Annotated in this window: 54 protein-coding genes (2 of these 54 running past the window's edge); 10 read left to right on the top strand and 44 right to left on the bottom strand. The window is 34.0% G+C overall.

Going from position 1 to position 57,671, the window contains the following annotated elements; genetic code table 11:
• A protein-coding gene (locus tag BR77_RS16750) for a DUF3899 domain-containing protein (RefSeq protein WP_010050717.1) crosses the window boundary here: on the top strand, nucleotides 1-130 show its final stretch. Its footprint begins 224 nt before the window's first position; the window shows 130 of its 354 coding nt (coding positions 225-354); its start codon lies beyond the left edge, outside the window; it ends in the stop codon at nucleotides 128-130.
• 106 nt (nucleotides 131-236) lie between these two features.
• Complete coding sequence (gene trpS / locus BR77_RS16745; protein ID WP_010050716.1) at nucleotides 237-1,238, top strand: tryptophan--tRNA ligase; 1,002 nt, start codon at nucleotides 237-239, stop codon at nucleotides 1,236-1,238.
• Nucleotides 1,239-1,291: 53 nt separating this feature from the next.
• Here the strand turns inward: trpS and BR77_RS16740 are convergent, their stop codons facing one another.
• The 3 genes from BR77_RS16740 to hemG form a co-directional block, all read right to left on the bottom strand.
• Nucleotides 1,292-2,299 carry a lipoate--protein ligase gene (locus BR77_RS16740; RefSeq protein WP_010050715.1) on the bottom strand — a complete coding sequence of 336 codons (1,008 nt, stop codon included), beginning with the start codon at nucleotides 2,297-2,299 and terminating at the stop codon, nucleotides 1,292-1,294.
• Between the two features lie 21 nt (nucleotides 2,300-2,320).
• A complete protein-coding gene (locus BR77_RS16735) occupies nucleotides 2,321-3,067 on the bottom strand; it encodes an MBL fold metallo-hydrolase (RefSeq protein ID WP_015076949.1) in 747 nt (248 codons plus the stop codon).
• 129 nt (nucleotides 3,068-3,196) lie between these two features.
• A complete protein-coding gene (gene hemG / locus BR77_RS16730) occupies nucleotides 3,197-4,603 on the bottom strand; it encodes a protoporphyrinogen oxidase (RefSeq protein WP_015076950.1) in 1,407 nt (468 codons plus the stop codon).
• 457 nt (nucleotides 4,604-5,060) lie between these two features.
• Here hemG and BR77_RS16725 point away from each other — a divergent pair, with 457 nt between their 5' ends.
• Complete coding sequence (locus BR77_RS16725; protein ID WP_010050707.1) at nucleotides 5,061-5,561, top strand: antibiotic biosynthesis monooxygenase family protein; 501 nt, start codon at nucleotides 5,061-5,063, stop codon at nucleotides 5,559-5,561.
• Between the two features lie 74 nt (nucleotides 5,562-5,635).
• Here BR77_RS16725 and BR77_RS16720 read toward each other — a convergent pair whose 3' ends face one another.
• The 6 genes from BR77_RS16720 to BR77_RS16695 form a co-directional block, all read right to left on the bottom strand.
• The gene (locus BR77_RS16720) at nucleotides 5,636-6,403 is read right to left on the bottom strand and encodes a DUF975 family protein (protein WP_010050706.1); all 768 of its coding nucleotides are present in this window, start codon (nucleotides 6,401-6,403) and stop codon (nucleotides 5,636-5,638) included.
• Between the two features lie 13 nt (nucleotides 6,404-6,416).
• On the bottom strand, nucleotides 6,417-7,499 hold the full coding sequence (locus tag BR77_RS16715) for a M42 family metallopeptidase (protein WP_015076951.1): 1,083 nt from the start codon (nucleotides 7,497-7,499) through the stop codon (nucleotides 6,417-6,419).
• A 340-nt stretch (nucleotides 7,500-7,839) separates the two neighbouring features.
• On the bottom strand, nucleotides 7,840-8,028 hold the full coding sequence (locus BR77_RS16710; RefSeq protein ID WP_010050704.1) for a hypothetical protein: 189 nt from the start codon (nucleotides 8,026-8,028) through the stop codon (nucleotides 7,840-7,842).
• Between the two features lie 149 nt (nucleotides 8,029-8,177).
• A complete protein-coding gene (gene dapG, locus BR77_RS16705; protein WP_015076952.1) occupies nucleotides 8,178-9,368 on the bottom strand; it encodes an aspartate kinase in 1,191 nt (396 codons plus the stop codon).
• 77 nt (nucleotides 9,369-9,445) lie between these two features.
• Complete coding sequence (gene asnB, locus BR77_RS16700) at nucleotides 9,446-11,341, bottom strand: asparagine synthase (glutamine-hydrolyzing) (protein WP_010050702.1); 1,896 nt, start codon at nucleotides 11,339-11,341, stop codon at nucleotides 9,446-9,448.
• 196 nt (nucleotides 11,342-11,537) lie between these two features.
• Nucleotides 11,538-12,131, bottom strand: a complete 594-nt coding sequence (locus tag BR77_RS16695; RefSeq protein WP_010050700.1) for a DUF3267 domain-containing protein — start codon at nucleotides 12,129-12,131, stop codon at nucleotides 11,538-11,540.
• A gap of 109 nt (nucleotides 12,132-12,240) precedes the next feature.
• Here BR77_RS16695 and BR77_RS16690 point away from each other — a divergent pair, with 109 nt between their 5' ends.
• Nucleotides 12,241-12,882: a copper homeostasis protein CutC gene (locus tag BR77_RS16690; protein ID WP_015076955.1), complete on the top strand. Its 642-nt coding sequence runs from the start codon at nucleotides 12,241-12,243 to the stop codon at nucleotides 12,880-12,882.
• A gap of 53 nt (nucleotides 12,883-12,935) precedes the next feature.
• On the opposite strand, the gene BR77_RS16685 is transcribed toward BR77_RS16690, so the two are convergent.
• The 6 genes from BR77_RS16685 to BR77_RS16660 form a co-directional block, all read right to left on the bottom strand.
• A complete protein-coding gene (locus BR77_RS16685) occupies nucleotides 12,936-13,928 on the bottom strand; it encodes a polysaccharide deacetylase family protein (RefSeq protein ID WP_015076956.1) in 993 nt (330 codons plus the stop codon).
• 317 nt (nucleotides 13,929-14,245) lie between these two features.
• A complete protein-coding gene (locus BR77_RS16680) occupies nucleotides 14,246-14,458 on the bottom strand; it encodes a hypothetical protein (RefSeq protein WP_010050696.1) in 213 nt (70 codons plus the stop codon).
• Nucleotides 14,459-14,661: 203 nt separating this feature from the next.
• A complete protein-coding gene (locus tag BR77_RS16675; RefSeq protein ID WP_015076957.1) occupies nucleotides 14,662-16,737 on the bottom strand; it encodes an LTA synthase family protein in 2,076 nt (691 codons plus the stop codon).
• A 179-nt stretch (nucleotides 16,738-16,916) separates the two neighbouring features.
• Complete coding sequence (gene thrB / locus BR77_RS16670; RefSeq protein WP_015076960.1) at nucleotides 16,917-17,789, bottom strand: homoserine kinase; 873 nt, start codon at nucleotides 17,787-17,789, stop codon at nucleotides 16,917-16,919.
• A gap of 108 nt (nucleotides 17,790-17,897) precedes the next feature.
• Nucleotides 17,898-19,184 (bottom strand): homoserine dehydrogenase, encoded by a 1,287-nt coding sequence (locus BR77_RS16665; RefSeq protein ID WP_015076961.1) that lies wholly within the window; start codon nucleotides 19,182-19,184, stop codon nucleotides 17,898-17,900.
• A gap of 318 nt (nucleotides 19,185-19,502) precedes the next feature.
• Entirely contained in the window at nucleotides 19,503-19,736 is a 234-nt protein-coding gene (locus BR77_RS16660) for a YkuJ family protein (protein WP_010050689.1), read from the bottom strand.
• 392 nt (nucleotides 19,737-20,128) lie between these two features.
• Between BR77_RS16660 and BR77_RS16655 the strand changes: the two genes are divergently transcribed.
• A complete protein-coding gene (locus tag BR77_RS16655; RefSeq protein WP_010050688.1) occupies nucleotides 20,129-21,310 on the top strand; it encodes a pyridoxal phosphate-dependent aminotransferase in 1,182 nt (393 codons plus the stop codon).
• Nucleotides 21,311-21,375: 65 nt separating this feature from the next.
• Here the strand turns inward: BR77_RS16655 and BR77_RS16650 are convergent, their stop codons facing one another.
• The 8 genes from BR77_RS16650 to BR77_RS16615 all read right to left on the bottom strand — a co-directional run bounded on the left by BR77_RS16650 (nucleotide 21,376) and on the right by BR77_RS16615 (nucleotide 29,281).
• A complete protein-coding gene (locus tag BR77_RS16650) occupies nucleotides 21,376-22,269 on the bottom strand; it encodes an NAD(P)-dependent oxidoreductase (protein WP_015076962.1) in 894 nt (297 codons plus the stop codon).
• A gap of 90 nt (nucleotides 22,270-22,359) precedes the next feature.
• The gene (locus tag BR77_RS16645) at nucleotides 22,360-23,388 is read right to left on the bottom strand and encodes a lysylphosphatidylglycerol synthase transmembrane domain-containing protein (protein ID WP_010050684.1); all 1,029 of its coding nucleotides are present in this window, start codon (nucleotides 23,386-23,388) and stop codon (nucleotides 22,360-22,362) included.
• Nucleotides 23,361-24,419 (bottom strand): glycosyltransferase family 4 protein, encoded by a 1,059-nt coding sequence (locus tag BR77_RS16640; protein WP_015076963.1) that lies wholly within the window; start codon nucleotides 24,417-24,419, stop codon nucleotides 23,361-23,363. Before BR77_RS16640 ends, BR77_RS16645 begins: the two co-directional genes overlap by 28 nt.
• 18 nt (nucleotides 24,420-24,437) lie before the next feature.
• A complete protein-coding gene (locus BR77_RS16635; protein ID WP_015076964.1) occupies nucleotides 24,438-25,613 on the bottom strand; it encodes a glycosyltransferase family 4 protein in 1,176 nt (391 codons plus the stop codon).
• Between the two features lie 395 nt (nucleotides 25,614-26,008).
• Nucleotides 26,009-27,730, bottom strand: coding sequence for a phosphoenolpyruvate--protein phosphotransferase (ptsP, locus tag BR77_RS16630; RefSeq protein ID WP_010050680.1), 1,722 nt, complete (start codon nucleotides 27,728-27,730; stop codon nucleotides 26,009-26,011).
• The gene (locus BR77_RS16625) at nucleotides 27,730-27,996 is read right to left on the bottom strand and encodes a phosphocarrier protein HPr (protein WP_010050677.1); all 267 of its coding nucleotides are present in this window, start codon (nucleotides 27,994-27,996) and stop codon (nucleotides 27,730-27,732) included. Before BR77_RS16625 ends, ptsP begins: the two co-directional genes overlap by 1 nt.
• A gap of 171 nt (nucleotides 27,997-28,167) precedes the next feature.
• Nucleotides 28,168-28,368, bottom strand: a complete 201-nt coding sequence (locus BR77_RS16620) for a hypothetical protein (protein WP_010050675.1) — start codon at nucleotides 28,366-28,368, stop codon at nucleotides 28,168-28,170.
• 52 nt (nucleotides 28,369-28,420) lie between these two features.
• Nucleotides 28,421-29,281, bottom strand: coding sequence for a hypothetical protein (locus BR77_RS16615; protein ID WP_010050672.1), 861 nt, complete (start codon nucleotides 29,279-29,281; stop codon nucleotides 28,421-28,423).
• 193 nt (nucleotides 29,282-29,474) lie between these two features.
• Here BR77_RS16615 and BR77_RS16610 point away from each other — a divergent pair, with 193 nt between their 5' ends.
• Nucleotides 29,475-31,721 carry an ATP-dependent Clp protease ATP-binding subunit gene (locus BR77_RS16610; RefSeq protein ID WP_010050670.1) on the top strand — a complete coding sequence of 749 codons (2,247 nt, stop codon included), beginning with the start codon at nucleotides 29,475-29,477 and terminating at the stop codon, nucleotides 31,719-31,721.
• A 49-nt stretch (nucleotides 31,722-31,770) separates the two neighbouring features.
• Here BR77_RS16610 and BR77_RS16605 read toward each other — a convergent pair whose 3' ends face one another.
• Nucleotides 31,771-33,144 carry a TrkH family potassium uptake protein gene (locus BR77_RS16605; protein ID WP_010050668.1) on the bottom strand — a complete coding sequence of 458 codons (1,374 nt, stop codon included), beginning with the start codon at nucleotides 33,142-33,144 and terminating at the stop codon, nucleotides 31,771-31,773.
• 237 nt (nucleotides 33,145-33,381) lie between these two features.
• On the opposite strand from BR77_RS16605, the gene BR77_RS16600 reads away from it, so the two are divergent.
• Nucleotides 33,382-33,663, top strand: coding sequence for a DUF1827 family protein (locus tag BR77_RS16600; RefSeq protein ID WP_010050667.1), 282 nt, complete (start codon nucleotides 33,382-33,384; stop codon nucleotides 33,661-33,663).
• A 215-nt stretch (nucleotides 33,664-33,878) separates the two neighbouring features.
• Here BR77_RS16600 and BR77_RS16595 read toward each other — a convergent pair whose 3' ends face one another.
• From BR77_RS16595 to BR77_RS16565, 7 genes are all read right to left on the bottom strand, one after another.
• Entirely contained in the window at nucleotides 33,879-34,028 is a 150-nt protein-coding gene (locus BR77_RS16595; protein WP_185751418.1) for a hypothetical protein, read from the bottom strand.
• A 385-nt stretch (nucleotides 34,029-34,413) separates the two neighbouring features.
• Nucleotides 34,414-35,991: a peptide chain release factor 3 gene (locus tag BR77_RS16590; protein WP_010050666.1), complete on the bottom strand. Its 1,578-nt coding sequence runs from the start codon at nucleotides 35,989-35,991 to the stop codon at nucleotides 34,414-34,416.
• A 345-nt stretch (nucleotides 35,992-36,336) separates the two neighbouring features.
• On the bottom strand, nucleotides 36,337-37,641 hold the full coding sequence (locus tag BR77_RS16585; protein ID WP_035065825.1) for a hemolysin family protein: 1,305 nt from the start codon (nucleotides 37,639-37,641) through the stop codon (nucleotides 36,337-36,339).
• A gap of 138 nt (nucleotides 37,642-37,779) precedes the next feature.
• Nucleotides 37,780-38,337, bottom strand: a complete 558-nt coding sequence (locus tag BR77_RS16580) for a thermonuclease family protein (RefSeq protein ID WP_015076968.1) — start codon at nucleotides 38,335-38,337, stop codon at nucleotides 37,780-37,782.
• Nucleotides 38,338-38,574: 237 nt separating this feature from the next.
• A complete protein-coding gene (locus BR77_RS16575) occupies nucleotides 38,575-39,930 on the bottom strand; it encodes an FAD-dependent oxidoreductase (protein ID WP_035065822.1) in 1,356 nt (451 codons plus the stop codon).
• A gap of 279 nt (nucleotides 39,931-40,209) precedes the next feature.
• Entirely contained in the window at nucleotides 40,210-41,337 is a 1,128-nt protein-coding gene (locus BR77_RS16570; RefSeq protein ID WP_010050658.1) for an AI-2E family transporter, read from the bottom strand.
• A 165-nt stretch (nucleotides 41,338-41,502) separates the two neighbouring features.
• Nucleotides 41,503-42,540: a M42 family metallopeptidase gene (locus tag BR77_RS16565; RefSeq protein ID WP_010050657.1), complete on the bottom strand. Its 1,038-nt coding sequence runs from the start codon at nucleotides 42,538-42,540 to the stop codon at nucleotides 41,503-41,505.
• Nucleotides 42,541-42,718: 178 nt separating this feature from the next.
• Here BR77_RS16565 and BR77_RS16560 point away from each other — a divergent pair, with 178 nt between their 5' ends.
• Complete coding sequence (locus BR77_RS16560) at nucleotides 42,719-43,153, top strand: GNAT family N-acetyltransferase (RefSeq protein WP_010050656.1); 435 nt, start codon at nucleotides 42,719-42,721, stop codon at nucleotides 43,151-43,153.
• Nucleotides 43,154-43,163: 10 nt separating this feature from the next.
• On the opposite strand, the gene BR77_RS16555 is transcribed toward BR77_RS16560, so the two are convergent.
• The 6 genes from BR77_RS16555 to yjbM form a co-directional block, all read right to left on the bottom strand.
• Nucleotides 43,164-43,418: a hypothetical protein gene (locus BR77_RS16555; RefSeq protein WP_015076974.1), complete on the bottom strand. Its 255-nt coding sequence runs from the start codon at nucleotides 43,416-43,418 to the stop codon at nucleotides 43,164-43,166.
• 5 nt (nucleotides 43,419-43,423) lie between these two features.
• Nucleotides 43,424-44,425: a ComEC/Rec2 family competence protein gene (locus tag BR77_RS16550; protein ID WP_016356543.1), complete on the bottom strand. Its 1,002-nt coding sequence runs from the start codon at nucleotides 44,423-44,425 to the stop codon at nucleotides 43,424-43,426.
• Between the two features lie 466 nt (nucleotides 44,426-44,891).
• Nucleotides 44,892-46,265: a magnesium transporter gene (gene mgtE, locus BR77_RS16545; protein ID WP_035065818.1), complete on the bottom strand. Its 1,374-nt coding sequence runs from the start codon at nucleotides 46,263-46,265 to the stop codon at nucleotides 44,892-44,894.
• A 28-nt stretch (nucleotides 46,266-46,293) separates the two neighbouring features.
• Nucleotides 46,294-47,196 carry an RluA family pseudouridine synthase gene (locus BR77_RS16540; protein WP_010050650.1) on the bottom strand — a complete coding sequence of 301 codons (903 nt, stop codon included), beginning with the start codon at nucleotides 47,194-47,196 and terminating at the stop codon, nucleotides 46,294-46,296.
• The gene (locus BR77_RS16535) at nucleotides 47,186-47,998 is read right to left on the bottom strand and encodes an NAD kinase (RefSeq protein WP_015076977.1); all 813 of its coding nucleotides are present in this window, start codon (nucleotides 47,996-47,998) and stop codon (nucleotides 47,186-47,188) included. The genes BR77_RS16540 and BR77_RS16535 overlap by 11 nt, the downstream gene beginning before the upstream one ends.
• Nucleotides 47,999-48,065: 67 nt before the next feature.
• The gene (gene yjbM, locus BR77_RS16530) at nucleotides 48,066-48,719 is read right to left on the bottom strand and encodes a GTP diphosphokinase (protein WP_010050647.1); all 654 of its coding nucleotides are present in this window, start codon (nucleotides 48,717-48,719) and stop codon (nucleotides 48,066-48,068) included.
• 168 nt (nucleotides 48,720-48,887) lie between these two features.
• Here yjbM and BR77_RS16525 point away from each other — a divergent pair, with 168 nt between their 5' ends.
• Nucleotides 48,888-49,469 carry a CYTH domain-containing protein gene (locus BR77_RS16525; RefSeq protein ID WP_015076978.1) on the top strand — a complete coding sequence of 194 codons (582 nt, stop codon included), beginning with the start codon at nucleotides 48,888-48,890 and terminating at the stop codon, nucleotides 49,467-49,469.
• Between the two features lie 189 nt (nucleotides 49,470-49,658).
• Nucleotides 49,659-50,351, top strand: coding sequence for a DsbA family protein (locus BR77_RS16520; protein ID WP_010050643.1), 693 nt, complete (start codon nucleotides 49,659-49,661; stop codon nucleotides 50,349-50,351).
• Between the two features lie 77 nt (nucleotides 50,352-50,428).
• Here BR77_RS16520 and pepF read toward each other — a convergent pair whose 3' ends face one another.
• The 7 genes from pepF to BR77_RS16485 all read right to left on the bottom strand — a co-directional run.
• Nucleotides 50,429-52,246 (bottom strand): oligoendopeptidase F, encoded by a 1,818-nt coding sequence (gene pepF, locus BR77_RS16515; RefSeq protein ID WP_010050640.1) that lies wholly within the window; start codon nucleotides 52,244-52,246, stop codon nucleotides 50,429-50,431.
• 141 nt (nucleotides 52,247-52,387) lie between these two features.
• Entirely contained in the window at nucleotides 52,388-53,554 is a 1,167-nt protein-coding gene (locus BR77_RS18430) for a competence protein CoiA (RefSeq protein WP_051926785.1), read from the bottom strand.
• 203 nt (nucleotides 53,555-53,757) lie between these two features.
• The gene (locus BR77_RS16505; RefSeq protein WP_010050637.1) at nucleotides 53,758-54,426 is read right to left on the bottom strand and encodes an adaptor protein MecA; all 669 of its coding nucleotides are present in this window, start codon (nucleotides 54,424-54,426) and stop codon (nucleotides 53,758-53,760) included.
• A gap of 243 nt (nucleotides 54,427-54,669) precedes the next feature.
• Complete coding sequence (gene spxA, locus BR77_RS16500; protein WP_035065814.1) at nucleotides 54,670-55,068, bottom strand: transcriptional regulator SpxA; 399 nt, start codon at nucleotides 55,066-55,068, stop codon at nucleotides 54,670-54,672.
• A gap of 468 nt (nucleotides 55,069-55,536) precedes the next feature.
• Nucleotides 55,537-56,892 carry a PFL family protein gene (locus BR77_RS16495; RefSeq protein WP_010050631.1) on the bottom strand — a complete coding sequence of 452 codons (1,356 nt, stop codon included), beginning with the start codon at nucleotides 56,890-56,892 and terminating at the stop codon, nucleotides 55,537-55,539.
• A gap of 24 nt (nucleotides 56,893-56,916) precedes the next feature.
• Entirely contained in the window at nucleotides 56,917-57,186 is a 270-nt protein-coding gene (locus BR77_RS16490) for an ACT domain-containing protein (RefSeq protein WP_010050629.1), read from the bottom strand.
• A 166-nt stretch (nucleotides 57,187-57,352) separates the two neighbouring features.
• Nucleotides 57,353-57,671: the 3' portion of a thioredoxin family protein gene (locus BR77_RS16485; protein ID WP_015076982.1), read on the bottom strand. The gene runs 11 nt beyond the window's last position; the window shows 319 of its 330 coding nt (coding positions 12-330); its start codon lies beyond the right edge, outside the window; it ends in the stop codon at nucleotides 57,353-57,355.

Genomic DNA, 57,671 nt, shown 5'->3' with positions numbered 1-57,671 from the left:
ACGAAATACATCTGATGCTGAAATCGAGCCTCTATCAAAAGCTGTTGGTAAAGGTTATCGCTCCCCCTTAGTAGCGGGTGCCGTTTTACTAATTTTTAGTTTAATCACTCTTTTTGGTTACTATTTATAAAATTTCACGTATAATAATGAAGTAGCTTTGTCTAAAAAGACAACATGATAGATTGAGCCTATTTAGTTTCAAGATAATTTATTAATTAAGTAAGGGAGTTTTTGATATGGAAACAATTTTTTCTGGAATTCAACCTAGTGGAATTCCAACAATCGGCAATTATATTGGCGCCATGAAACAATTTATTGCACTACAAGAGAATTACGATTGCTACTACTGTATTGTAGATGAACATGCAATCACTGTCCCACAGGATCGCATTAAACTTAGAGAGCAAATTCGCGGTTTAACAGCACTCTACTTAGCCGTTGGCTTGGATCCTGCTAAATCAACTATTTTTATCCAATCTGAAGTTCCAGCACACACTCAGGCAGCATGGATTGTTCAATGTAACATCTCTTTGGGAGAATTGGAACGCATGACGCAATTTAAAGATAAATCTGCTAAATCAAATCGTGCAGGTGTAAGCGCAGGTCTGCTGACTTACCCACCTTTGATGGTTGCAGATATTATTCTCTATCAAAGTAATTTTGTGCCTGTTGGAGAAGATCAAAAGCAGCATTTAGAGCTGACACGTGACTTCGTAGATCGTTTTAACAATAAATACGGAAATGGCAACCAAGTTTTAACACTACCAGAAGTCAAGATTCCAAAATTTGGTGGTCGAATCATGAGTTTACAAGAACCCACTAAAAAAATGAGTAAATCTGACGACAATCAAAAAGGGTTCATTTCTATGTTAGATGATCCTGCTAGTATTCGTAAGAAAATTAAAAGTGCTGTTACCGATTCAAGTGGTGTCATCGAATTTGATGTTGAAAACAAACCAGGTATTTCTAATCTACTAACAATTTACTCTGCCTTTTCAGGCGAAACAATTGAAAGTATCACACCTCGTTACGAAGGTGTAGGATACGGAAAGTTTAAAGAAGATTTAGCAGAAGCTGTCATAGCCGTTATGGAGCCAATTCAAGAACGCTACTACGCCCTTCTAAAATCAGATGAACTGGATGAGATTTTAGATGCTGGTGCAAAACACGCCAATGCAGTCGCAAATAAAACCTTGAAAAAAATGCAAAATGCAGTTGGCCTAGGCCGAAAACGCTAAAAATAAATAAGAAAACCTGAAATCCATTGTGATTTCAGGTTTTCTTATTAGTATTAGTAGATTAGATTTAAAAGATCTTCTTTTTCAATGTTTCCAAAATAGTTCTGCACATCAACGTCTTCTAAAGCTTTTTCAATTTCTGAACGGTCATATTTGATTCCTTCTAAACGTTTCTCAACATCTGAAATTTCTCCTAGGCCAAAGAAATCACCAAAGATTCGAACATCTTTAATATAGCCTTTTTCAACATTCATCTTAAATTCAACTGACCCAATTGGGAAACGCTGACGACGATTCAATTCAAACTTAGGTGATTTTCCATAGTTCCAATCCCAATTTCCATAATATTCAGCAGAAATTTCATGAATTTTTTCCCAATCACTTTCAGTTAAATGATACTCTTTCACTTGACTTCGATCTGCCACATTAAAAATACTCAATAATAATTGATCGCGAAATTCCTTAATTGAAATATACTGATAAGCATCACTTAAAAACGGTTTAATATTAGTTACTCGACTACGAATCGATTTAATTCCTTTAGACTCAATCTTATCTTTACGTACTTTTAATGCACCCACAACGGCTTCTATATCACTATCAAACATAATTGTTCCGTGAGCAAACATCCGACCACTAGTCGCATACATCGCATTTCCTGAGAACTTTTTATCATCAATCACTAAATCGTTACGACCTTTTAATTCAGCTCCTTCAACGCCCATTTTGTGAAGTGAAGCAATTACAGGTTCTGTAAATTTAGCAAAGTCACGGAAAGAATTGCCATCATCCGGCATAATAAAACTAAAAGATAGGTTACCAAAATCATGGTAAACTGCTCCTCCCCCAGATAAGCGGCGCACAACGTGAATCTTTTTTTCTTCAACATAATCGATATTAATCTCTTCAATTGTGTTTTGGTTACGTCCGATAATAATGGAAGGCTCGTTAATGTAAAAAAGTAAAATTGGTTCATCTAACGTTAAATTTTTCAATAAAAAAGTTTCAATTGCTAAGTTAATTCGTGGATCTGTGATTTCATTATTATTTACAAAATACATATAGTCATCCTCTTTTCAAATTTATAAATCGATTACTAAGTCTTTTTTAGCTAGTAAAACCTCAATTCCCTCTGCATGGTTAATCGCTTGAGCTTTTAATAATTCCAAGTCTCCAATTTGTGGTAAATGAGTTAAGACTAAGGTTTTAACTTCAGCTTTTTTGGCAATTCGTGCGACTTCAAGAGAAGTCATATGCACTTGGTGATTCTCCATACCTTCAAAAAAATTAGTGTCAGCTAAAAGAAGATCTGCTTTCTCACTAAAAGGTACAAAATCAGGGAGAAATCCAGAATCCGCCGTATAAACCAAAACTTTTCCTGTTTTGACTTCTTTAATCCGCATCGCAAAACAAGGGACTGGATGGAGAGTCCGCATAAAAGTAATTTCAAATGGACCAATATTCAACTTGTCTGTCTCTTTGTAGGCCACGCCCTCACTAACACGTTCTAAAGTCAACGCAGCAAATCCGGCTGCGTTTTCTGTGTGAGCATGAATAGGTAATAAAGAAGCGCGATCCTCACCATTATTTTTCCGTTTTAACAAGCGCATAAATTGCAATACTCCAATGTCAGCCACATGATCGTGATGATAATGAGAAAGGATAACAGCATCTAGTTCAAGTGGATCCAAGTGATTTTCTAACGAGATTAAAGAAGCGCTCCCTGCATCAATTAATAAACGATAACCCTCCGATTCAACTAAATAAGAACTCGTTCCCTCATTATTAATTGGATAACCGCCCCAATAGCCTAAAATGGTTAATTTCACATTAATCAGCCCTTTCTTAATTTTTCACTATGCATTTACCATACACCACTACCACTAAAAATAAAATAAAAAAGCTTCTTTTTTTTAGAACATTTTATTTAACAGCAAATTTCAGATCATATACGCAGTCTAAATACAATTTTGTTTTTTCATATACTCAATCGTCGCTTTAGAAATTCGATTTGCTTGTGCGACACATTGATTAATTCCAAAGCCGCCAAAACCATTTCCACCAATATAAATCCCGGGAAAATCAGCACGTAAAATAGCTACTAGCTTTTGCTTACGCTCTTCGTGATGAATCGTATATTGTGGGATTGCATTCGGCCACCTAGCAATTTTCGAGTAATTCGGAGGAACTTCGATGCCCAAGATTTGGTTTAAATCCTTTAGAATGTATTCTTCAATCTCTAAATTGCTCAAAGAAACTAACGATTCTTCCCCACGCCTACCAAAATTAGCTCCAATCAATACTTCTTCATCATTTTGCTTTAATGTTGGCCATTTTTTATCTAATAGAATGACCGAGGTAACATGAGAGTCATTTCGACGCGGTGTTACAAAACCAAAACCTTTAGGTTCATTTTTAATTGCACCTTTGGGAAAGCTTAATAAAATAAATCCGATTGAGGTAGTCACAGTTTTATTGAAAAAAGAAGTAAGTTTCTCGTCCTTAAATAAGCGGGAGTATTCAGTTGCAGGTGTTGCAACAATCACAGCTCCAGCACGCATTTGTTCTTTTCGATTGATATCGATAACATACGTTCCTTCTTGACCTTTACTGATTTCAAAAACTTTTTTCCCATATTGGATATGGGGTTCAATTGTTTCAGCTAATTTTTTCGGCAAGACTTCTAATCCCTTTTCAAAAGTGACATAATTTCCATCACCATCAAAAAATTCAGGATAATTGCTTAGCCCTTTAGATAGACGTCGATGATTTTGCTCGACATCATAAATAAATTCATTAGAACTTCTAACGCCCATTTCATCTAAATCCCCTGCATATATCTTAGAAAAGAAAGGCTCAACTACATGTTCAACCTGCTCTTCTCCAAGACGACGCTTTAAAAAGCTACTGACCGTCAAATCTTCTTCTATTTTTGTTTTAGGAACAACCAAATCTTTGTAACTTGCCAGTTTGCCATGGAACGTCAATAATTTATTTTTCCAAATATCGGTACGGTGGATAGGAATCCCTTTATAAGTTGGATAGGTTAATTGGTGCAACTGATTATAAAAATAAACATCTGGCTTGTCGCCAGAACTATAAACTAATTCTTCTTCCAATCCTAATTCTTTGATTAAAGTCATGGCACCAGAATATCTTACATCAATAGATTCTGCTCCCGTATCAAAAAAACGGGTACCAATTTGAAGGGTATGTATTTTCCCACCTACTCTAGTAGAACCTTCTAATAGAATCAATTCAAAAGGTAACTGTTCTTTTTCAATAAATTTTTTTATTTCATAAGCAGCTGTTAAACCTGTGATTCCACCACCAACAATCGCAATTCTTTTTTTTGCTCGCTCCATCCAAGTTCCACCTCCATTATCAACTCTCTTATGTTCATTTTACTTGTTATCTCAAAAAAAAGAAACTACCTTTTCTATTTTTGTGATTCTTTTTATTAAATCTAACTATTTACAGGCATATTTAAGCTATGAATGGAAATTTAAAAGACTAATTTTATTCAAGCATGAGGGATAACATTTAATATAAAATTATGGATAACATTAGATTTTTCAGTTTTCAGTTATTTTTTAGTCTCTCCTTTAGGATTTTGATACACTTATCTGAAAAGAAGGTGTATACTAAATTAGAATGTATCATTAAAGTTCTCAACATATTATATTAGGTTAGTTTCGAGCTTCAGCCCTTTGAAAAGAAGATACAATCCCTCAAAGTAAAAAGATGCTTTGTGTGTGTATTTTCCTATCTTTTTGTCAAGGTCAGCTCTCAACATATTTTATTAGGAGGAATTGAATTATTATGAGTTTATACGTTTACACAACCACTGGTACCCGCCCTTATTTAACAAAATACTTACACGATGAGCACCCTATGCATAATTTTACTTTAATGCAAAAAACAACTGCTAGTGATATTTATTTACTGCTAGATGAAAGCAATGCTGCCTCTGTTTTTAATGCTCCTTTTGGTTACGAGAATCGATTTCAATATGGATTGAAACCTCATGATGGGATTGCTGTCTTTGAACATATTGGACTAGCTCCAGAAAATGAAAAAAGTTTCCTTCTACAATTTGATCGCATTAAAGAAGATTTAGATGCTCAGCCAGGTCTAGAAGCTTTGTATTTACTGCGCTCAGAAAAAAAAGTCGCTTATGTTATCCTCACTTTTTGGAAAGATGATAGCTATTTCAACAAATGGACCAAATCTGCACATTTCAGACCTTTGGTACCTTACATTACCGATCATCAAACCCGCTCTTCTGATATTACTTATGCGGATATCTTCCAATTACGTTAACAAATAGCACAATTTTTCAGATAAAAAAAGACAGATTTGACGACTTCCATCATCAAATCTGTCTTTTTTACTTTTTAAATCAATTCTTTTAGTTCATTGTTTTCTTTAGCAACATCATAAAATTCTGAAATCGCAACAATTTTATAAGGTACAATCCACAATAATGGAATGACGAATATTCCTAAAAGGTACCAACCTATAAATGAGAGTTGCAACACAAACAAATCCCATAAACGACCTTTTAATAGTGTAAATGCATAGCTAAATACATCACCAAGTTTCATTTCTGGAAAATCCAAACGAATCAGAACTACTATTTGAAAATAACCATCTACTAATGTACCAACACCAGCAATAATCACTACAAAAAGTAAAGTTAATAGAGCAATCGCACTAAAACCTCCAAAACCAACCACGCTTGAAACTAAATTGCCACTTCCACCTGTTAACAACATAGTTGAAATAACACCAAATCCTAAAATACCAATAAAAGGTAAAGCTAAGACAAAACTAGAAATAAGTCCTACTAACCATTCAACTAAGTTTACTAGTAGTAATGGTAAGTAGCGTCCACCATTAAATATACTAAAAATCATACCCACTTCGGCTTTTCCGCCTCTGACTGCATATAAACTTGCATAAAAAATACCATAACCAAAAGCAAAGGTTAGCAACAATTCAGTTAAGGTTGAAACAAATGAATTGTCGCTTCCAAAAATCGAACCAATTCCTCCTGCAACGAGCATAGATAAAATTCCAGAACTTAACATTAACAATGCAAAAGTTCCCCATTGCCCTTCTAAACTTTTTCTAGCTGCTGCTCGATAATCACTACTACGCATATTTATCCTCCTTTTAACCAAATTTAATTTTTTCAACTGTCTTACGATCCAAACGTTTGACAACTTCTGTTACTAACTTCACTGTATTTAAATAGTCATCTTCATGAATCACTGAAGTATGGGAATGTAAATAGCGCGTCGCAACTGTAATAGCTAATGCTGGCATTCCATTTCTCGTAACATGTTGACTTCCTGCATCTGTTCCGCCTCTAGCAATAACAGTATACTGGAATGGAATGTCTAACTCTTCCGCAACAGAAACGACAAAATCACGAAGTTCTTTATGAGCCACCATAGATGCATCATAGATAATAATTTGTGGACCTTGACCTAGTTTTGAATCTGCTTCTTTAGCTGTCATACCTGGTGTATCTCCAGCTGTCCCTGTATCTAAAGCAAAAGCAATATCTGGATCTACCAAATAAGTTGCTGTTTTAGCACCACGTAATCCAACTTCTTCTTGAACATTACCTGCTCCAAAAGCAATATTTGGGTGTCCGCTAGCTTTTAGATTTTCTAAGACTCTTAAAGTTACAGCTAAACCGATTCTATTATCCCAAGCCTTAGCTAAAAGGAATTTTGAATCGTTTAATCGTTTAAATTCAATATATGGAGTCACCATATCACCAGGTTTAACTCCCCACTCCATCGCTTCATCCTTAGATGTTGCACCAATATCAATAAACATATCTTGGATATCGTACGCTTTATTGCGAACTTCTACTGTCAATACATGAGGTGGTTTACAGCCAATTACACCATGTATGACTTTGTTTTTTCCAGTCGTAATCTCAACTTGTTGAGCTAACATGACTTGCGACCACCAGCCACCTAATGTTTGGAATTTAAGAAAACCTTCTTCTGTAATTCCAGTAACCATAAAACCAACTTCATCTAAATGACCTGCAAATAAAACTTTAGGACCTTCTTTGTCTCCAACTTGTTTGGCAATCACACTACCTAAACCGTCATAAAAAACTTTATCTGCGTTCTTTTCAGCATATTTTACAAAAACATCACGCACTTGTCCTTCATTACCAGGTACACCTTTTGCATCTGTTAAATTTTTTAATAATTGCAATTCTTTCTTGTCCATTCCTATTACCTCCCATATCCATCAGCTATCTTATTTGAAAAGCTGTTTCTTAAAAATAATCATGCTTAAACCCATCAATAAGTATACCATTATTCATCTATTTTTTAAATTTATTCTGAATTTATCTGAAAAAAAGATCGTTGAGCCCGTTCAGCTCCGACAAGAAAATAGGGGAATTTGATATGACATTTTTTGTCACGTCGAAATTTCATCTTTTTCTCGAAGAGTTGGCTCATAAGAGCTAGCCTGATAAAAAAACTCGCTTAGCTATTTAGACCTTGTAGAAAAAAAGATTAAAAAGGCACTGGCCTCTCTAATCCCACTTTCCTTTTCCATTAAATTAACGACGATTTCGATCATTCACTTGACGACTAATAAAATTAATCAACCAAACGACTAAAGCGATTGGTACTAAAATTTTAATAATTAAAAATAGAATCGCACTAAATGCTGCTGCAAGAAAACCAAATACCATAATAAACCCGACTGCTGCTAATATATATATCCAAATTGAATTTGTTTGTCTCATGTCGCTCTCCCCTTTTCATTAACTTTATATACCTATAGTAACATAGTGGATTACTGCTGTCCTACATCTAAAGCAGTAACTTTTCATCCGTCTATAGGCTAAAACAAAAAATACCATCTCTAAAACACTAAATTAGAGATGGAGAACTTTTATAAAAAGACATCATGTAATGTACAAACAGCGTTTTGTAAGTTTTCACCAGATACTAAAATCCAAATTGTAGTATAACTATCTGCTGATTGTAATATAGCTATATCTTCTGCCGCTAATGAAGTTACTATTTTAGCTGTAACACCTGGTACGCCTGTAATCCCCGCACCAACAACAGCTACTTTCGCACAATCTTCCAATGTAGAAATAGCTATGTTGTTTTCACTGAAAATAATTTTTGCCAACTCAGCTTCATGTTTCACTAATGTAAATACCACTTGATGTGGAAAAATATTAATGAAATCAACACTTATACCTGCATTTGCTAACAAACTAAAAATAGTTTCTGGCGATTGTTTCGTAGTTTCAATAGTAAATTGAACTAGATTAGATACATGAGCAATTCCTGTCACCAAACGATAATGACCTACCTGCAACTCTGAGTGAGTTACCAAGGTTCCAAGATCTGTAACAGGCAAATAAGTGGAACGAATTCGCAATGGGATTGTAGCTTGCATTGCCAATTCAACTGCTCGTGGATGAATAACCTTTGCTCCTTCATGAGCCATATTACTGACTTCTTGATAACTTACAACCTCTAAAAACTTTGCTTGTTCTACTAACCGAGGATCAGCTGTCATCATCCCTGATACATCTGTGAAAATATCAATGCGCTCAGCTTTAAAAGCTTTACCTAACAATGCAGCTGTAGTGTCACTTCCACCACGACCTATCGTAGTTATATGGCCCGTTTCTGTAACACCCTGAAAACCAGTTACAACCACAACATCTACTTTTTTGAAAAATTCAAAAATAGGTTCTGTTTCAACTCTCAAAACTTTGGCGTTACTGAAATCATCATTTGTAATAATCCCAGCATCTTGCCCAGTTAAAGCCGCGGCAGGCAAACCATTTTTTTTCAGCTGATTTGTAAAGACTGTTGCCGAAATTGTTTCTCCCACAGATAAAAGTAAATCTTTTTCACGTAAATCTAATTGAGTTTCATCACCATCAATTAACGACAACAAAGAATCAGTAGCATATGGATCGCCTAAACGCCCAATTGCAGATACGACTACAATTACTTTATATCCGTCTTTAACGGCTTGAACAATATGTTTCTCTGCTGCTGCTCGGCTTTCATCATCTTTTACTGATGTACCACCAAATTTTTGTACTAAAATTTTCATGTTTAGGAACCATCCTTCTATTTAAAAGAAGTACTTTAAGTAGGTATACTTAAGTACTTCTCATCAAATTTATCAGTCTATTGAATCACAGCTTTGCTATTTGGTAAAACTAAAAATTGCTCACCTGTCTCAACATATAACTTATGCCACACCATAAATGTGATTACTGTCCAAATTTTACGTGAATTATCAAGTTTTCCAGCACAGTGATCTTCTAAAAGTCCTAGAACGTAACTTTTATTGATTAAATGATCTGTTTGAGAGTCAGCAATAATGCCTTTCACCCAACTATTCATCTCATCTTTTAACCAGTGGCGAATCGGAACTGGGAAACCTAGTTTTTTACGATATAAAACATTATCTGGCACAAAACTTTCAGCCGCTTTACGTAAAATATATTTAGTTGTTCCATTTGCAATTCGAATATCCGAAGGCAATTCGCGAGCCACTTTAAAGACTTCCTTATCTAAAAATGGTGTGCGTAGTTCTAGTGAAGCCGCCATTGTTGTTCGATCTGCATTTAATAGTAAATCACCATTTAGCCAAGTATGAATATCAATATACTGCATCCGATCGATTGGATCATAGCCTTTTGAACGATCATAAAAAGGTTTGGTAACATTTTGGTAAGGATGACCAGCTAAATAATTTACCATTAATTTTTTCTTTTCAGCCTCTTCAAAAATTTTAGCATTTCCGACATATCGTTGTTCCATCGGAGTTGTTCCACGTTGGATAAAACTTTTACCACGCATTCCTTCTGGCATAATTTTAGCTAATTGATTTAACCCTTTTTTCAATCCACTTGGTAAACTATCAATGCGTTTTAATGAATTTGGCTCATTATAAATCGTATAACCACCAAAAACTTCATCTGCACCTTCACCAGAAAGTGCAACTTTAACATGTTTACGAGCAATCTCGGCTAAGAAAAATTGTGGTACAGCTGCCGGATCGGCTAGTGGGTCATCCATATGCCAAACAAATCGTGGAAACTCATCCATAAATTGTTGTGCGGTAATAATCTCGCTAATATTTTCAACATTTAAACGATCAGCCGTTTCTTTAGCCACATCAATTTCACTGTAGCCTTCACGTTCAAATCCAACTGAAATAGTTTTAATTTTAGGATTGAATTCTCTAGCAATTGCAACGATAATTGATGAGTCAACACCACCAGATAAAAAGGAACCTACCGTCACATCACTACGCATATGTTTTTCAACTGAATCATACAGGACATCTTTAATTGCCTTAGCAAATTCATCCTCTGATTTTTGAATTGGAGCAAAAGTAGCTTCCCAATAGCGTGTAATTTCCATTTCCCCATTTAATGGTTTTGTAAAATAATGACCTGGTGGTAAACGGTGAATATTTTCTGTTAATGTTTCAGGATCTGGTACAAATTGGAATGTTAAATAATTTTGCAAAGCAACTGGATTGATTTCTTTCTTTTTCAAAATTTCATAAATTGATTTTTTCTCAGAAGCAAAATAGATATTTCCATCTTCTTCTGCGTAATGGAAAGGTTTGATTCCAAAATGGTCTCTAGCCCCATAAACCGATTTTTCAACTTTATCCCAAATTACAAATCCGAACATGCCACGTAAACGTTCTGCTGTTTTTTCTTTGTATTTTGCATAAGTCGCGATGATTACTTCTGTATCGCTGTCTGTTTCAAACGTCAATCCATCAGCAATTAACTCATCACGTAGTTCAATATAATTGTATACTTCACCATTAAAAACAATCCAATAGCGTTCATTTTCATAAGAAAGAGGTTGGTGTCCTTTTTCAACGTCAATAATACTTAAGCGTCTAAAGCCAAAACTAATATGGTCGTCAAAAAAGAAACCTTCATCATCTGGTCCGCGATGAACAATTAATTTATTCATTTCTTTAATTTTCTTTTCATAATCTAGGTCATGGTCATTTAAATCGCTCCCATGAATACACCCTACAAATCCACACATACATTGGTTCCTCTTTTCCTTCATTTCTCGGTATAAATTCTCGTGTCCTTATATTTACTTGTCTTATTATAACTAACAACGGCTGTCGGTTCAACCAATTAAGACGGATTCTTTACATTAAACTTTTGTTAAGTTTTATTCACGAATAGTCTATTTCCATATTTTTCAAAATGTAACAATTGTATTTAAAAATTGACTAATTTTTTTTATATAAATTGATTCCTGTTTCTGTATCTTCAATCCAGTCAATTTCTTTGAATTTAATAAGCAGATAGATAAAATAAAAATCACCTACACACCCCGATGTATGTAGAGCAAATAACAGGAATGCACTAATGGGAATATATTGGGCAAGAATAAAATAAAGTAAAGACAGTCCTACAAATGGGCTCAGAGCAATCACTTTAAATTGCCAAGCTCGAAAATAACTCCCTGAGGCTTCAGCATAGGCCATACCTCTTTTAAAACCAAAAGTCACTTTTTTGGCACCAAAGACTTTAAAAAAAAGCCCATGTATCGCTTCATGAAGAACTAGAGAAATAAAAAATAGCAAAATAATACTGATTAATTTCTCACTAAGAAGCAAAATAATTCTAACCAAACTAGTTTCAGCGTTGAAATCCAAAAAGCTTAACTCATTTTTTAAAACAGAGTCATTCATCGCAATATAGCCTACTGGAACTAATAATAATAGCAAAAAAATAATCAAGGAGAGACGACTTAACAATTGAAGCAATGGTCTGTTTTCGATTAAGTTCACTTTTTTGTATAAGATTAATTCTTTTTTCATATTTACTCCCTCCTCTGTTCGTATTATAACAGATTAAATCTGTTTTTTTCAGCAGTCAAAATCTTATCTATGTTATAATGAGCTATCTTTATATTGGAGAGTGATTGTTTTGTTATTAAAAGAAGTCTGTGTTGAAAATTTCACCTTGATTCCAGAAGCATTGTCTCGCGGAGCAAATCGTGTTGAATTATGTGATAATTTAACTGTTGGAGGCACAACAGTAAGTACGGGCGTAATGGAAGAGACCATTCATTATTGTGGAGAAAAGCATGTCCCTGTCATGGCGATTATTCGACCTCGAGGCGGAAATTTTATTTTTCATGATACCGAGCTTAAAATTATGAAAACAGATTTAATGGAAGCCAAAAAGTTAGGCGTGGATGGTGTTGTAATCGGTTGTTTAACAGCAGATAATTGGATTGACGAAGACGCCATTACAGATTTATTAGATGAAGCAAGTGGTTTACAAGTAACATTTCACATGGCTTTTGATGAAATTCCAGCAGATAAACAATTTGCTGCTATTGATTGGTTAGTAGAGCAAGGTGTTGAGCGTATCCTAACCCATGGAGGACCTAGTCACTTGGCTATTGAGAGCACCCTACCTCGATTAAAAGAACTAGTTGCATACGCTGATAAGCGTATTATTATTTTACCTGGTGGCGGAATTACAAATGAAAATGCTGATTTTATCGCACAAGAACTAGGTGTTAATGAAATCCATGGTACCAAAATAGTTGGCACACTGTAAAATAAAAAATGCGGTTTTCCTTTGCTGGAAAATCGCATTTTCAAATTGAACTACTAACGAACATCACTCGCTTGATAATATTGTTTCTCACCACTTAAAACTCCACCATATAAGTCACTTATCGAGACAAAACTATAACCCTGTTTTTTCAAAGAAATGATTGTAGTTTCTAATGCATCTGCTGTCGTCGGATGGATGTCGTGCATTAGCACAATCGCTCCCGACGTTGAACTACGCATAACTTCTTGATAAATCATATCCGCATTTTTAGATTTCCAATCTTCTGTATCAACTGACCATTCTATAATTGGCATCTGGTAGACTGCGATTAATTTATCATCAATCAATCCATAAGGCGGACGTAATAATTTAATTTGATAATTAGCGATATTTTGAATAATTTCATTTGTTGCGGAAACTTGATATTGGGCTTCCTCTATCGAGAGTGATGTTAATTTAGGGTGAGATAAGGTATGATTCCCAATCTCATGTCCCTCTGAAATTTCACGTCTAATCAATTCCGGATTGGCTTTAGCACTTTGACCCGTAACAAAAAAAGTAGCCTTTACATCTTGTTTTTTTAAGATATCTAAAACTCTAGGTGTCACACTCGCGCTAGGTCCATCATCAAAGGTTAGAGCAATCACTTTATTTTTGACAACAGGTGGAATTCCCGCTTGTTTTTTTATCTTTAATATCTGACCATCCTTAATTTTGTCTGATGATAACTGGTTCCAGCTTTTGATTTCATCTACCGTCATTTGATTACGCGTTGCAATCCGCCAAAGAGTTTCACCAGGCTGCACTATATACTCCATTTGATTTTCAAGAATAACTGGACCTGTTTTAGGTAGTTCCTTAGCAGTTAATGTTGGATTTTTCACTTTTATTATTTGGCCTGCATAAACTGTATCTGATTCCATATCATTCCATTCTTTTAATTCAGCAATAGTTATTCCATAACTCTTAGCAATCCGCCAAACTGTTTCCCCTTTTTGAACTTTATGGGTTTCACTATTTTCAGCTTGAGCATCAACTGATTTCATGGACAGATTTATAAATTGTATTATTAGTAAAAAAAATAGAACTCGTTTCCATTTTCGCATAAAAAACTCCTCACAATTCTTTTAAGAATCACACCTCGCGAACTATGCTTAGCGTAAACACGAGTGCATATATATCTATTATCATATGCTAAAAACAAGTAATTTTCTTTTCTATTTTTCCCATTAAAATAGGTCATTTTAGAAAAAATAACAAAAAAATAACCATCCAAACAACTTATCTTATACAGTGTTTGGATAATTATACCTATTTTCATAAAACAGATAACAAAAAAAGTGTCTGTTTTTTATTTTTAAAATTAGTCTAATGAATTTAAAAAGGTTGAATATTTTTCTACTTCTAACGAATAATGAATCTCAGGTCGATCAATTAATGCAGCGATTAGAGATAAATCATGGAGACATAGCACACGATAATTAGCGATTAGCCAGCATAAAGCAGATACTCGATCAACTTCTTGATTTTTTATTTTTTGAACATATTTTTTTATTTCTTCACCAGTTATTTCCATATGTTTTCCCCATCCTCCTTATCCGCTTCTTTAATAAACCCATATTCAGAAAACGCTTTCTTAAAGTATAACGAAATTAATTATTTTTTCAATCGTTTTCACTTATCTTCAGTATTAATCTTCTTTTTTTGTGCAGGTTGCCAAAATTAATTGTCTAATAAAAAAAGGTAAGCACTGAGAGTGCCTACCTTTTTTTGCGCATGCTATTTCAGTTCAGGGGCATCCGTTTGATAAAGATTAACCGTTGACTGATTGTTATGTTCTTGTAATAATGTTTTACTCTTCACTTCTTTTGCAGCTTCTTCTAATTGTTTTATACCACTTTTAAACGTATAGCTATATTTTTCTTTATCTACGACATTAAAACCTTTCGGGGTATAAAAACGCAATAGATCCCCAGTTATTACTCGATCTGATAAAGCTAATTCTTTTTCTACATGTTGTTTTTCTTGATCAAAAATAACTTTTTGCTCCTCTGTTAAATCAGTTATTTCCTCACCAGTTGCTGTGTTATAAATAGTACCATGAACTTTTGTAAAATTTTTGGAAACAAAATCGCCATTTCTAAATGGTACTATTTGTTGATTATCAGTAGCTAATAAATCACTACCAAATTGAATATAATCTGTTGTTTGTTCTCCAAGTAAATGAAGTAAGGTTGGCAAGACATCAATTTCTCCACCATAGGTATGATTGATACCCCCTTTTAAACCTGGAGCATGGATCATAAATGGAACTTTTTGAAACATTGCATCATCAAAATCAGTATATTCTTTGGTCCCTAATAATTGACTAACTGCATTTCCATGATTACTGGAGATTCCATAATGGTCACCATACATTAAAATCAAACTATCATCATACAATCCTGAATCTTTTAAATATGCTAAAAATTCCTTAATTGCTTCATCTAAATAACGTGCTGTTTGTACATACCCATCAACAGTACTATCCCCCGTTGTTGTTTTAGGAATAGTTGCATTTGCTTCATCTAACGGATATGGATAATGATTGGTTACCGTAATCATTTTCGCATAAAAAGGTTGTGGCAGTTGCTCTAAATATTTGGCAGATTGGCTTAGAAATATTTTATCTTTCAATCCATAGCCTAAATCATAATCCTTACCTTTTGGATAATAACTAGAATCAAAGAAATAATTATATCCCCACGATTTATAGGTATTATCCCGATTCCAAAAACTAGCTACATCACCATGAAAAGCTGCAGTTGTGTAGCCTTTTTGGTTTAAAATAGCGGGTGCAGCTTGAAAAGTATTTTCAGTTCCATTAGAAACCATTGCCGAACCTTCTGAAAGACCATATAACGAATTTTCTAACATCATTTCAGCATCACTTGTTTTTCCTTGCCCTACTTGATGGAAAAAATTATCAAAAGAAACGGTGTTTGAATCATGATAAAACTCATTCAACGTAGGTGTAACTTCTACGCCATTTGATTTATAATCAATCATAAACTGTTGAAAACTTTCTAAATGAATCACAAATACATTTTTTCCAGCAGCTTTTCCAAAATAATCAACATTTGGTGTGAGTTGTTTTGATTGAATGTATTCTTTGACCTCATCCATCTGACTGCCATCTGCGTTCGCCTTAGTTGCGTTTGCTTGGGCCGTTTTGATTCCATCATAGACAGTGTAGGCATTTAAGCCTAAATATTTAATAATATAATTGCGGTCAAAAGTTCGAGTTAATAATTGAGGACGATCCATCTCAGCTAGACTTAAATTTGTAGCAAATAAAGCCATTGCTATAGCCGTTACTGAAAAGGCCACTCTTTTCTTTATCACTGTTTGATCAATTTTAACAATTTTAAAAATCAATAGACTTGCTAATAGCAGCAAATCAAGGAAAACAAAGAAATCCGAAATATGTACTAAGCTTTTAAAACTTGAATCCATATTCCCTGAGACAGCTGACGCACTTTTAATAATGTTAATAGTCATAAAATCTGAGAACTCACGATAGTAAACCACATTAGCAAACAGCCAAAGTGTCATAATGAAATCAGTTACTAAAAGCACAATATAAGATTTTCGACCATTTGAGAATAAAGAAATCCCAAAAAGTAACAATGTAAAACTAATCGGATTTACGAAAAGTAAAACTTGCTGAAAACTCCCTGAAACGCCTAATGAAAATTTAGTTTTATAGACTACGTACGTTTTTAACCAAAATAATAGAACTGCAACTAAAAAGAAACCCATTCGTTTATTTAGTATCCGTGACATAATCGTCATATTTTTTCGTTTTTCTTTCATACTGACTTGCCTCCATAAAACTTTTTTTCAATACTTTTTGCTAACTAATCCTACTACCATTTGAAAAAAGATACAATATAAACAATAGAGAATTAATACAACTTAAGAAAGTTTTAATAAAATAGACACTTACAACGAAAAAAACTCAGACCTAAAATGGTCTGAGTCTAACATACTAGTTACTGATGACTGATTTGGACACCAAAGCGGTCAATATCAAAGGCTTCAATCTTTGCTTCATTGTCTACTTCTTTCAGCAAGCTCATGAGAAGTTTTAATTTATCTTTAGGAACCAATACTAAAACTGTTGGTCCTGCTCCACTTAAAAAGGTACCATAAGCGCCATTTTCTTGACTAATCTCTCGAATTTTTTCCAAATGAGGAATCAATTTTTTTCGATAAATTTCATGCCATAAATCTTGTTCCATCATTTGACCAGCTAAAAATAAATTTCCTTCTAAAACAGACGCAATCATTACATTGGCAATTGAGCTGGCTTTGACAGCTTCAGAGTAACTCAATTCACTCGGTAAGACTGTTCGGCTTTCGCTAGTTAACAATTCCTTTTGAGGAATAAAAGCGATAATCCCAGTTTCAGGAAAAGTATGTTTAACAGCGAAGACATCTTGATTTATTTTTGTTGCAACTACAAAATCACCTAAAATAGCGGGTGCAACATTATCTGGATGACCTTCAATCAAGGTAGCTATTTCAACTTTTTTAGCAGCAGTTAATTGTAAATCAGCTAATTGATTCGCTAATTCAATCCCAGCAACTATAGCAGCCGAACTACTACCTAGACCTCTTGTTGATGGTACATCAGAAGTCATTTTTAATTTTCTAGGCGCTAAATCTGGGGCTAAAGATAGAGCAGTCATGACAATCACATTTTTAGAATCGGTTGGAATTCCCGAACCTAATTGATGTTCCACTTCCCAACTATCTTGTTCCGCTCCCACCTCTAAAGTTAAGTAAAGTTGTAAAGCTAACCCACAAGAATCAAACCCAGGACCTAAATTAGCCGTTGTCCCAGGAACTTTAATCCGTAACACATCGATCACCTCTTAATAAAAAGTTTTAGGAAATTCTCAAAAAATATCTATTTTCTTTTTTGGGAATTTATCTTTTTCCGAATAGTTGGCTCGTATGAAAAAACTTACTTAGCCTTCCATTACTTTAAAATGAACTAACAAGTCCATATCTTTCGCTTGTTCCACTTGTTTTAAAATTTCTTTTTGTTGTTTCTTATTCATTTTATGGGTAATAATAACGACTTTAGATGTTTGACTAGCTTGCGGTTCTTGGATAATCTTATCAAATCCAACATCACTCGCTGCAAAAATCTTAGTTAATTCTAAAAATAATCCCGTTTTGTCTAACATTTCAATTGCTAAATAATATTTTGCATAAACTTCTTCATCTGGAGTCAATTTAGTCTCTAACTGATAAGAGTTAAATACATTTCCCGTTGTACCTAAACGAATATTTTTAGCTACAGTAATCAAATCACTTACGACACTCGTTGCCGTTGGCAATTCTCCTGCTCCTGGACCATAAAACATCGTTTCACCTACAGCTGCTCCTTGAACAACTACTGCATTATTCTCATTATGCACCCCTGCTAGAGGATGATCTTGTGGAACCAATACAGGCCCTACATCAACAACAACACTGCCATTGGCCTCTTCAGCTGAACCAATTAACTTGATTTTATAACCCAATTGTTTAGCAGTCTCAATGTCAATTGATTTCACATGACGGATTCCTCGAGTTTCGATTTGGTCTAAATCAACATGCATCCCAAAAGCTAACCGTGTTAAAATAACCATCTTACGAGCAGCATCAATCCCATCGACATCATTTGTAGGATCGCTCTCAGCAAAACCTAAATCTTGAGCCTCTTTTAGAACCTCTTCATACGATTTATTTTCAGCTGTCATTTTAGTCAACATAAAATTAGTTGTTCCATTTACAATACCCAAAACTTTTTTGATATTATCTGAAGCTAGACTATCCACAATTGTTCTTAAAATGGGAATTCCTCCAGCAACACTTGCTTCATAATAAAGGTCACATTGATTTTCTTTAGCTAAAGCCACTAATTCCTTGCCATGTAAAGCAATTAAATCCTTATTGGCTGTGACAACATGTTTTCCAGCTTTTAATGCTCGACTAATATACTCTTTAGCAACATCTATACTTCCCATCACTTCTAATACAACTGCAATTTCAGAATCATTTAAAATGTCATCTGCATTTGTCGTTAATTCGATCCCTTCAGAAATTAATCCTCGATTTTTTTCAATATTTCGGACTAAGACCTTTTTTATCGAAATTTCTTCACCTGTTACTTGACCAATTTTTTCATTATGATCTTTTAAAATGCGAATCACACCACTACCTACTGTTCCAAAACCTAATATACCTACTTGAATTTGTTTTTTCATACGCTTAAGCTCCTCCTTCACACAGTTTCATTTCATATTTCTTCAATTTTGCTTCAGAAATCTTGTTGTCTTATTTAATTTCAACTTGTAATTATAAAATAAAACACATTGAACTTTCATGTGTTTTTAATCAACTATTGTAAACTAGTATACCGAATTATCTACCTTTCCACCAGTCTAAATTAAAAATATAAAAAAAAGAGCCCAATTTCTGACATTTTTTATTCATAAAAAAACAAACAGTTTTTTGTTTTAGTATTCTAACTGCATTTGACTGTACAAAAAAAGGAAAGACGCATTTGCCTCTTCCCATCATTATTAATCTTGTAACAATTCGTAAATTTCAATTGCAATTAGATCAATGTCATCAAATTGATAAACTGAATGATCTGATACTTCCTCTAATTCATAAGTTTCTGCTTTAGGATCATAGCTAATTAAGCAACGTTCTTGACCTTCTTTTTCAAATCGACGAACTTGAACTTCACTGTCCGTATTTTCTTGCATTGCTTCTAATCTGTGGATAATAGCCACTAATTGGGAAGATTTCATTGTTTTGTGCCCCTTTCAAACTTGACTCTTTATTATTCTAACAGATTTTATTGTAAAACGCATTAATCAAACTCCATTCTCATTAAAAAAAAAGAATTTAACACAGCTTTCTAGCAAATCTTTTTTCATAATAAAATAACCGAATTCATTATACAACGTTCAGTGAGCATTGTATAGTTTAATTTAATTGAATAAATCATTGTCTCAATAAAACTACATACCCTTTCAAAAAGCGGACTATTTTGAGTTAGCTTAGTAGTTAACCTCGTCTATACTCAGTTAGTGAAAAAAGATTATTTGCTTATTTTCAACAGAAATAGGATACTTGCTTTTCATTTTATGGTAAAATAGCTTAAATTAGAGTAAGAGTTAAGGAATAGGGGGAACTATGAATGACAGTATTATCAGAAAAATTTAATCAACAAACCTATAAAATCGAGGTTTCAGATATTCGTAGATTTGACGAAAGAGTCTCTGTAATTGAAGACATGCTGAAACTAACCTTAGGTGAACCAGACTTCAACACACCAGAACATGTAAAATTAGCTGGTATCTCTGCAATTGAAAACAATGACTCCCATTATACTGGCATGGCTGGTGATTTAGAATTACGTAAAGCTGTCGCTACTTTTATGCAAAAAAAATATCAGGTTTCTTTTGCCCCTGAAAATGAAATTTTGGTCACTGTCGGAGCTACTGAAGCTCTTTCAGCAAGTCTTTTGGCTGTTTTAAATCCAGGAGATAAAATTATTGTTCCAACACCAATTTACCCTGGGTATGAACCATTGATTACGCTAGCTCGAGCTGAGCCTATCTATATAGACACTACGTCTAATGGCTTTGTTTTAACTCCAGAAATGATTGAAGCAGCAATGCTTGAACACGGGGACCAGGTTAAAGCGATCATTCTAAATTATCCCAGCAACCCAACCGGAGTGACATACAACCGTGAAGAAGTGAAAGCAATTGCAGATGCTGTTAAAAAATATAGTATTTTTGTGATCAGTGATGAAATTTATAGTGAGTTAACCTACGGAGAAACGCATGTTTCAATTGCTGAATTTGCTAGAGACCAAACCATTCTAATTAATGGACTTTCAAAATCCCATGCCATGACTGGTTGGAGAATTGGTTTTATCTTAGCTCCACAAGAGCTAATTGGTCAAATTGTTAAAGTCCATCAATACCTGGTTACTAGCGCAACTACTATGGCTCAAAAAGCTGCGATTGCTGCTTTAACTGCTGGAGCGGATGATGCTTTACCAATGAAAATTGAATACATGAAACGCCGTGATTTCCTTTATGAAAAAATGAAAAATCTGGGCTTCGAAATTGCCAGACCAAATGGTGCATTTTATATTTTCGCTAAAATTCCAGATGGCTATACTCAAAATAGTATGAACTTCTGTGTGGATTTAGCTGAAAAGAACAAACTAGCTATTATTCCTGGATCTGCATTTGGAGCCGCTGGTGAAGGCTTTGTCCGTTTAAGCTACGCTGCAAGCATGGAAAAATTAGAACTGGCAATGGAGCGCTTAACAGCCTATATGGCAACAAATAAGTCAACTCCTTAACTAAGGCATAAGCAAAAGCCGTTTACACCAAGTATCATATGGTGTAAACGGCTTTTTAAATTCCCTTAGTTTCTTTTTGGTTGAACGCCAGCAGGCCACCATAATTTAATTAAGGCTTGTGTTCCATCGTTGCCATGACCTTGATTTTCCAATTTTTCATATAATTCTTTTGCTAAGCTTGTACCTGGTAATTGAATATCCATTTTTTCAGCTTCAGCTAATGCAATCTTTAAATCTTTGACAAAATGTTTCACAAAAAAACCAGCAGTGAAATCTTCTCTTAAAATTCTAGGCGCATAATTTGTTAAAGACCAGTTTTGGGCACTTCCTCCACCAACAGTATCCAAGACACTTTCCAATTCTAAGCCAGCAGCATTTGCATAAACTAGTAATTCAGACATGCCCACCATTGTACCAGCTATCATAATTTGATTAGCCATTTTAGTATGCTGTCCGCTTCCAGCTGCCCCTTGTAGCTTAACTTTTCCAGAAAATACATTGAAAATAGGTTCAACGATTTGATAAGCCTCTTTCGTGCCGCCTACCATAATCGTTAAAGTGCCGTTTTTAGCCCCTAGATCGCCTCCTGAGACTGGAGCATCTAGAACCTCAATTTTTCTTTCTCTACCTGTAGCAAAGATTTTTTGTGCTAATGAAGGCGTGCTAGTAGTCATATCAACTAAAATCTTCTCACTAGTCGCTCCAGCAAAAATTCCATCTTCACTATAGTAGACTTCCTCAACGTCTTTAGGATAGCCAACAATCGTAAAAACAATATCACTTTCTATAGTCACTGCCTTCGGTGTATCTTGCCAAATTGCCCCAAGACTAACAACCTCATCTGCTTTGCTCTTAGTTCGGTTATAAATATTTACTTCATATCCGTCTTTTAATAAATGTTTGACAATAGACGCCCCCATAACCCCTACGCCAATAAAACCAATCTTTTGTTTACTCATGCAACCCATCCTCTCTTAATCCTCTACCATTAAGTATAGGTCAATTTATAAAAAAATACCACTGAATCCAATTGGATCCAGTGGTATTTTTTAGGTTCGTACTTTTGCAACAGCTATCTTCGTATCTTTTATACCTAAAGCCACAACACCCATAAAAATCCCTGTATAATGAGTGATCAAACGCCAAAGTATAAGTGCAATAATTAGCTTTTCAGGACTAAGGATAAAACTTCCAAATAACAAAGTAAAACTATATTCGGCTCCCCCAGCTCCGCCCGGAATTGGAAATAGCGAGACAATTAAAATGATAAAAGCATGTAAACTAATAATTGTCAAAATACTAATATCCGTTAATCCTAAACTTCTTAAAATAAAGTACGGAACAACAAAGTAAAAGACGAGCTGAATGAAGGTTAAAATACTGGTTTTAATCAATAGAGAACGTTGACTCCGAATATATAAACTTTCCTCATAAAAAGTATCCACTTTTTCTAATAAAGAAATTTCAAATTTTCCAAGCTTATCTGAAGAAATAAATCGACTCAACCAACCGATCACCCAATGAATCACTTTTTTTAACCAACTAGCTTTAAATGTAATTAAAAGTAAAATAGTAATCACACCTAGATTAACTGCTAAGCCAATAAATACAAAGGTTGATAATTTAGATAATTCAGCACTTAATGCTTGATAACCAAAAAAGACACAACAAACAAAATTTAAAACAATCATCCCTTGATAAACAACAAATTTCATCAAGAGCACAGAGCTTCCAACGCCAAAATCGACACCGGTTTTCTTCAAGGCCATTAATTGTGCAGGTTGCCCGCCACTTGAAAAAGGCGTAATCGCATTAAATAAATGTTCAATTAAAGGAATTCGATAGGCATTGATAAAACTATAATTTGAATTCCTTCGTTGCAAGAGACCTTGAATAATTTTAGCCTCAATTCCCCAGTGAATCAGCATACATCCCAAGGCCGCAAGTAACCAAAACCAATTCAATTGAAGTAGTTCTTGATAAACTTGAGCAAAAGAAAGTTTTCTAAATTCCCAGGCAAAAATAGCGAGTCCGACAACAAGAATTGCTCCTAAAGCCCATTTGTTCCTTCTATCCATTTATTTTCTCCTTTAAGAGCTTGTTCCTGATAAAAACGAATCCAAATAGTCGTCAAGCGCTCCTCTGAATAGGCTGCATTTCCAGCAATAGCTCGTTCTTTTAATTTTTGATAATCTTCTTGATTGTCTTTTAATTTTCTAATTTCTGCAGCCATTGCTTGGCGATCTTCACAAGCCGCATAATAACCATCAATAACAGGTTTGTATAAAGGTAAGTCTCTTAACAAGACTGGCGTTTCTGTTCCAAAAGCTTCTAAAATACACATAGGAAATAATTCATTATATGATGGCAATAAAAATACATTGGCTAAATTATAATAGTCTACCATTTTTTTTCGGTCAATAATCCCAACAAACTTTAAGTTTTCTGGAGGATGATCCATTAATTTTTTATAACGTTCATACCCGTCAGTAATTTTTCCAAAAGAAAAACCACCAGCCCAGATAAACTGAACATCTGGCATTTCTTCAGCCAAAGTTGCAAAATCAAAAACACCTTTACGCTCTTGAACTTGACCTGCTCCAAAAACAACAAATTTATCATCTGCTAAACCTTCTTCTTTGCGTAATTCTACAATCTCATTTGGAGAATAGGCATAAAAAGTCGATTGAGCAACAAAGTTAGGAATATACGTTATATTCGCTTCATCAATTCCTAGCGCAACTAATTCAGGAATAAAACTAGGATTTACGACAACTAAATGATCCATTCGTTTATAAAATGAAACAACATACCAATCCAGAATCTTTTCAGCAAATTTGGGTATTTTAATACTTTCTTTTAAAGTATTGGGAACAAAATGAACATAACCAATGCGACGACCAAAACGTTTTCTAAAAAAAGTCGTTAAATAGAATAGTGGATCAATTGTATGATAGTGACTAAGTTGTGTTTTTTGATAGCGATTAATCGTCATCTCAATCTCATCCCTAGCTTGCTCTTGGAGCAATCTAATTAATTCTAAATAGGCACTTCCAACCCCTTGCCCTTTGACTTTATCCGCCGAAGAAAACATATTGACTTTAATCATTGTCTCACGTCCTATTTCTTATTTTGCGACATTTAAATGTGTCGCAGTTTCAACTTGGTATTTTCGATTACTATCTTCATAAAACTGAAGCACACGTTCACCAAAAGCTGTTGCTGAAATATCATACAACAGTTCTTGTCGCTTCCATTCATTATTTTTTTGATCATTTAAGGTTGCTAATGTGCTGATAATTGTTTCAGCTAGTTCTTCATCTTGGTTAAAAAGTGCTCCAAACTCATTAGCGCCAACTAAGCCACGGGTATAGGCATTATCCTTAGCGATAATACTTGTTCCACTAGCGAGTGCTTCAATATAGGTTAAGCCTTGCGATTCTGATTCAGAGGCACTAACAAATAAATCAGCCATTTGGTAATAACCTGCCACTTCTTCACTAGGTTTCTCGCCTAAAAATTGCACATATTCTTCGATTTCTAATTCTGCAGCAAGAGCGTCTAATGTTGGACGCTGAGGACCTTTTCCAACAATAATTAATTTAGCATTGGGCTCATTTTTTATGATTTCAGGCATTGCCAGTAAAATAGCTTCAGTATTTTTCTCCTTAGACAAACGACTTAGTGACAATATCACTTTGTCTTCTTGAGTCAAACCTAATTCTGTTCGGATATTCCGATTCTCAAGCCTTTCAAATTTCTGTAATTTTACTCCTGTAGGAATGACCTCAATACTTTCGGTTACACCATAATCAGCTAATTGATTTAAAACACGTTCACTTGGAGCAATCACACCAACGGTTTGATTACAAAAATAACGTGATAACAGCTTAACATGATTGGGACGTAAAATTTTGCCTTTTGCAATATAATGTAAATAATCTTCATACATTGTGTGATACGTATGAACAAGTGGAATGTCTAATTGATTTGCCACGTATTTCCCTGTAAAGCCTACGCTAAATTCTGTATGAGTATGAATAATATCTAAATTTAATTTTTTAGCTTTTCTTAAGGCTACATATGCTCCACTAACTGCAATTCGACGATCTTTAAATGATAAAAAAGGAATACTTGTTAAGCGTATAATAGTTGGTTCATCTTCTTCCGCATTAGGGTCGGTAGTGGTAAATATAGTCACTTGATGCCCTTTATGCTCCAACTCTTCCTTCAAGGTTTTGATTGACGTTGCCACTCCACTAACTTGTGGAAAATACGTATCTGTAAATAGTCCAATATTCATGATACACCCTCCTTTTTACTCTTTAATCTACTTAATAGGTTTGCAAACAACTTGATTGAACCAACTAAACTGATTTTTCAATACAACTTTATACTACTATTGTATAGGTATCTCGTTTATTTCGTATCCATCTAAGGTTGTATTTCTTTTTTATCTAAAGTCCTATTTTTTGGTAGGACTAGCCTATTTTTCCATAAAAGAATTCGTTTAGTGTATGTCAAAATAAAGGCATTTACTCTACTTATAGACTAACATAAATTATGTATCTTTTCATTTATTAGCCTAATTATTCACGATTTCTTAACGACTATTGAAAGAAAAAATGAGTAAATAATCCTATTTTACATAAAAAAATGGCTATAAGTGATGACCACCTATAACCATTTTGACTTTGCTTATTTAGTGTAAGATTCAACTAGTGCAACGACTTCTTCAGCTGTATCACAATCATTGATTGCTTTATCTGCTAATTCTGCCATCTTAGTTGTGTCTAAACGTTTCATTAAGCTACGAGTTTTTAAAATACTTGAAGCACTCATAGAAAACTCATCTAAACCAAGACCCATTAATAATGGTACAGCCGTTTGATCTCCAGCCATTTCACCACACATACCAGTCCATTTACCTTCTTTATGAGAAGCATCAATAACATTTTTAATTAAACGTAAAATTGATGGGTTGTAAGGTTGGTATAAATATGAAACGCGTTCGTTCATACGATCCGCTGCCATTGTATATTGAATCAAGTCATTTGTTCCGATACTAAAGAAATCAACTTCCTTAGCAAATTTATCAGCAATAACGGCTGCAGCTGGAATTTCAATCATGATACCCACTTCGATATCATTAGAAACTTCAACACCTTCACTAACTAATTTAGCTTTTTCTTCAAGTAACATTGACTTAGCTTGACGGAATTCGCCAAGTGTTGCAATCATTGGGAACATGATACGTAATTGACCGAAAACAGAAGCACGTAATAATGCGCGCAATTGAGTTCTGAACATATCAGGTTGTGCTAAACAAATACGGATTGCGCGGTAGCCTAAGAAAGGATTCATTTCATGTGGTAAAGTTAAATAAGGTAACTCTTTATCTCCACCAATATCCATAGTCCGAACGACAACTGCTTTGCCTTCCATACCTTCAAGAACTGCCTTGTATGCTTCAAATTGAGCTTCTTCTGTTGGGAAATCTGGTGAATCCATGTAAAGGAATTCAGTACGATATAGTCCAACAGCTTCACCACCATTATTTTTCACTCCAACTAAATCTTTTGGAGTTCCAATATTAGCAGCTAACTCAATGTGTTTACCATCAGCAGTTAATGTTTTTTCATTTTTCAACTTGTCCCACTCAGCTTTTTGAGCTGCGAAAGCAGTTGCTTTTTCTTCATACTTCGTCACGTCACTAGCTTCAGGGTGGATGATAACATCCCCTTCAAGACCATCAACGATGATTGAATCATTTTCTTTAACCTTAGCTGTAATTTCTTTTGTTCCTACAATTGCAGGAATTTCAAGAGAACGAGCCATGATTGCAGAATGTGACGTACGTCCACCAATATCTGTTACAAAAGCTTTAACAAATTGACGATTTAATTGTGCTGTGTCACTTGGTGTTAAATCATGAGCCACAACGATAACTTCTTCATCAATCATTGAAGGATTTGGTAACTTCACGCCTAGTAAATGGCTCATTACGCGTTTAGTAACATCTTTAATGTCAGCTGCACGTTCTTGCATGTAAGGATTATCTTCCATGCCTTCAAACATGCTAATAAACATGTCCGTAACTTCTTTCAAGCCGCTTTCAGCGTTCACTTTATTATCTTTTATGTTGCCTTCAATACTCCCGATTAATTCTGGATCAGAAAGAACCATTAAGTGTGCATCAAATACCTGAGCTTCTTCTTCACCTAAGCTTTCAGCAGCTTTTTGACGAATCAGTTCAAGTTCTTGTTTCGCTTTATTTAATGCATTTGCAAGACGTTCGTTTTCTGAAGCAGAATCCTCAACTGTAATTTTGTTGAATGATAAATCAGGTTCGATCAGCATATAAACTTTAGCAATAGCTACGCCATCACTAGCCGCAATCCCCTTTAACATTTCAACCATTATTCAGCTAAGCCTTCTTTCTTCATTGTTTCTTCGATTCCAGCGATTGCTTCAGCTTCGTCAGCACCTTCAGCAGTAATCACAACATCAGCACCTTGGCCAACACCAAGTGACATAACGCCCATGATTGATTTTAAGTTTACTGATTTACCTTTGTATTCTAAGTTAATATCTGAATTGAATTTGCTTGCTGTTTGCACTAATAATGTAGCTGGACGTGCATGGATCCCTGTATCTGCTACTACATGAAATTCGCGTTTTTCCATAATAATAAGTCTCCCTCAAAAAAAGTATTTTTTTTTTAGAATTACCTTCAAAACCGACTTAAAAACCTATTAAAATAACGATTTTTAAATAAGGAATCAAAAATAACCCTTTCATCTTTACAGATTAACATTTTTTGCAACATTCTACAACTATTTTTTGCTTTTCTTTACTTACATATTCGATTTTTCTATTGGAACCAACCGATAAACAACTTCACCATGTAGTTTTGCTTCCCCTATAATTTCATCTTTTCTAGGGTGGCTTAACCAAATTGTTCTGAAAGTCATAAAATCTTCTTTCTTCACAAGCAACTCTTGAATTTGACCATCGACTAATTCTGTAACTTGTTTTTCCATTTCTTCATGTGACATGGGCAAGTCTCCTTCCTATATAATCTATTAAATTAACATAATTTCCTGATAGTTAAAACAATTTTTTCTTAAAAAAAGATGGCATTAACTGATTTAAATCAATTTCGTATCCCATTTTTGACTGGGTAAAAAGAAAATAGGTGAAACCATTAAAAAGGATATAGAGGAATACTGTCAACCAATTTAATGTATAAAACCCAACAATCATTGTACAAAATACAATGAGGCTATAAACACTAAGCGTTTGATAACTATATTCAGCACTAATTGTTTGTTTCCAATTTTCTGAAAGGACAAGGACGGACCAAATAAATAAATGCAGTAGCCCAACAATAAGTAGCCAGTTGAAATAAAAACGATAAGACCCTTCTCCGTAAATAAAAGACTCTCCTTGGAACCAACTATACCGTTTAAGATTTAGTAAACTTGGGGTTAATAAACGATGAATACTCATGGATGCCATAGTTGCACCCACAACATATATGACACCTTGACTTTTCAAACCGCGGATATAACGCGTAATTTGCTTCCATAAAAGATGACAGCTAACTATATTTATTAGCCAAAAAATAGCTAAATTAAAAGGAAGTAAATAGATTGTTGCTTCTCTTATGAAAAATGAATCTGCATGTACTGCAGAACTTTCTAATAAGCCTACTCGTGAATTAAAAAGACTGAAACGTTCAATCACGAAATTAATTCCTATCACAATACTTATAATGAATAAAGCTAGCCAAGTTGGGTACACAAGTAATAAGAAACCACTGACACAAAGTCCTCCTATTATGATTATTCCTATGATATATAAAATGAAATAGGTTCTATTGTCTGATGAAAATAATTGAAAAAGCAGTCCAATACTAGTCCAAAATATAAATAAACTAAATAAAATAGTTACCAACTTTTCTTTCATCTTTTGCCCACTTCCTAATTTTGTTATCTCTAGTGTAGTAGATTTTAATGAAAAAGTAAAAGAGTTAAGCAAAGAACTTGAAAGTCAGTAAAGGTCAGTGTATAATATTAATCAGTAAGGTCAGTATTGGTCAACAAAAAAAACTGACTTTCATTACATGGTTAATTAAACTACTGAAAGGTTGTGACTTTTTATGTTATGTCAAAACTGTAATCAACACGATGCCACAATTCATTTATATACAAGTATGAACGGCCAAAGAGGCCAGATAGATTTATGTCAAAATTGCTATCAAGAATTAAAAGCAGCTAAAGAACGAGGTGACTTAAAAATGAATCGCTCAAATAATACTCCTGATCCTTTTGGTCTAGGTGGCTTAGACGAATTATTTAAAGCTTTCCAAGCTGGCCAATCGCCACAAGGTCAACCTAATCCACAAATGATTCCTCCAACTCAATCAGGCGGAGGCGGAAAACGCCCTAATGGTCGTCAAGGTGGATTATTAGCCGAATACGGTACAAATTTAACGGATATGGCAAAAAACGGAGCTATTGATCCAGTTATTGGACGAGATAATGAAATTAAACGTGTGATTGAAATCTTAAATCGCCGTACTAAAAATAATCCTGTTTTAATCGGAGAACCCGGTGTTGGTAAAACAGCTGTGGTTGAAGGTCTTGCTCAAAAAATCATTGAAGGCGATGTTCCTCAAAAACTGATGGATAAAGAGGTTATACGTTTAGATGTGGCTAGTTTAGTCCAAGGAACAGGAATTCGTGGTCAATTTGAAGAACGGATGCAACAGCTGATGGATGAATTAAAGAAAAATCCACAAATTATTTTATTTATTGACGAAGTTCATGAAATTGTTGGCGCTGGTAGCGCTGAAGGTAGTATGGATGCAGGCAATATGTTAAAACCAGCATTAGCTCGAGGTGAACTTCAAATGGTAGGAGCAACAACTCTAAAAGAGTACCGGACCATTGAAAAAGATGCAGCACTAGAAAGACGTATGCAACCTGTTCGAGTGGATGAACCAACCGCCGAAGAAACGATTACGATTCTAAAAGGAATTCAAAAGAAATATGAAGATTACCATCAAGTTGGGTATACAGATGCAGCGATTGAAAGTGCAGTAACATTATCAAGTCGTTACATTCAAGATCGTTTCTTGCCTGATAAAGCCATCGATTTACTTGATGAAGCTGGTTCTAAGAAAAATTTGACTATTCAAACAGTCGATCCAAAAATCATTGAAGACAAAATTGCTGATGCAGCATCTCAAAAACAAGCTGCCTTACAACAAGAAGACTATGAAAAAGCCGCTTATTATCGTGATCAAGCTGCTAAATTAGCTGCAATGCGTGATCAACAACAACCGGATACTGAAAAACCGATTGTTACTGAAAAAGATATGGAACAAATTATCGAAATGAAAACAAATATTCCAGTCGGGGATATTAAAGAAAAAGAGCAAGCTCAGTTGCGCAATTTAGCTGAAGATTTACAACAACATGTTATTGGTCAAAACGAAGCGGTGGAAAAAGTTTCCAAAGCCATTCGTCGTAGCCGAATCGGTCTCAATAAGAAAAATCGCCCAATTGGATCTTTCCTATTTGTAGGACCTACCGGAGTTGGGAAAACTGAATTGGCTAAGCAATTAGCTGTTGAACTATTTGGGACTGCTGATTCCATCATTCGTTTTGATATGAGTGAGTATATGGAAAAACACAGTGTCGCTAAACTTATCGGTTCACCACCAGGTTATGTAGGCTATGATGAAGCTGGTCAGTTAACAGAAAAAGTGCGCCGCAATCCATATAGTATCGTTTTACTAGATGAAATTGAAAAAGCGCATCCTGATGTCATGCACATGTTCCTTCAAATTTTAGACGATGGACGTTTAACAGATGCACAAGGAAGAACAGTCAGCTTTAAAGACACCATCATTATTATGACTAGTAATGCTGGAACAGGTAACGTTGAAGCCAGTGTTGGATTTGGTGCAACCAATAATGCCACACAAAATTCTGTTTTAGATCAACTTACTAACTACTTTAAACCAGAATTCATCAATCGCTTTGATGCAATCGTTGAATTTAATCAACTAGACAAAACACATTTGATTAAAATTGTCGATTTGTTACTACTTGATGTTAATCATATGCTTGTGGATCAAGGAATTTCAATTGTCGTTGATGAAGCAGCCAAAGAAAAACTAGTCGAATTGGGCTATGATCCTAAGATGGGGGCACGTCCATTACGTCGTGTGATTCAAGAACAAATTGAAGATAAGATTGCTGATTTCTATCTTGATCATCCTGAGATTAAAGAATTAGCTGCAACAACAGATGCAAATGGTGATTTAATCGTAACTGAGAAAAGCAACGAACCTGTTGTTTCTGAAGAAGTTGTTCTAACTAAAAAAGAAGACGAATAAGCTGAAAAAGGGTCAGGACAAAAATTGTCCTGACCCTTTTTCTATCTGGCTAACCGATAATAATTTTTTCTGTTGGATACAAATAATTTGCATCTCTTTTTTCTTTCGGAACAAGTAACATTAACATATAGAGCATACCAACACGACCAATAAACATTAAAATCATGATCATTATTTTTCCGAAAATAGATAAACTTGGTGTAATACCCATTGATAATCCTGTCGTTCCAAAAGCAGATGCAACTTCAACAACTAACGAAACTAAACTATGTTTTTCTGTGACGCTTAAAACTAAGACACTAAAAAAACATAACGCAATTGAAAGATTTAGAACTACAATTGATTTTTTTACATCGTCATTATGAATACGTCGTCCGAATATATTAATATTTTCTCGACTACGAATAAAAGAAAAGAGATATAAAACCACAATAGCCAAAGTAGTCGTTCGAATCCCCCCTCCGACTGAACTAGGACTAGCTCCCACAAACATCAGTGCTGCAAAAAGTAACAATGTCCCATCACTAAAATTACCCAAAGGAGTCGTTAATAGGCCAGCATTACGCGTACTAACAGAGAAAAACATGGAGTAAAACGCACTTTCAGTAAAATTCATTCCTTTAAAAAAGTCATCAAATTCTAGTAACCAAATTAAGACGCTACCAACAACAAATAAAATTAAGAACGCCCACATAGAAAGTTTAGCAAATAAAGAAAAACGAAAAGGCAAATCGTGTTTCTTTTTCTTGTAGTTAAAAAAAGCCTTTAATTCAATCAAAACGGGAAAACCGATTCCACCAACTACAATTAGAAACATCACAATCGTTTGAATAAAATAATCTTGCGAAAAGTCTATCAATGAGGTACCCGTAATATCCGCCCCTGAATTAGTTACTGCGGAAACAGCTGTGTAAAATCCATAAAATAAGGCATCATGAATAGTATAGTAATTGTAATAAAAGTACACACTCAAAATCAAACCACCAATGAGTTGAAACCAAATAATAATAGCTAAAGCATTTCTAATTAGCCGAACAATTCCACTTAAATTAGGCTGATTCATATCCACCATAATTAATTGCCGCTGTTTTAAAGAGATTTTTCGTTTTGAAAGAATAAAAAAAGATGTTGAAATCATCATAATCCCTAAACTACCTAACTGAAATAGGACCATTAATAATCCGACTCCTGCTCGATTATAGGTTGAACCTAAATCAATCGTCGTTAAACCTGTCACACTAACTGTGCTGACTGCAGTAAACATCAAATCTAGAAAGGAAAGTTCTTGGCCAGGTATTCTAAAAATAGGTAGCGAGAGCAAAATAGCCGCAACCACGACAGCTATAAAATAAAAAATGACAATCATTTGAATTGAAGAAAAGCGCCCCACTAATTGACGCATTATTTTTTTGAGTTTCTGCATGTTTTAATCCCTCTGTTTCATGTATTCTAACTTTAAATTTTCAGCATGCTATATTTAGCAAGGCAAATTTTACTAAAAAAATTAATCCTTGAAACCTATCATATCATATTTACGAAATTAGAAAAGAATCAGCCAATCTTATTTTAATAGGATATATTCTTTGATAAAGTCTGACTTTCATTATATAATAAACTTATGTAAAAACGTACTATATTTATTTAGAAGAGGTGATGACAAATGAAATTAATTGATGTAACCAATAGCCACTCATCTTTAGTCGCTGAGCAGCTAGGCAATACAGATGCTGTTTTTATCAAAGTCTATTCTTTAGGACAAACCACAGTCATATTTTCTGGCGCCGCTACACACAAAGATGTTGTTCTAACAAATAAGCTACGAAACATTAAAAATAATGAAATCAACTATGCAATTACTGAAGTCTTGAAAACGACTCCTGATCAAGTTGATATTTTGAAAGCGCCTAATTTAGTTGAAATATCTGTTAATCTAACGGATTGATTTTCTCATGCGCTTCTGATCAAATGAAAAAATTATTTACAAATAGTTAAACATAACTCTATTTTCTAGCTATTCGTAAAGGCTTTTTCCATTTGCTCTGATTCTATTTATTTTAAATATAAAATGCCGTGACTTGCCTGTAAATAAAAGCAAGTCACGGTATTTTTTTATTACTTATTCAAAAAAATTATCTCAGCATATTTTTAATGTAAACATTAATAATTATAGTAATTTGTTTTAGGATGCATATTTGCCTCTATTCCAGATGTAACAACTTTCTCTTCTATTGCTCGATAAATTCGCAAAAAACTAGGTACTTCCAAATTAGATTTTCCAATTCTTGTATCCTTCGTAAATTTTACCAAATCCTTTGCCTTTAGCGAATATAAAGGATAAAAGCTCATTATCCCTTTAAAATTTAATCGTTTATATGATCCCGAAACATAATTACGTAATATTTTTTTCGTTTAAATTCCCATATAAGTATCTTCTAATTTGCATAATCGCACTAATAAATGACCTATCTTCATTTTGATTCGGAACATCAACATTTATATAAATATATTGAAAAATGGTTATGTCGTTAATATTTGATTCGTTTTATATTTGTAATGCTTACTGTTGAATAAAACAAGGTATATATTTAAGAACAACTACTTTCAGTTTCTGTTAATTATATATTCTTTTCTTAAAATAAAAAAAGTTCCTTTTTATCAAAAATCGATAAAAAGGAACTTTTATTTTTTTATTTTATAGTAAAGCTGTCAATTCAATATCTGGGTACTTATCATGGAACCAACGCATTGCAAATTGATTTTCAAATAAGAACAGAGGCTGATCATAACGATCTCTTACAAGTAAATTACGACTAGATGACATATTCTCATCTAAATCTTCTGGTCTAATCCAACGAGCAATTTTAGAACCCATCGGCGTCATAATAACTTCAGCATTGTATTCCCCTAACATTCGGTGTTGGAAGACTTCAAATTGAAGTTGTCCGACTGCACCTAAGATATAATCCTCTGTGTGGTATGTCTTATACAATTGGATAGCACCCTCTTGAACAAGTTGGTTCATACCTTTATGGAAAGACTTTTGCTTCATGACATTTTTCGCGCTAACTTTCATAAACATTTCTGGAGTAAATTGTGGCAATTTCTCATAGGATACATTCATTTTTCCACTGAAAAGAGTGTCTCCAATTTGGAAGTTTCCTGTATCATATAGCCCAATAATATCTCCAGCAACTGCATGTTGAACTGTTTCACGACTTTCTGCCATAAATTGAGTAGAATTCGACAATTTCATTTTGCGGGCTGTACGCGACAAAGTAACATCCATACCACGCTCAAATTCGCCTGAACAGATTCTTAGAAAAGCAATCCGATCACGGTGAGCCGGATCCATATTCGCTTGAATCTTAAAGACAAATCCAGAAAACTCTTCAGTGTAAGGACTAATTTTTTCTCCATCGTCTGTTTTATGAGCAGTTGGACTTGGAGCAAATTTTAAATAGGTGTCTAAAAAGGTTTGTACACCAAAATTTGTTAAAGCTGATCCAAAAAAGACAGGTGTCAATTCGCCATTCGCAATTCGTTCTTCTGAAAATTCATTGCCGGCTTCATTAAGAAGCTCAATGTCTTCTAAAGCCTGATCATAGACATTTGAAATTTTAATTGGGTGATCTCCCTCAATTTGGCCTTCCGCATTTAACTCAATAAAACGTTCGCCACCAAGTTGTTCAGGACGGTGAATTTCAATACGCTTATTGTAGTTATCATAAAGTCCCATTAAGCCTTTTCCCATACCAATTGGCCAGTTCATTGGGTAAGAATCAATTTCTAAGACTTCTTCCAATTCAGCTAATAAATCAATCGGTTCTTTACCATCTCGATCTAACTTATTAATAAAGGTAAAAATGGGAATACCACGCATACGACAAACCTTAAATAATTTCTTTGTTTGTGGCTCGATTCCTTTAGCACTATCGATAACCATGACCGCACTATCAACAGCCATCAAAGTTCGATACGTATCCTCAGAAAAATCCTCATGCCCTGGGGTATCTAGAATATTTACACGCTTACCTTGGTAATCAAATTGCATCACAGAACTAGTAACAGAAATTCCACGTTGTTTTTCAATTTCCATCCAATCCGATTTAGCAAATTTGCCACTTTTTTTTCCTTTTACTGTTCCGGCTTGGCGAATTGCTCCACCAAATAATAATAATTGCTCAGTAATCGTCGTTTTCCCAGCATCTGGATGGGAAATAATTGCAAACGTCTTACGTGAAGCAACTTCTTCTTTTAATGTTTGTTTCATTCGTATCAGTCCTCATTCGGTTAAATTTTAAGTTCATTATTTATATTAATGGCATGTAAACTACACAGCTCCACCTAATTTCCTCGTTTTTAGTTTTAACTCAACTAAAAAAAATCATTATCTAAATTATTATAGCATTTTGAGAGGTCTTTTTAAATCTTATTTTAAAAGTTTATCGGAATGTGCCTATTCTCGTTCTGCTTTGCATTTATAGCACCCTTAGATTCTACCTAAACGCTATCTAGTCCAGCATAGCACAGATAATCAAAACTGTACTACTCAGGCTTTAAGACAGTAAAAGACTGAACTCCACTATTCATAGAATTCAGTCTTCTCTATACTTGATTAACTTGTTAGAACTTTTACCTCTATATTCATTAAACGAGTATTCTCTACCTCTTTAGAAATTAACTCAACAGAATCAACTTTTAATGAAAGGTTTTCATTATTCTCAGGGATTGTGCCTAATTCTGTTAGCATATATCCAGCAATTGTATCGACATCTTTGCCTTCAACATTTAGATGGAAGAGTTCATTAAATTTATCAATCGGCATACGACCTTGGACTAGATAAGTCGACTCGTCAATTTTCTGATATAAATCAGAGATTTCGTCATACTCATCTTCAATTTCGCCAACGATTTCCTCTACTAAATCTTCTAAAGTAACAATACCAACTACTCCGCCATATTCATCTAGCAAGATAGCCATTTGATTTTGCGTTTTCTTCAATTCAAAAAGCAAATCATCAATAAAAATAGTTTCAGGTACAAATAAAGCTGCATTCAAAATTTCTTTTAAGTTTATTTGTTCAAAACCAACACGTTTTGCTTCTTTCAAAACATCTTTTAAATGGATAATCCCAATAATATTGTCTTCTTCATATATTGGTACACGCGAATAACGACAATCCAATAATAAATCAATATTTTCATCGTAACTATCTTCTAAATCGATCATAAACGTATCTGTTCTAGGTACCATAATTTCTCGTGCCATTTTCGTGTCTAATGAAAAGACACCATTTAACATATGAACTTCTGAAGCTTCAAGAATACCGTCCTTTTGACCGCTTTCTAACATAAAACGCATTTCTTCTCGTGTTAATTTTTCTTCTTCTGCATCAATTTCCATTGGTGTTAATTTAACCAATACATCCGTTGAAAAAGATAACAAAAATACAAAAGGTTTCATTAGTTTTTCAATGATTGAGATAAAGCCCACACTGAACTTAGAAACTTCTTCGGCTTTTTGCATGGCTATTCTTTTTGGATACAATTCTCCGAATACTAACGTTACATAAGACAAGATAAGCGTCACCACAATAATTGAAACTTCTTTCGCCCAGCTTACATCTCCAAATACTGGTTGTAATTTGGTAGCAATACTTGTTGCTGCTGATGCACTTGAGAAAAAACCTGCTAACGTAATTCCAACTTGGATTGTTGCTAAAAATCCATTTGGGTTTTCAAGTAATTTTACAAGTCTGCGCGCTTTTCTATCTCCATCATTGGCTTGGCTTTCCATTCTTCCCTTATTAAGAGAAACTAGTGCAATTTCTGCCGAAGCAAAAAAAGCATTTAATAGCGTTAAAGCTAAAATTAAAATCAATTGTCCAACAATCGACTGACTTTCAGGGTCAGGGGTCATTCAAACATCCACTCCTCATTCTTTTCAATTTAATTTTTATTAGTGAATTTAATAATAGCATATTCACTAGTTCTTGACAATATTTTATAAAGTATTGTTGTTATATTTCAAGTTCCTACTATAATATGGGAGCTATTTTTATTGGTTGTCTTTAAACCCTTTTTCTCCAACATAATTTGTTAATGACCAAATGTGTTTCTTCGCTTTTTTTGCTTCGGACTCAGAATGTTTTAGTTCATTAAAATAAAGTTCTTTTTCATTATAGTAGCCTAAACGAGCCAGCCCTTCTTTTAATAAAACTTCCTCCACTAGCTGATCATTCGCATACAAATAAGCTAAGGTTCGATCATATTGATCCACTTTTTCATGGTTTTCATCATAAACAATCGATAATTCTTTCCCTTTAAGATAATCCGTTAGAAATTCTTTTGCTTCCTTACCAAAAGGTTGCGTTTTTCCTGTTTTATTTGTATTGCTTTCAGGGGTATCTATTAATAATAAGCGCATGCGTTTTCGTTCGCCGTTTTCCTTCATAATAATGGTATCCCCATCAACAACTCGTTCCAATTCAATAGCTATTCTCTGAGTATCTTTGGCAGGTTCTGTTATTTGCTGATTTTCTGCGACAAAAAAAGTCCCTATCAGTAAAACAACTAATGCACCAATACCTGACATAATCTTCTTACTATTTTTCACTTTTTTAAATCCTCCTTATAATAAAAAGCTCGTTGAGCCGATTAGCTCCGGCAAGAAAATAGGAAAAATTGATAGGGCGCTTTTTGCCCTCTCGAATTTTTATCTTTTTCTCGAGGAGTTGGCTCATAAGAGCTAGCCTAACCTATTCTTCTACTGTAGCATAATTTGACAAAAGAATAAATTTTTTTATAAAAAAAAATAGCCAACTTCATTTTAGAAGTGGCTAGTTTCGTTTTGTTACTTAGCTAGCTTGCGCTCTTGTTCAAGAGCAGCTTGTGCTAAGATATTTAGATAGTTCCAAGGGCGATCAAAATGTGGTTGGAAGAAGAAATCAACATAAGCTAAATCTTCAATTGTCATTTTATTTTGAATACATAATGACAATGAGTTCGCTGATTGAGTAATGTCATATTTAGACATTAGTTGTCCACCAACAATTCGATTTGTACCTACTTCATAAACTAGCTGCATTAAGACTTCTTCAGTCGTTGGCATGAATTCTGGACGGTAATTATCTTTAACAATAACCGAACGAACATTTAAGCCAAAGTGATGAGCTCCGCTTACAGTAACTCCTGTTGATCCAATATTAAAACCAAATAGATACAAACCAGATGTTGCTTGTGTTCCACGGTATTTCACTTTTTCACTGACAATATTTTTTCCAACTAAACTTCCCATTCGAACAGCATTTGTAGCTAAAGGAATGTATGCAGAACCGCCATTTGGATTATAATGCACCGCACAGCTGTCTCCTGCTGCAAAAATTGAAGGATCGCTAGTTCTCATATACTCATCAACAACGATTGCACCGTTACTCAACATTTTTACTTTTCCAGTTAACAATTCAGTGTTTGGTTTAAATCCAACACATAAAATAACTAAATCAGCATCATATTCACCAACTGGTGTTTTAACAGATTTCACTGCACCACTTGCATCTGGTACGAAAGCTTCAACTGATTGATTTAAGGCTAACGTCACGCCACGTTCTTGTAAGTCATGCTCTAGAATATCAGTAAATTCTTTATCTAAATATTTATTTAAAATACGATCTAAGCCATCAATTAGAGTTACTTTTTTGCCTGATTCCGCAAAAGCTTCCACTAATTCGATTCCAATATAACCTCCACCAACAATGACGATTTTTTCAGCATTTTCAGCTTCTTTAATAATCTCGTTTGCTTGGTTATAGTTTTTACATAGTAAAACATTTTTACTTTTAATTCCTTTAATTGGAGGAATTATTGGCCAAGATCCTGTAGTCATTACTAATTTATCGTAACTTACATCAAAGGCTTCTCCGCTCTTAATATCTTCAACTAATACAGTTTTATTTTCTGTATCAATATTTTTAACATTGTGTTCCATTTTAACTTTTGCGCCCATAGAAGCTAATTCTTCTGGATTTGAATAAAACAAACCTGCGGGATCTTTCACAACTCCACCGACATATAGTGCAATACCACACGAAAGGAAAGAAACATTATCGTTTCGCTCAAAAACGAACACTTCTGCTTCTGGATGTTCTGTTAAAATGGTTTTAACTGCTGCTGTTCCAGCATGGGTACAGCCTACTACTACTACTTTCATCAATAAAATCCCCCTATATATTAGACTAATCTTCTGACAATCTAATTGATAATAATAATCATTACTACAAAGTAACTATATCACATGAGATTTAAAATTACTATAATTTAAACTATGGTTTTGATAACTTTTTTTAAATAGTTATCGTCTTTTTATTTTTTTCACAAACTTTTAAAATCAAAAAAGCCTACTCACTATAGCTTCACTAGTCAAAAATCAAAAAACTTAGTGAAACCAGATTGAGTAGACCATTTGAAAATTTAATCATTTTTTAATCATTTATTTTCCTACTTGATTCTCGCTAGAATTTCCAATAGTTGCTAAATGATCTTTCCGTAATTTTAGTATATCGCGAATATACAGAATAATTGTTTTACTTACTGCATAGAATGGTACACCTAATATCATCCCAATTAATCCAGCAATATTTCCAGCAACTAATAGAATCGTAATAATTGTTAACGGATGAATCGCTAACGATTTACCAATTACATTTGGCGAAATTAGATTTCCATCAATCTGTTGCACAACAAGTACCACAACACAAACTAAAATAGCTTGTAACGGTGACACAGTTAATCCAATAATAATGGCTGGTGCCATTCCAATATATGGTCCAATAAAAGGAATAATATTTGTAACTCCTGCAATAAACCCAAGTAAAAAGCCATAAGGTAAGCCAATAATTAGATAGCCAATAAAGGTAAAGGTTCCTACAAACAAGCAAACTAGCGCTTGTCCACTAATGTAAGAAGCAATTGTATTACTCATTTGTCCAAGTAGTTCCAACACTTTACCACGGTAATCCTCTGGGAAAAACTTTGTTGCTGAAGGTCCAAATTTATGCCCGTCTTTAAACATATAAAAAAGAACAACTGGTACGGTCAAAACAACTAAAGTAGTATTTGTTACTGCACCAATGATAGAACCTAAACTTTTGGTTACGCCACTAAAAACATTTGTAGCAATCGCACCAATCGAAATGTCTGAACTTTTAAACTTGTCCTCTATCCCTAATTCTTTCAACCATTGTTGATTAAAAATATCATTTGACATTTTTTCTAATTCTTTTAAATAAGTCGGTAAACTATTCATTAATTCACTAATTTGTTCAACTAAATTAGGAATAACTGTCACTGCTAAAAAGATAATAGCACCTATTAACAATAAAAACACAATGCCAATCGCGTATTTACGCTTCACATTGAATTTACCTAGCAGATTAATCACTGGATTAAGCATATAAAAGAAAAAACCGGCAATCACTAATGGGGCAAAAATAGTTGAGATAAACGTTCCTACTGGTGCAAATAAAAAATCGATTTTCGTGCACATAAAAATAAAAACAGCAATGACTAATAGCCATACGCTCCAAAACATCAATTTTGATTTTTTGAAAACTTCCATGTTAATCAAACAACTCCTTCTAAAATAGTATCTTGAACTCGCAGTTTTAGCCACGTCAGAAAAATAGGAAATTCCAATAAAAGAGTCTCTTTACTTTTTAGGATTTTGCCTTTTTTTCGAGTAGTTTGCAAGTATAACTAGCCTGATATTGTAGCCTTAATTTCATTACTCACATAACTCGCTTAACAAATAGGCTTCAACTAATTGCTCTGTTGCTTGAATAGATTCAACATGGCTACGTTCATAAGCATGGCTGGATTCAACTCCAGCTCCAATCAACGCATGGCGAACATCAGCTCCTGCACGCATCGCTGCCGAAGCATCGCTGGCATAAAATGGATAAATATCTAATTTATAAGGAATTCCATTGGTTTCACATAACTCCGTTAATTGTTTTCTTAGATGATAATGATACGGACCACTTCCATCTTTTACACAAATAGAAACAGTGTACTCATCTGTTTGCTGATCATCTCCCATTGCACCCATATCAACTGCCAAATAATCAACAACTTTTGAGGAAATATTAGAATTGCCCCCGTATCCAATCTCCTCATTTGTTGAAATAAAAAAATGAGTGGTATAAGGTAATTCAATCTTTTCATTCTTTATTTTTTCTAAAAACTTTATTAATACTGCTACGCTAATTTTATCATCTAAATGACGAGATTTAATAAAACCGCTCGCTGTTATTTCCGTTCTTGGATTAAAGCTAATAAAGTCGCCTACTTGAATCCCTAATGCAGCTGTTTCTTCAGCAGTTGTTACTTTCTCATCAATTCTAATTTCCATATTTTCTTGATTTCTTTCTGCTGTTCCAGCATCTTTATAGACATGAACACTGGTTTGATGCATTAGAATTGTTCCCGTATACGTTTTTCCAGTACTTGTTTGAATAGTACAATATTCGCCCTCTATAGCATTAAAACGAAAACCACCGATTAAATCAAGTTTAAGGCGACCATCAGGTTTGATGCCTCGAACCATCGCTCCTAATGTATCTACATGAGCTGTCACAAATCTTTGTTCCTCATGATTATGGCCTTTAACGGTAACCATCAATGAACCTTTACGATTTTTCTGTGGACTATATCCGAACCCCTCTAGTATATTTTTAAGATAGGCGATAATTTCATAGGTATTGCCGGTTGGTGAAGCAATATTTGTTAAATCTGATACGAACTCAATGGTGCTTTTGGACATTATTTTAGCTCCTATCTTTTTATTTGTATATTTAGTATACCTTGTAAATTCTTTTTTTTAAAGCAATAAAACATAGATTTTTTTTCAATGGAAAAATTCGTTATTTTTATAGCTTAATGTTTAAAATTATGCTACCCTAATCTTTAGTTAATCGATTCTTAATTTGGGGGATAATTTTATGAATTTTATATGGACAACTGATTTAACTTCAACTACCTATCATGATGCTTTAGCTGTTCGCAAAGAGGTTTTCATTGTAGGACAAGGTGTTGACGCAGCAATTGAAATTGATGCGTTAGAATCATCAACTGAGCATGTTACTGGTTATTTAAATGGCGAACCCGTTGCTGCAGCCAGACTCAATCGAATTCAAAATGACACCTATAAAGTACAACGTGTAGCTGTTTTATCAACCTATCGAGGACAACATTTAGGTGAAAAATTAATGCAAGAAATCGAACGATATGCGATTGAAAATGATGTTGCAAATTTGGTTTTAGGTGCTCAAGATCACGCTATCGGTTTTTATGAAAAATTAGGTTACACAGTTGATGGGGATGGATTTATGGAAGCAAATATTCCACATCATATGATGCGCAAACAAAAAAACTAAACAAAATTGTTTAGTTTTTTTGTTTCCTTTTTAATAAAGCTTCACGTTTGGCTTTCATTAAAGCTAAACGTTGTTCTCCTTCATTAGGAATTTTCTCAATCAAACGCCTTGTTTGATTATTTTCCTTTTGATAATAAACATTTAAGACATCGCCTAACTGACACTTTTCTGGTAAATACTTGATTTCAAGGTAAAAAGGCGCTGCTCCTGAATCTGGAATTAAACGTGCTATATTTCCCTCAATTTCTTCTAGTACCATTTTCATGTCACTCACTCCTCTGTTTTCACTGAATAAGTCCCATCCTTAGCTACTGATACAGTAATTGTACCACTCTTATCTGTCCCATAAAAAGGAATATTCAGACTTTTTAAGCGCTCAATTGTCTCACTACTTGGATGGTGATAACTATTATTGATTCCCGCTGAATAAATGGCAATTTTAGGATTCACTGCAGCCAACCATTCAGGACTGTTACTTTCTTTTGAGCCATGATGCCCAACATGTAATAAAGTTGATTCTAGAGGAATATTTTTGGCCAACATTTCTTTTTCCACCCGTGAAGCAGCATCACCAGTAAACATGCTACTAAAATTACTCGTTGAAATCCTAGTAACGATTGAATCATCATTTTGATTGCTTTTACTTTCTTCCGTGGGATTCAGCACTTCTATTGAAAAGGGACCTATTTTTCTAACCTCGCCACTTTTTGGCTCTTCATAAAGACTATCTTTAGCAGCAATAGAATCTAATAATTTTTCATATACTTTAGTAGTAGAATCATGTCCATTTAGCCAAACTTCCTTCACATCAAAATAATCCATAACTAAATCACCATGACCAATATGATCTGAGTCATTATGGGTAAAAATCAGCAAATCAATTTTCCCACCTACCCCAATATAGGTATTTAGATACTCAATAATGCGTTTATTTTTATCATCATAACGACCTGTATCAATTAAAATCGTCGTTCCATCTTCACTTTGAATCAATGTTGCATCCCCTTGACCAACATCTAAAAAACGAAAAGTTAAATTTTCTGTTTGTTCCGGAGTTATTTTAGCATCTGTTTTTGTTTTTTTCTGAGTATTAGAATTAAAAACACTGTCAATCTGCTCTGAGATATCTTTGGTTATATCCGTTAGTGAGTTTTCATTTTGACCAACCATTTTACCAATAAAAAAACAAAATAACATGACACTAAAAATAACTAAATATCTTTGATTTAGTTGCTTTTGTTTTGTGCGTTTCTTTCTCTTCTTTTGTGCCACATCATCACTCCTTAATAAAAAGTTTGGTGAGCCGTCTAGCCCTGGCAGAAAAATAGGAAATTCCAGGAAAAGTAGCTCTTTACTTTTTGGGGAATTTATCTTTTTTCCGAAGGGTTGGCTCACAAGAACTAGCCGAATAAAAAGTTTGGTGAGCCGTCTAGCCCTGGCAGAAAAATAGGAAATTCCAGGAAAAGTAGCTCTTTACTTTTTGGGGAATTTATCTTTTTTTCGAAGGGTTGGCTCACAAGAACTAGCCGAATAAAAAGTTTGGTGAGCCGTCTAGGCCTGGCAGAAAAATAGGAAATTCCAGGAAAAGTGGCTCTTTACTTTTTGGTGAATTTATCTTTTTTCTGAAGGACTGGCTCACAAAAACTAGCCGAATAAATGTTTAAAATTTATATAGCCAACACATAAAAAAGACCAAGGCGACTAAGCCTCAGCCCCTCTACTTATACTCTAGTTTCAATCAGTTTGTACCAATAAAATAAGACATAAAGAGTCCCGCAATATTAAAATAAATTAAAACACTCGTTAAATCACTCAATGTTGTTATAAATGGTCCGCTGGCTACAGCTGGATCGAAGCCTAAGCGATCCATCAAAATTGGAATCAAACTGCCGGCTAAATTTGCTACAGTAATTGCACATAGCATCGCCATTCCAATTACAAAACCTAAGATAAAGTTGTGTTTCCATATCCCTACCACAAAAAAGATTGTTACTCCTGTAACCAATCCTGTAACTAAACCAGTCATAATTTCACTTAAAATCATTTTACCAAAGTTCGTTTGCCCATCTTCTTTAGTTGCTAATTTACGAACAGCAACGGCTAAAGATTGAGTCCCTGCATTTCCTGCAGTTCCTGTAATTAATGAAATAAAAACGGCTAAAATACTTGCATCACTAACCATCACTTCATAGCGACTAATTAGAGAAGTTGTACTCATACCTAAAAATAATAGCGTAATTAACCAAGGCAAACGTTTTGAAGCAGCGATAAAAGGATTTTCAGTTGTTTCATCAACATCAACCCCGGCTAAACCTGAATAATCACTTGTTGCCTCATCATCAATAACATCAATAATATCATCAACGGTAATAATTCCCAATAAATGATCCCCATCGTCAACAACGGGCACAGCTAAAAAGTCATAATCCCGAATCGTTTTTGCAACGTCATTTTGATCATCATCTACTGTAACAAAAACAGGTCGTTCACTCATTAAGTCGGAAATTAAGGCATCATCTTCATTAATAATCAAATCACGTAAAGAAATAACGCCAACCAATGTATCATCTGTATCGACAACATATACATAATAAATTGTCTCTGCTTCGGGTGCCTTGCTCTTTAAAATAGCCATGGCTGAACGAACCGTCTGATTCGCTACAATTGAAACGAATTCAGTCGTCATAATCGCCCCAGCAGTTTCATCTTTATAATGCAGAAGTTCTTTAATTTCATTGGCACTTTCTTCATCCATTAAAGCCAAATACTCTTTTATTTGTTGTTTTTCTAGCTGTTTTAAAATATCAACAGCATTATCGGCGTACATCGCGCCTAACATATCAGCTGCATATTGAAGATCCATCTCTTCTAAATAGATTTCAACAGATTCTTCATCTTCTTCAATAATCTCAAACATGTCACCCATCTCATTTGGAGACAAGAAATGGTACATTTTTTGACGCTCTTCTTTTGTTAAACCTAGATAAAATTGTCCCTGTTCATAGGTATGGGTTGCTAGAAATTCTTCTCGAAATTCAGTTATATTTCCTTGATTCAAGAGTTCTTTTAGTAACTCCATTTGTTTTTCGATTTCTAATTGCGCTTCATTCAATTGATTATCCCCTTTCCCTCACGGCTAGCTATACTAGTTCTTTTTCAGCATCTAACCACTGACGTATATCTGTTGGATAAGGAGCCTTAATATGCATATTTTCTTGAGTAAAAGGATGCACAAATTCTAGTTCTTGGCAATGTAAAGCTTGACGCTTAATCCACTGATTATGACTACCTCCATACAAATCATCTCCTATTAAAGGATGACCTAAATGTGCAAAATGAACCCTAATTTGGTGCGTTCGCCCAGTATGCAAGCGAATATCCACTAAAGTTGCTAATGGAAATCTATTTTTTATCCAGAATTCCGTTAACGCATATTTTCCTTCTGGTTTGACCATACGAGTAATAATAGAATCTGGAGTACGACCGATTGGGAGCTCGATTTTTTGATGTTCTGAACCTGAAATAGAGCCAGTAACTAAAGCTACGTAGCGTTTCGTTAGTCTATTTTCTCGTAAAAGGACATCCATAAGTGCATGAGCAAAACCATGCTTAGCAAAAAGCATCAACCCAGTCGTGTCACGGTCTAATCGAGTGACAATATGCACTACTTGATCCGCATAATTTTGACGACAATAATATCCTTTTACACGATTAGCCATTGTTTGTTCAGGATACAATTGAGACGGAATAGATACAACACCAGCGGGTTTATTAACAATTAAAAGATGCTGATCTTCGTAAACAATTTCAATTGGATTTTCCACAGGAACTGTTGTCTCGTAACCTTTTTCATCTGGAACAGTAATCGTCACCTGATCACCAAAAGCTAAATAGTGAATAGCATTCTGAATTTGACCATTTACCTCAATTTTTCCACCTTGAAATTTAACTTTTGCCAATAAGCCTCGCGAAACGCCTTTTGTTCTTAAAAATTGTTTGACTTGATGTGACTCTGTTTCTTGATAAATCCAACTAAACTCCATGATTTTTCTTCGCTCCAATAAATGCATCTTCCACACGACTCCAAAAATGCGTATGACGATAACGCGCAAAATGGATCCGTTCTTTGGCAATGCGGTAATTAATTTCAATAATATTTTTTTCTGCTGAGGTTAACTGATCAATAGTTAAAATAAAGCCTTCTTCAGTAGCTGGTTTTAATTTAATCCACTCATCGCGAGCGACAATCAAAGGTGAACTTAACGTTCGAAAAACACGGTTATTAATTGAGGCGATTTCAGTCAACTGAATCGCCTCAAGTCGAGGATGAATGACAGCCCCACCTACCGATTTATTATACGCTGTTGAACCTGTTGGAGTTGAAACACAAATCCCATCTCCTCGAAACCGTTCAAACAACTCATCTTTAATGTAGACATCACAAACCATAGTTCCACCAACCCGCTTTAAGGTAGATTCGTTTAATGCGACAAACCGTGCTTTTTCAGGTTGGTTTTGGTAGCAAACCTCAACATCTAATAAAGGATAACTAACACTTTCACCTTCATCAGTGACCAAACTGGCAACTAACTCTTCCAACTCATAATCGCGCCAATCTGTATAAAAACCTAAATGTCCTGTATGAACGCCAACAAATCGGACTTCGTCTAACAAGTGGGCGTAGCGATGAAAAGCGGACAAGAGCGTACCATCGCCTCCAATTGTAATTACAACATTCGGTTTTTTTTCATCAATAACTAACTGATTTTTTTGACAAAGCTTGCGCAACTCCTCAGCTAAAGTAACTGATTTTTTATTATTATTGTAAATAATTGCTATTTTCACAGTCACTCTCTCCTTTGTGAATAAAAATTTCATTGCGTTCACTTAGATTTACTCTGTTAATTTTTTCTTAGCTTGAGGATTTTTTATTTTTAGGATCTTGGTAGCCTTTATTATGAGAAAAAAGTTGTTGAGCTTCTTGAATTTCTACTCTGATTTTTGACATTTCTTCATCCAACTGAAAAGCAGCTTCAGCAGCTCGTTGTAATCTAATATTAATATCTTCAGGAAACTCTCCTTGATACTTATAATTTAATGAGTGTTCAATCGTTGCCCAAAAATTCATTGATAACGTTCTAATTTGAATTTCCATGAGAATTTTTTTTTCACCATGAATCAATTGAACAGGGTATTCTAAAACAATATGATACGAACGGTATCCACTTTCCTTATTGTTTGTAATGTAATCACGTTCTTCGACAATTCTAAAATCGTGCCTACTTCTCAACAAAGCTACAACAGCATGAATATCATCTACAAATTGACACATAATTCTTAATCCAGCAATATCTTGCATATCTTGCTCAACTCGATTAATCGGAATCGAGCGCAATTGAGCTTTAGCTAGAATACTATCTTTAGGTTTTACACGACCGGTCACAAATTCAATAGGACTGTGTTGACTTTCTTGCCTAAATTGCTTACGGATGCCTTTAAGTTTAATTTTTAGTTCATCTACAGCTTGTGTATATGGTGCAAAAAAATCATCCCAATTTTCAATCATTATGCATACCTTCTTTATTTATCTTTTGAAAATCATTACTCACTCATACATTGAATAAGCATACAGAACTATTTTAACATACGTAGCCAAGAAAATGCAGATAGAAATCCGATTATTCGAGAAAATTATGGTAAGATGAGAAGAACAAGAAAGTGAGGGTCTATTATAATGACTGAAGAAATTGAAATTGAATTTAAAAATCTTTTAACTGAAAAAGAGTATCAAACACTTTTATACTCTTTTAACGCCACTGAAAATGAATTATTTACGCAAATAAACAGTTATTTTGATACTCCTGATTGGGACTTAAAAAAATTACATGCTGGCTTGCGAATCCGTCTATTGCCTGATTCTGCTGAGTTGACATTAAAAACCCCTTTTGAAAATCACTTACTAGAAACAACTGATTCTCTATCTTTAATAGAAGCAGAAAAATTGATTTCTGAAGGGAAAATCAAAGCAGACGGTGCTGTGGGAGCTAAATTAAAATCGTTAAACATTTCCCCAGAGCAACTTCGCTTATTAGGCACATTAAAAACGACTCGCTTTGAAAGACAAACATCTCAAGGTCTTTTCGTGCTAGATAAAAGTTATTATGGCAATGAAGTTGATTATGAATTAGAATTTGAGGTTCCTGATTATTCAATTGGAAAAATTCATTTTGACAATTTTCTAGAAAAACATCAGATCCCTCTTCGTCCCGCTAAGAACAAAATAGCACGAATGATTGATGCCACTTTCAAGAAATAAAGCTCCATTTATCTCAATAAAAATAGAATTGTGGCAAATTTGTTACAAGTAATAATTAGCTTTTATCAATGTCAAGGCTTTTTAATACTTTTTTTTCTCTTTTTTTGATAAAGTAAGAGTGTCAAAAGAATTAACCATTAAATTTAACTTACTTTTTACAAAAAATATATAACTAAGGTGAAGATAACTATGTTGGCAAAACCAAATGATACTACTCATTCAAACTCAAATTTTAAAAGAATTATTGAAATTTACCTTTTTGTTAACCCAATTGGCTCTAAATGTTACACTTCAGAGAAAGAAGTCCTTTCTTTTGTTGAGGGACTTGAACAAAAGGTTCATTTTCGCTTTATTCCATTTCATAATTTTCAAACTGTAACTAAGTATATGCAATTTCACAACCTTCCAGAAAAAAATCTCGCTTTTCGGAATCAAATTTGCACGTCCACTTACCAGGCTTCATTGGCATATAAAGCTGCTTTGATGCAAGGGAAGAAAAAAGGTCGAGCTTATTTAATGCAATTGCAGTCTGAACTAATCGAAGATAATTCACTTTTTTCAGAAAACTTGTTAATTCAAGTTGCTGAAAAAGTAAACTTAGATGTTGAAATGTTTATTGAGGACAAAAATTCTGATTTTGCTAAGGCTTCTTATGAAGAAGATCAACGAATTGCTCGTGAAATGCAAATTGAGAGTAATCCTTCTATGGTTGTTTTTGATAACCAAAACGATGATTACGGCTTATTAGTTGAAGACTGTATCTCTGTTGATTTACTAAAAAAATTATGTAATCCTAAATCATCTTTAAAAGAAAACCATAAAAAAATGTTTATTCAAACAGAACATACTCCTTTGCAAAAAAAAAATCTACGTGTACTTTAAAATAAAATCGACTGAAGACAATTGTCTTCAGTCGATTTTATTTTAGTACAAAGTTACTACTCAAAAAGATATCTTTTTTATGCTTTCAACTCTGCAATCAAAGCTTCAAATTCATTTAAACGTGCCTCAAAAACATGCATGGCATCGGTAATATAAGCCTTTTCGGTCATATCAACACCGGCTTTTTTCATGACTTCAATTGGGAAATTACTACTTCCTGATTTTAAATAGTCTAAATAATGCTCTAAGGCATGTTCTTCACCAGCTAAAATTTTAGCCGCTAATGCTGATGCTGCCGAAAATCCAGTTGCATATTGATAAACATAGTAATTGTAGTAAAAATGCGGAATTCTAGTCCATTCAATCGCGATTTCAGGATCTTCAACTACGTCAGGTCCGTAGTAACGAGCATTTAATTTCCCGTAATAATCAGACATAAATTCTGTTGTTAAAGGAATTCCTGCTGCAGCTTTTTCATGAATAAAATGTTCAAATTCGGCAAATTGTGTTTGACGGAAAATGGTTCCTTTAAAACCATCTAAATAATGATTTAATACATAGGCTCTAATTTTAGGATCCGTTTGTGTTTCAAGTAAATATTCAGTCAATAGGTTTTCATTCGTCGTTGATGCAATTTCAGCTAAGAAGATTGAATAATCTCCGTAAACGTACGGTTGATTTTTCCGTGTATAATAACTATGAACACTATGTCCCATCTCGTGAACTAGGGTAAACAATTGATTTAGCGTATCATTCCAGTTCATTAAAATATAAGGATTTGTTTCATAAGCACCTGATGAATATGCACCACTGCGTTTCCCACTATTTTCAACTACATCGACCCATCGATTTTCAAATGCCTCTTCAACAATACTTAAATATTCTTCGCCTAAAGGTGCCAAGGCTTTTAATGTTTCTGCTTTAGCTTCTTCATAAGTGTAACTAACCGTTGCTTCACCAGTTATAGGCGTATACAAATCATACATGTGCAACTCTTCAACATCTAGCAGTTCTTTCCGTAATGCTACATAACGATGTAACAATGGTAAGTTTTCTGTCACTACCTCTAATAATGTATCATAAACAGCTTCTGGGATATGGTTTGCTGCTAGAGCTTTAGCTCTTGCTGATGAATAGTGATGCACATCTGCGTTATAGTTATGATATTTTACATGAGCTGATAATGTGCTTGCAAACGTATTTTTTAATCCCTCATAGGTTTTATACAGATTTTTAAAAGCAGCCTCACGCACTTCACGATTAGTACTTTCCATTAATTGTCCATATACACCGTGGGTTAATTGAATATCATTTCCTTCTTCATCCTTAATAACAGGAAATTGAATATCTGCATTATTTAAGACGCTAAAAGTTCGACTTGATGCTCCAAAAATTTCTCCTGCACCAGCCAAGAGTGCTTCTTCATTTGCTGAAAGAATATGAGCTCTTGAACTTGTCATTTGATCAATAAAGTGACGATAGATGTCGAGTTTTTTATTTTCTTCGAAAAATTTAGCAAGCGTTTCTTCTGGAATTTCTAAAACTTCTGGTTCAAACCAAGAAATTGCCTCACTAGATTTTGTTGCTAAATTATTCGCACGATCATACATTGCTTGATACTCTGAATTTGTCGTATCTTGATCATTTTTTAAATGCGCGTAGACATAAATGGTTTCAAGTTGATTGGAAATATCTAACAAATAATCGATTCCTTTTAATAAATCTTCTGAACTTTGACCGATTTTACCTTTAACCGAATCAACTTTTGTTAATTTTTCTTCCAACTCTTGATAGCTTTGATTAAATTCAGCATCTGATTTAAAAATAACTTCTAAATCCCAAGTTAGCTCTTCAGGTACTTCTGCTCTCGTAGGTAATTTTTTTGTTTCTGCCATTTTTAATCCTCCTTAAATTTTCATCACTTTCTAATCTTAACATAGATTGATTAAAAAAAAAGAAATTTTGTTTTCAATTAAGATAAAATAAAAAAACTGCAAATAATTAGTTAAAGAATGCTTTAATGTTTGCTATATTTCTCAATTTTGATACTGCTTAAAAGCCGTCATTTTTTCATTTTCATTTTTATAAAAATAAGGCTTTTTTAAAATAAGCCATTGCTGATTTCCTACTTTTTCAATTAATCCAAACGTCTTCAATGTAGATAGATAAGCCTTACATATAGATATAATCGTTTCAGTTGAAATTTGAGCCAGTTGATGAAGTTCAATTTTTTGTTCGTTTATTAGTTTAAGAAGAAAATCTTTATACTGTGATTCTAAAAAAACAGCCCCTTCACCTTTAAGAGCTAGCCATTCAATAATTAGGTACCGCCAATAGTATGAACTGGTTTTTATTCCACTATTTTTATAAAAAGGAAAATAAATCTCTTTCGGAATAGTCACAAGGGATTCGCCTTGTTCATATAAATAGTGTTGAAATTTTTTCATCTCAGTTGTGCCATAAAATCGGTTCTGATTTAGATGAAAATGACAATAAAGTAAATGTTGTGCTCCTTTTTCATTTGTATTTAATTGTTGCCCTTTTTTTAAATTGTTTAAAATTCCTATTAGTTTACTGACGGAATTTTTAGGTTTAAGCAAACTAAAATAGATAATTTGATAGCTTAATTTTTTAGCTGGTTCTTCTTCCATAATATGAACCAAACAGAGGAGTTCTTTTTTTAGCGTATCTAAATAATACAATTGAAAGCCTAAATCTTGACGATAAGTAAAAAAAGCACGCTGACTCGCTGTAAAACTTTTTTTAGGAAAAAAAGCGTTTCCTAGAATCCAGTATACAGTATAGCCTGCATTATTATATCCTTTTGTTCTTTCTTTCAAACGCTTGATAGATAAAGGACTACATTGAAATTCAATCGCACAAGGTTGATCTGATGACAACCAAATAACCAAATCTGGACGTTGTTTTAAAGAAGGAATGTGCGCTTCCAATTGACAAGGAATTCCTTGCTGAATAAACCAGTTATATAACACTCTTTTACCAATTAAGTGTTCTTCTGTTTCTCCTTCTGAAAAAACTTGACACTTTTCACTTTGTAAATGAGCAAAATGTGGAAGTTTTATTTCTCCTTTTTTTAAACAAACGCTTCCCTTACAAACTGGACAAAGATAATGTACTTTATTTTCTTTTCCTTCTTCATGTGCTAAAACATGTTTATTTTGATCGTTTAAAGCAATTAGCATGAAAAAACTCCTCTCTTAGCACTTATTAGTATTCGTAAAAAGCGCTTTTTTTTGCTGAAAAACTGATTTATTTGATAAAAAAACTGAAATAATCTACTAAGTAGTTTATTTCAGTCTCTATTCAGATTCTAAGTATGTATTTAAAAATGGTGCTAAACTAGAAAAACTAGCTTAACACCATTCTTATTTTAAAGATTTCTATACTATTTAAAGTAATGTCTTGTTAATTCTAATGCACTTTTTTCCATGATTAATTTACCATATTCCCCTAATACATCTGCCGTGATTTGGGTTTCTTCTGTAAATTCCAAAGCAATAGCAATCTCATCTTCAACACTTGTTTCTGTCATCTCTTCTACAAAAAATACAAGTTGTAAAAAGTATGATCCCTGATATGAATAAAGATTCGAAACAGCATTGTCAAGATACATCATATTAGCCAGTGAAATCATATCTTCAAATTGATTTAATTTTAAAATCACTTCCGAAGTCAATAACTCTGGGTCTTGTAAATAAGAATCAATTTCATCTAGCTCGTTTGAACTATTCAAAATTTGCTTTTTAACAAATTCGGTAAAATCTTCTGGGGTTGAATTTTCAGGTAGCTCAGATAAGTCAAATTGCTCATTTAAACCGCCGCCTTTACTTATGAACAATTCTAAGCCATTGCCATTAGGTAATACCTGAAAAGTAATTGCATCAGATTCATGGAATTGTTCGTCCACATCAACTTCCTCTAATATACTATAAAAAAAGCTTTCTATTTGCTTATGGTTTCCCAGTAAATCTAGAAAAGTTATGCCACGTTCTTCCAAATCAGCATTTTCAATTAACACACGAATTGTGTTCTCATTAATATGCTCCATTTCCATGATCCTACACCTCATTTCTTCTTCCAACCTACAATTAGTTAGAATCTATATACCACCATTTTAAAGCAAATAAGCAAAAAGTAAAGCTAAATGCTACAATTCATTCAAAAGTTCAGCTATTAACAATCTTATCATTAAAAATAGATTAAATTTACCATTCATTTTTTCCGAGGATTTGGCTAATAAATAAAAAAACTCTTTTTGACCATTTTAGCCAAAAAGAGTATCTACATTTTTTTTAGGTTAGTAACTAACTAATAGTTGTGCTTGTTGTAACTCTAACGCACGAACTTCTCTTGGTAAGAAACGGCGAATTTCATCTTCGTTATATCCTACTTGCAATCTTTTTTCATCTAGCATAATTGGTCTGCGTAATAAACCAGGATTTTTTTGAACTAGATCAAATAAATCTTGTAATGGCATATCTTCTAAGTCAACTTCGAGTTCTTGGAATACTTTTGAACGGGTTGAAATGATTTCTTCTGTGCCATCTTCTGTCATACGCAAAATCGCTTTGATTTCAGGAATGTTTAAAGGTTGTGAGAAAATGTTACGCTCTTTGTAAGGGATGTTATGCTCCTCTAACCATGCACGTGCTTTTCTACAAGAAGTACAACTTGGTGAAGTATATAATGTGACCATATTTTATTCGCTCCTTTGTCTCGGTTTGTTTCCGAGAGTATATTTTTGCTAATGTGTATTGCTTGTCTACATCTACCATTATAAATCATCTAATAATAAATATCTACCCTTTTCGACATATTTCTGTCACTTTTTCGACATTTCTTGTTAAAACATTTATAAATCAAGTCTTTTGTTCACAATTTTTTTCAAAAAAAGACTTTATTTGATGGTTTTCGTCTTATTTTATGAATAACTGTAATTATTATCATTTGACATTCACTCTATTTTAAAAAATAAAAGTCGTCATTCAAAAAAACTAATTAAAAGTAAGTAACTCTTTTATTTAGTTTAGCACTTTTCAAGAAATTATGCTAGAACAATTTTATTTTTATATCAAAAAAAACGATTGAAAAATGTAATTTCCAATCGTTTTACTAGTTTAATAAATTTTAGTACACATAAATATATTTACTTGTCTCAATCCTATTAATTTTTAAAGGAATGAATAGGTGCGGGAATTCTCCCACCACGTTCAATAAATGCGGCTGAAGATTTAGCATTAACTGGCATAACAGGTGCTCTCCCCAATAAACCACCAAATTCTACTAAATCACCAACTTTTGTACCAAAAGCAGGTATCACCCTAACTGCAGTTGTTTTGTTATTAATCACACCAATTGCTGCTTCATCAGCAATCATGGCAGCTAGCGTTGTTGCTGGAGTATCACCTGGAACGGCAATCATATCTAAACCAACAGAACAAATTGCTGTCATTGCTTCTAACTTTTCTAAATTCAGTACGCCTGCTTGGACTGCTGCAATCATACCCGCGTCCTCAGAGACTGGAATAAATGCACCCGATAAACCACCCACATGCTCACAAGCCATGACACCACCTTTTTTAACGGCATCATTTAATAAAGCTAGTGCTGCTGTCGTTCCGTGTGTTCCGACCATTTCCAAACCCATCTCTTCTAAAATATAAGCAACGGAATCTCCAATAGCTGGAGTGGGAGCTAAGGACAAATCAACAATTCCAAATGGAATCCCTAAACGTTCAGATGCCACTCGCCCAACCAATTGACCCATTCGTGTAATTTTGAAAGCTGTTTTTTTAACTGTTTCTGCTACAACATCTAAGGGCTGACCTTTAACTTTTTCAATTGCTCGTTTAACAACCCCTGGCCCACTAATCCCAACATTAATTACACAGTCAGCTTCTCCAACTCCATGAAATGCACCAGCCATAAAAGGATTGTCTTCAACAGCATTGGCAAAAATAACTAATTTCGCGCAACCTAAACCACTAGTTTCAGCCGTCAATTCAGCTGTTTTCTTAACTACTTCGCCCATGTCACGAACAGCATCCATATTAATTCCCGCCCTAGTTGAGCCTACATTAACAGATGCACAAACACTTTCTGTATTGGCTAGCGCTTCTGGGATTGACTGTATCAGAATTTGATCGCCCTTTGTATATCCTTTTTGAACCAATGCAGAGAAACCACCAATAAAATTTACTCCGACAGCTTTTGCCGCTGCATCAAGGGTTTTAGCAAAAGCGACATAATCTTTATCAGCAGAGGCTCCAGCAACAATTGCAATCGGTGTAACTGAAATACGCTTATTAATGATTGGAATACCATATTCAGATTCAATTTGCTCTCCAACTTTAACTAAATCCTTAGCCATAGTTGTAATTTTCGTATAAATTTTTTCCCTAGCTACTTCACCATCTGAGTCTGCACAATCCAACAAGGAAATTCCCATTGTAATCGTCCGAATATCTAAATTTTCTTCATCAATCATACGAATTGTTTCGCTAATTTGTTCACTTTTCATTCACTGTTCCACCTCCTTTTAATTTTATAAACTGTGCATTGTTGAAAATAGTTCTTCACGTTGAATGCTAATTTTTACTTTTAATTTATCGCCTGTTGCTTTTAGAGTTTCTTTAACTTGATCAAATTCAGTGGTTGTTTCACTAAGATCACACATCATCATCATAGTAAAATTTCCTTCCATAATGGTTTGTGAAACATCCAAAATATTAATAGTCAATGCTGCCAATTCCTTGCTCACTCCGGCAATAATCCCAACATTATCTTTTCCAATTACTGTTAATACTGCTTTCATATTCGTCTATTCCTCCTAGAATTAGTTGTTTTTATTTTTTCTAGTATAGCACATTACCTTAGAATTTAATTAAGGTTTTATGAAAAAAAACTAATTTTTTCGTTAATAGCATGTTTTTTTGTTTTACTAAACATCCTTTGTCTTAGAATAAAAAAACCTTCAGAAGTTAATCTGAAGGTTGACTAGTCCGATTATTTAGGTAATCAATTAAAACTTCGCGTGGGAGATAGCCTGTAATTTTTTCGATAGGTTCTCCATTTTTAAATAAAACCATTGTTGGAATACTCATAATTTGGTAGGCTTCGGCTATTTGTTTATTTTGATTGACATTAAGTTTAGCCATTTTGATTTGATTGTCAGAAAAAAGTGGCGCAACACTTGTCAAAACAGCCGACAAACGTTGACAACCACTACACCATTCTCCCCAAAAATCAACTAATGTTAGACCATTTGAGATTTCTGTCTGAAAATTATCTTGAGTTAGA

The organism is Carnobacterium maltaromaticum DSM 20342 (genome assembly GCF_000744945.1).
GTDB lineage: Bacteria > Bacillota > Bacilli > Lactobacillales > Carnobacteriaceae > Carnobacterium > Carnobacterium maltaromaticum.
The sequence above is the reverse complement of the archived record's forward strand: the minus strand, read 5'-3'. Positions and strand labels throughout refer to the sequence as shown.

Bases quoted from the DNA above. Each gene is read 5' to 3' on its own strand.
- trpS (WP_010050716.1), top strand. From the start codon at position 237: ATGGAAACAATTTTTTCTGGAATTCAACCTAGTGGAATTCCAACAATC.
- BR77_RS16740 (WP_010050715.1), bottom strand. From the start codon at position 2,299: ATGTATTTTGTAAATAATAATGAAATCACAGATCCACGAATTAACTTA.
- hemG (WP_015076950.1), bottom strand. From the start codon at position 4,603: ATGGAGCGAGCAAAAAAAAGAATTGCGATTGTTGGTGGTGGAATCACA.
- BR77_RS16725 (WP_010050707.1), top strand. From the start codon at position 5,061: ATGAGTTTATACGTTTACACAACCACTGGTACCCGCCCTTATTTAACA.
- BR77_RS16720 (WP_010050706.1), bottom strand. From the start codon at position 6,403: ATGCGTAGTAGTGATTATCGAGCAGCAGCTAGAAAAAGTTTAGAAGGG.
- BR77_RS16715 (WP_015076951.1), bottom strand. From the start codon at position 7,499: ATGGACAAGAAAGAATTGCAATTATTAAAAAATTTAACAGATGCAAAA.
- BR77_RS16710 (WP_010050704.1), bottom strand. From the start codon at position 8,028: ATGAGACAAACAAATTCAATTTGGATATATATATTAGCAGCAGTCGGG.
- dapG (WP_015076952.1), bottom strand. From the start codon at position 9,368: ATGAAAATTTTAGTACAAAAATTTGGTGGTACATCAGTAAAAGATGAT.
- asnB (WP_010050702.1), bottom strand. From the start codon at position 11,341: ATGTGTGGATTTGTAGGGTGTATTCATGGGAGCGATTTAAATGACCAT.
- BR77_RS16695 (WP_010050700.1), bottom strand. From the start codon at position 12,131: ATGAAAAAAGAATTAATCTTATACAAAAAAGTGAACTTAATCGAAAAC.
- BR77_RS16685 (WP_015076956.1), bottom strand. From the start codon at position 13,928: ATGAAATCAGTTGATGCTCAAGCTGAAAATAGTGAAACCCATAAAGTT.
- BR77_RS16680 (WP_010050696.1), bottom strand. From the start codon at position 14,458: ATGGAAATAACTGGTGAAGAAATAAAAAAATATGTTCAAAAAATAAAA.
- BR77_RS16675 (WP_015076957.1), bottom strand. From the start codon at position 16,737: ATGAAAGAAAAACGAAAAAATATGACGATTATGTCACGGATACTAAAT.
- BR77_RS16665 (WP_015076961.1), bottom strand. From the start codon at position 19,184: ATGAAAAAACAAATTCAAGTAGGTATATTAGGTTTTGGAACAGTAGGT.
- BR77_RS16660 (WP_010050689.1), bottom strand. From the start codon at position 19,736: ATGAAATCTTCCCAATTAGTGGCTATTATCCACAGATTAGAAGCAATG.
- BR77_RS16655 (WP_010050688.1), top strand. From the start codon at position 20,129: ATGACAGTATTATCAGAAAAATTTAATCAACAAACCTATAAAATCGAG.
- BR77_RS16650 (WP_015076962.1), bottom strand. From the start codon at position 22,269: ATGAGTAAACAAAAGATTGGTTTTATTGGCGTAGGGGTTATGGGGGCG.
- BR77_RS16645 (WP_010050684.1), bottom strand. From the start codon at position 23,388: ATGGATAGAAGGAACAAATGGGCTTTAGGAGCAATTCTTGTTGTCGGA.
- BR77_RS16640 (WP_015076963.1), bottom strand. From the start codon at position 24,419: ATGATTAAAGTCAATATGTTTTCTTCGGCGGATAAAGTCAAAGGGCAA.
- BR77_RS16635 (WP_015076964.1), bottom strand. From the start codon at position 25,613: ATGAATATTGGACTATTTACAGATACGTATTTTCCACAAGTTAGTGGA.
- ptsP (WP_010050680.1), bottom strand. From the start codon at position 27,730: ATGGTTGAAATGTTAAAGGGGATTGCGGCTAGTGATGGCGTAGCTATT.
- BR77_RS16625 (WP_010050677.1), bottom strand. From the start codon at position 27,996: ATGGAAAAACGCGAATTTCATGTAGTAGCAGATACAGGGATCCATGCA.
- BR77_RS16620 (WP_010050675.1), bottom strand. From the start codon at position 28,368: ATGTCACATGAAGAAATGGAAAAACAAGTTACAGAATTAGTCGATGGT.
- BR77_RS16615 (WP_010050672.1), bottom strand. From the start codon at position 29,281: ATGAAAGAAAAGTTGGTAACTATTTTATTTAGTTTATTTATATTTTGG.
- BR77_RS16610 (WP_010050670.1), top strand. From the start codon at position 29,475: ATGTTATGTCAAAACTGTAATCAACACGATGCCACAATTCATTTATAT.
- BR77_RS16605 (WP_010050668.1), bottom strand. From the start codon at position 33,144: ATGCAGAAACTCAAAAAAATAATGCGTCAATTAGTGGGGCGCTTTTCT.
- BR77_RS16600 (WP_010050667.1), top strand. From the start codon at position 33,382: ATGAAATTAATTGATGTAACCAATAGCCACTCATCTTTAGTCGCTGAG.
- BR77_RS16590 (WP_010050666.1), bottom strand. From the start codon at position 35,991: ATGAAACAAACATTAAAAGAAGAAGTTGCTTCACGTAAGACGTTTGCA.
- BR77_RS16585 (WP_035065825.1), bottom strand. From the start codon at position 37,641: ATGACCCCTGACCCTGAAAGTCAGTCGATTGTTGGACAATTGATTTTA.
- BR77_RS16575 (WP_035065822.1), bottom strand. From the start codon at position 39,930: ATGAAAGTAGTAGTAGTAGGCTGTACCCATGCTGGAACAGCAGCAGTT.
- BR77_RS16570 (WP_010050658.1), bottom strand. From the start codon at position 41,337: ATGGAAGTTTTCAAAAAATCAAAATTGATGTTTTGGAGCGTATGGCTA.
- BR77_RS16565 (WP_010050657.1), bottom strand. From the start codon at position 42,540: ATGTCCAAAAGCACCATTGAGTTCGTATCAGATTTAACAAATATTGCT.
- BR77_RS16560 (WP_010050656.1), top strand. From the start codon at position 42,719: ATGAATTTTATATGGACAACTGATTTAACTTCAACTACCTATCATGAT.
- BR77_RS16555 (WP_015076974.1), bottom strand. From the start codon at position 43,418: ATGAAAATGGTACTAGAAGAAATTGAGGGAAATATAGCACGTTTAATT.
- BR77_RS16540 (WP_010050650.1), bottom strand. From the start codon at position 47,196: ATGGAGTTTAGTTGGATTTATCAAGAAACAGAGTCACATCAAGTCAAA.
- yjbM (WP_010050647.1), bottom strand. From the start codon at position 48,719: ATGATTGAAAATTGGGATGATTTTTTTGCACCATATACACAAGCTGTA.
- BR77_RS16525 (WP_015076978.1), top strand. From the start codon at position 48,888: ATGACTGAAGAAATTGAAATTGAATTTAAAAATCTTTTAACTGAAAAA.
- BR77_RS16520 (WP_010050643.1), top strand. From the start codon at position 49,659: ATGTTGGCAAAACCAAATGATACTACTCATTCAAACTCAAATTTTAAA.
- pepF (WP_010050640.1), bottom strand. From the start codon at position 52,246: ATGGCAGAAACAAAAAAATTACCTACGAGAGCAGAAGTACCTGAAGAG.
- BR77_RS18430 (WP_051926785.1), bottom strand. From the start codon at position 53,554: ATGCTAATTGCTTTAAACGATCAAAATAAACATGTTTTAGCACATGAA.
- BR77_RS16505 (WP_010050637.1), bottom strand. From the start codon at position 54,426: ATGGAAATGGAGCATATTAATGAGAACACAATTCGTGTGTTAATTGAA.
- spxA (WP_035065814.1), bottom strand. From the start codon at position 55,068: ATGGTCACATTATATACTTCACCAAGTTGTACTTCTTGTAGAAAAGCA.
- BR77_RS16495 (WP_010050631.1), bottom strand. From the start codon at position 56,892: ATGAAAAGTGAACAAATTAGCGAAACAATTCGTATGATTGATGAAGAA.
- BR77_RS16490 (WP_010050629.1), bottom strand. From the start codon at position 57,186: ATGAAAGCAGTATTAACAGTAATTGGAAAAGATAATGTTGGGATTATT.